At 55.4% G+C, this 56,557-nt stretch carries 55 protein-coding genes and 1 pseudogene (2 of these 56 only partly in view); 26 read left to right on the top strand and 30 right to left on the bottom strand.

The genetic code is table 11. From position 1 onward, the window contains the following. The 5 genes in view from RUDLU_RS0116310 to RUDLU_RS0116290 are tightly spaced (at most 42 nt apart) and all read left to right on the top strand, a layout consistent with a single transcriptional unit that may run on beyond the window. A protein-coding gene (locus tag RUDLU_RS0116310) for an amidohydrolase family protein (protein ID WP_019989479.1) crosses the window boundary here: on the top strand, positions 1-188 show its end. Its footprint begins 934 nt before the window's first position; the window shows 188 of its 1,122 coding nt (coding positions 935-1,122); its start codon lies beyond the left edge, outside the window; the stop codon is at positions 186-188. Between the two features lie 24 nt (positions 189-212). Further along, a complete protein-coding gene (locus tag RUDLU_RS0116305; protein WP_019989478.1) occupies positions 213-917 on the top strand; it encodes a thioredoxin domain-containing protein in 705 nt (234 codons plus the stop codon). A gap of 36 nt (positions 918-953) precedes the next feature. After that, positions 954-1,133, top strand: a complete 180-nt coding sequence (locus RUDLU_RS0116300) for a hypothetical protein (RefSeq protein WP_019989477.1) — start codon at positions 954-956, stop codon at positions 1,131-1,133. Then, on the top strand, positions 1,121-1,408 hold the full coding sequence (locus RUDLU_RS30625) for a type II toxin-antitoxin system RelE/ParE family toxin (RefSeq protein ID WP_019989476.1): 288 nt from the start codon (positions 1,121-1,123) through the stop codon (positions 1,406-1,408). Before RUDLU_RS0116300 ends, RUDLU_RS30625 begins: the two co-directional genes overlap by 13 nt. A gap of 42 nt (positions 1,409-1,450) precedes the next feature. After that, on the top strand, positions 1,451-2,551 hold the full coding sequence (locus RUDLU_RS0116290; protein WP_027303130.1) for a mandelate racemase/muconate lactonizing enzyme family protein: 1,101 nt from the start codon (positions 1,451-1,453) through the stop codon (positions 2,549-2,551). 138 nt (positions 2,552-2,689) lie between these two features. On the opposite strand, the gene RUDLU_RS0116285 is transcribed toward RUDLU_RS0116290, so the two are convergent. Continuing rightward, complete coding sequence (locus RUDLU_RS0116285; RefSeq protein WP_019989474.1) at positions 2,690-3,178, bottom strand: hypothetical protein; 489 nt, start codon at positions 3,176-3,178, stop codon at positions 2,690-2,692. 186 nt (positions 3,179-3,364) lie between these two features. Beyond that, a complete protein-coding gene (locus RUDLU_RS0116280; protein WP_019989473.1) occupies positions 3,365-4,720 on the bottom strand; it encodes a neutral/alkaline non-lysosomal ceramidase N-terminal domain-containing protein in 1,356 nt (451 codons plus the stop codon). 109 nt (positions 4,721-4,829) lie between these two features. Between RUDLU_RS0116280 and murI the strand changes: the two genes are divergently transcribed. The 5 genes from murI to RUDLU_RS0116255 all read left to right on the top strand — a co-directional run bounded on the left by murI (position 4,830) and on the right by RUDLU_RS0116255 (position 9,649). Beyond that, positions 4,830-5,663 (top strand): glutamate racemase, encoded by an 834-nt coding sequence (murI, locus tag RUDLU_RS0116275; protein WP_027303129.1) that lies wholly within the window; start codon positions 4,830-4,832, stop codon positions 5,661-5,663. Positions 5,664-5,845: 182 nt separating this feature from the next. Next, the gene (gene thrA / locus RUDLU_RS0116270; RefSeq protein ID WP_019989471.1) at positions 5,846-8,317 is read left to right on the top strand and encodes a bifunctional aspartate kinase/homoserine dehydrogenase I; all 2,472 of its coding nucleotides are present in this window, start codon (positions 5,846-5,848) and stop codon (positions 8,315-8,317) included. Between the two features lie 32 nt (positions 8,318-8,349). After that, complete coding sequence (locus RUDLU_RS0116265; RefSeq protein ID WP_019989470.1) at positions 8,350-8,577, top strand: hypothetical protein; 228 nt, start codon at positions 8,350-8,352, stop codon at positions 8,575-8,577. Next, positions 8,574-8,891, top strand: coding sequence for a type II toxin-antitoxin system PemK/MazF family toxin (locus RUDLU_RS0116260; RefSeq protein WP_027303128.1), 318 nt, complete (start codon positions 8,574-8,576; stop codon positions 8,889-8,891). Before RUDLU_RS0116265 ends, RUDLU_RS0116260 begins: the two co-directional genes overlap by 4 nt. A gap of 116 nt (positions 8,892-9,007) precedes the next feature. Further along, complete coding sequence (locus RUDLU_RS0116255) at positions 9,008-9,649, top strand: DNA-3-methyladenine glycosylase (RefSeq protein ID WP_044130442.1); 642 nt, start codon at positions 9,008-9,010, stop codon at positions 9,647-9,649. 95 nt (positions 9,650-9,744) lie between these two features. Here the strand turns inward: RUDLU_RS0116255 and RUDLU_RS0116250 are convergent, their stop codons facing one another. Next, positions 9,745-10,332 carry a GNAT family N-acetyltransferase gene (locus RUDLU_RS0116250; protein WP_019989467.1) on the bottom strand — a complete coding sequence of 196 codons (588 nt, stop codon included), beginning with the start codon at positions 10,330-10,332 and terminating at the stop codon, positions 9,745-9,747. A 171-nt stretch (positions 10,333-10,503) separates the two neighbouring features. Between RUDLU_RS0116250 and recA the strand changes: the two genes are divergently transcribed. Continuing rightward, positions 10,504-11,589 (top strand): recombinase RecA, encoded by a 1,086-nt coding sequence (gene recA, locus RUDLU_RS0116245; RefSeq protein WP_019989466.1) that lies wholly within the window; start codon positions 10,504-10,506, stop codon positions 11,587-11,589. A 77-nt stretch (positions 11,590-11,666) separates the two neighbouring features. On the opposite strand, the gene RUDLU_RS0116240 is transcribed toward recA, so the two are convergent. From RUDLU_RS0116240 to RUDLU_RS0116205, 8 genes are all read right to left on the bottom strand, one after another. Continuing rightward, complete coding sequence (locus RUDLU_RS0116240; protein WP_019989465.1) at positions 11,667-12,242, bottom strand: hypothetical protein; 576 nt, start codon at positions 12,240-12,242, stop codon at positions 11,667-11,669. Between the two features lie 419 nt (positions 12,243-12,661). Next, positions 12,662-13,948, bottom strand: coding sequence for a citrate synthase (locus RUDLU_RS0116235; protein ID WP_019989464.1), 1,287 nt, complete (start codon positions 13,946-13,948; stop codon positions 12,662-12,664). A gap of 202 nt (positions 13,949-14,150) precedes the next feature. Further along, entirely contained in the window at positions 14,151-15,401 is a 1,251-nt protein-coding gene (locus RUDLU_RS0116230; RefSeq protein ID WP_019989463.1) for a metal-dependent hydrolase family protein, read from the bottom strand. Then, positions 15,398-15,811 (bottom strand): hypothetical protein, encoded by a 414-nt coding sequence (locus RUDLU_RS27595; protein ID WP_019989462.1) that lies wholly within the window; start codon positions 15,809-15,811, stop codon positions 15,398-15,400. The genes RUDLU_RS0116230 and RUDLU_RS27595 overlap by 4 nt, the downstream gene beginning before the upstream one ends. Before the next feature lie 40 nt (positions 15,812-15,851). Then, positions 15,852-16,358, bottom strand: a complete 507-nt coding sequence (locus RUDLU_RS0116220; protein ID WP_019989461.1) for a hypothetical protein — start codon at positions 16,356-16,358, stop codon at positions 15,852-15,854. A gap of 85 nt (positions 16,359-16,443) precedes the next feature. Further along, positions 16,444-17,280, bottom strand: a complete 837-nt coding sequence (gene mreC, locus RUDLU_RS0116215) for a rod shape-determining protein MreC (RefSeq protein WP_019989460.1) — start codon at positions 17,278-17,280, stop codon at positions 16,444-16,446. A gap of 146 nt (positions 17,281-17,426) precedes the next feature. Next, positions 17,427-18,452 carry a rod shape-determining protein gene (locus RUDLU_RS0116210; protein ID WP_019989459.1) on the bottom strand — a complete coding sequence of 342 codons (1,026 nt, stop codon included), beginning with the start codon at positions 18,450-18,452 and terminating at the stop codon, positions 17,427-17,429. 349 nt (positions 18,453-18,801) lie between these two features. Further along, positions 18,802-21,273 carry a ribonucleoside-diphosphate reductase subunit alpha gene (locus RUDLU_RS0116205; RefSeq protein WP_019989458.1) on the bottom strand — a complete coding sequence of 824 codons (2,472 nt, stop codon included), beginning with the start codon at positions 21,271-21,273 and terminating at the stop codon, positions 18,802-18,804. Between the two features lie 462 nt (positions 21,274-21,735). Between RUDLU_RS0116205 and RUDLU_RS0116200 the strand changes: the two genes are divergently transcribed. Further along, the gene (locus RUDLU_RS0116200) at positions 21,736-21,978 is read left to right on the top strand and encodes a type B 50S ribosomal protein L31 (RefSeq protein WP_019989457.1); all 243 of its coding nucleotides are present in this window, start codon (positions 21,736-21,738) and stop codon (positions 21,976-21,978) included. Between the two features lie 321 nt (positions 21,979-22,299). Further along, positions 22,300-23,892, top strand: coding sequence for a hypothetical protein (locus tag RUDLU_RS0116195; protein ID WP_027303126.1), 1,593 nt, complete (start codon positions 22,300-22,302; stop codon positions 23,890-23,892). A 23-nt stretch (positions 23,893-23,915) separates the two neighbouring features. Here RUDLU_RS0116195 and RUDLU_RS27590 read toward each other — a convergent pair whose 3' ends face one another. The 3 genes from RUDLU_RS27590 to RUDLU_RS0116180 all read right to left on the bottom strand — a co-directional run bounded on the left by RUDLU_RS27590 (position 23,916) and on the right by RUDLU_RS0116180 (position 26,122). Then, positions 23,916-24,242 carry a thioredoxin domain-containing protein gene (locus RUDLU_RS27590; protein WP_044130438.1) on the bottom strand — a complete coding sequence of 109 codons (327 nt, stop codon included), beginning with the start codon at positions 24,240-24,242 and terminating at the stop codon, positions 23,916-23,918. Positions 24,243-24,374: 132 nt separating this feature from the next. Then, positions 24,375-25,136, bottom strand: coding sequence for an SDR family NAD(P)-dependent oxidoreductase (locus RUDLU_RS0116185; protein ID WP_019989454.1), 762 nt, complete (start codon positions 25,134-25,136; stop codon positions 24,375-24,377). A gap of 86 nt (positions 25,137-25,222) precedes the next feature. Beyond that, positions 25,223-26,122, bottom strand: coding sequence for a fructosamine kinase family protein (locus RUDLU_RS0116180; RefSeq protein WP_019989453.1), 900 nt, complete (start codon positions 26,120-26,122; stop codon positions 25,223-25,225). Positions 26,123-26,246: 124 nt separating this feature from the next. Here RUDLU_RS0116180 and RUDLU_RS0116170 point away from each other — a divergent pair, with 124 nt between their 5' ends. The 3 genes from RUDLU_RS0116170 to RUDLU_RS0116160 all read left to right on the top strand — a co-directional run bounded on the left by RUDLU_RS0116170 (position 26,247) and on the right by RUDLU_RS0116160 (position 29,316). Next, positions 26,247-27,461, top strand: coding sequence for an anhydro-N-acetylmuramic acid kinase (locus RUDLU_RS0116170; protein ID WP_019989451.1), 1,215 nt, complete (start codon positions 26,247-26,249; stop codon positions 27,459-27,461). Between the two features lie 111 nt (positions 27,462-27,572). Continuing rightward, positions 27,573-28,784 (top strand): L-2-hydroxyglutarate oxidase, encoded by a 1,212-nt coding sequence (gene lhgO / locus RUDLU_RS0116165; protein WP_019989450.1) that lies wholly within the window; start codon positions 27,573-27,575, stop codon positions 28,782-28,784. Between the two features lie 79 nt (positions 28,785-28,863). After that, entirely contained in the window at positions 28,864-29,316 is a 453-nt protein-coding gene (locus RUDLU_RS0116160; protein ID WP_019989449.1) for an NUDIX hydrolase, read from the top strand. A gap of 24 nt (positions 29,317-29,340) precedes the next feature. On the opposite strand, the gene RUDLU_RS0116155 is transcribed toward RUDLU_RS0116160, so the two are convergent. Beyond that, on the bottom strand, positions 29,341-30,726 hold the full coding sequence (locus tag RUDLU_RS0116155) for a high affinity choline transporter 1 (protein ID WP_019989448.1): 1,386 nt from the start codon (positions 30,724-30,726) through the stop codon (positions 29,341-29,343). Positions 30,727-30,875: 149 nt separating this feature from the next. Between RUDLU_RS0116155 and RUDLU_RS0116150 the strand changes: the two genes are divergently transcribed. Beyond that, positions 30,876-31,064, top strand: a complete 189-nt coding sequence (locus tag RUDLU_RS0116150) for a hypothetical protein (RefSeq protein WP_019989447.1) — start codon at positions 30,876-30,878, stop codon at positions 31,062-31,064. Positions 31,065-31,166: 102 nt separating this feature from the next. On the opposite strand, the gene nadB is transcribed toward RUDLU_RS0116150, so the two are convergent. The 7 genes and pseudogenes from nadB to nadC all read right to left on the bottom strand — a co-directional run bounded on the left by nadB (position 31,167) and on the right by nadC (position 35,954). After that, positions 31,167-32,744 carry an L-aspartate oxidase gene (nadB, locus tag RUDLU_RS0116145; protein ID WP_019989446.1) on the bottom strand — a complete coding sequence of 526 codons (1,578 nt, stop codon included), beginning with the start codon at positions 32,742-32,744 and terminating at the stop codon, positions 31,167-31,169. 3 nt (positions 32,745-32,747) lie between these two features. Continuing rightward, positions 32,748-33,077: a type II toxin-antitoxin system RelE/ParE family toxin gene (locus RUDLU_RS0116140; RefSeq protein WP_019989445.1), complete on the bottom strand. Its 330-nt coding sequence runs from the start codon at positions 33,075-33,077 to the stop codon at positions 32,748-32,750. Next, complete coding sequence (locus RUDLU_RS0116135) at positions 33,067-33,291, bottom strand: DUF2683 family protein (protein WP_044129512.1); 225 nt, start codon at positions 33,289-33,291, stop codon at positions 33,067-33,069. Before RUDLU_RS0116135 ends, RUDLU_RS0116140 begins: the two co-directional genes overlap by 11 nt. A 135-nt stretch (positions 33,292-33,426) precedes the next feature. Continuing rightward, positions 33,427-33,609 (bottom strand): annotated as a pseudogene (locus tag RUDLU_RS30540) (type II toxin-antitoxin system RelE/ParE family toxin); the annotation flags it as partial. Between the two features lie 136 nt (positions 33,610-33,745). Beyond that, positions 33,746-33,970 (bottom strand): hypothetical protein, encoded by a 225-nt coding sequence (locus tag RUDLU_RS0116130; protein ID WP_019989443.1) that lies wholly within the window; start codon positions 33,968-33,970, stop codon positions 33,746-33,748. An 11-nt stretch (positions 33,971-33,981) separates the two neighbouring features. Beyond that, positions 33,982-34,977, bottom strand: a complete 996-nt coding sequence (nadA, locus tag RUDLU_RS0116125; RefSeq protein ID WP_019989442.1) for a quinolinate synthase NadA — start codon at positions 34,975-34,977, stop codon at positions 33,982-33,984. A 128-nt stretch (positions 34,978-35,105) separates the two neighbouring features. Next, positions 35,106-35,954, bottom strand: a complete 849-nt coding sequence (gene nadC, locus RUDLU_RS0116120; RefSeq protein ID WP_019989441.1) for a carboxylating nicotinate-nucleotide diphosphorylase — start codon at positions 35,952-35,954, stop codon at positions 35,106-35,108. Positions 35,955-36,118: 164 nt separating this feature from the next. Here nadC and RUDLU_RS0116115 point away from each other — a divergent pair, with 164 nt between their 5' ends. Next, positions 36,119-37,177, top strand: a complete 1,059-nt coding sequence (locus tag RUDLU_RS0116115) for a Gfo/Idh/MocA family protein (protein WP_019989440.1) — start codon at positions 36,119-36,121, stop codon at positions 37,175-37,177. A gap of 17 nt (positions 37,178-37,194) precedes the next feature. On the opposite strand, the gene nfi is transcribed toward RUDLU_RS0116115, so the two are convergent. Continuing rightward, positions 37,195-37,881, bottom strand: coding sequence for a deoxyribonuclease V (nfi, locus tag RUDLU_RS0116110; RefSeq protein WP_019989439.1), 687 nt, complete (start codon positions 37,879-37,881; stop codon positions 37,195-37,197). Then, entirely contained in the window at positions 37,878-38,387 is a 510-nt protein-coding gene (locus RUDLU_RS27585) for a hypothetical protein (protein ID WP_019989438.1), read from the bottom strand. The genes nfi and RUDLU_RS27585 overlap by 4 nt, the downstream gene beginning before the upstream one ends. A gap of 183 nt (positions 38,388-38,570) precedes the next feature. Between RUDLU_RS27585 and RUDLU_RS0116100 the strand changes: the two genes are divergently transcribed. Beyond that, on the top strand, positions 38,571-39,509 hold the full coding sequence (locus tag RUDLU_RS0116100) for a sugar phosphate isomerase/epimerase family protein (protein WP_027303124.1): 939 nt from the start codon (positions 38,571-38,573) through the stop codon (positions 39,507-39,509). 49 nt (positions 39,510-39,558) lie between these two features. Further along, a complete protein-coding gene (locus RUDLU_RS0116095; RefSeq protein ID WP_027303123.1) occupies positions 39,559-40,824 on the top strand; it encodes an MFS transporter in 1,266 nt (421 codons plus the stop codon). A 105-nt stretch (positions 40,825-40,929) separates the two neighbouring features. Here RUDLU_RS0116095 and RUDLU_RS0116090 read toward each other — a convergent pair whose 3' ends face one another. The 5 genes from RUDLU_RS0116090 to RUDLU_RS0116070 form a co-directional block, all read right to left on the bottom strand. Then, positions 40,930-42,537, bottom strand: a complete 1,608-nt coding sequence (locus RUDLU_RS0116090) for an FAD-dependent oxidoreductase (RefSeq protein ID WP_044129511.1) — start codon at positions 42,535-42,537, stop codon at positions 40,930-40,932. Positions 42,538-42,887: 350 nt separating this feature from the next. Further along, positions 42,888-44,321 (bottom strand): RagB/SusD family nutrient uptake outer membrane protein, encoded by a 1,434-nt coding sequence (locus RUDLU_RS0116085; RefSeq protein ID WP_019989433.1) that lies wholly within the window; start codon positions 44,319-44,321, stop codon positions 42,888-42,890. Between the two features lie 36 nt (positions 44,322-44,357). Continuing rightward, positions 44,358-47,726 (bottom strand): TonB-dependent receptor, encoded by a 3,369-nt coding sequence (locus RUDLU_RS0116080; RefSeq protein WP_019989432.1) that lies wholly within the window; start codon positions 47,724-47,726, stop codon positions 44,358-44,360. A 66-nt stretch (positions 47,727-47,792) separates the two neighbouring features. Then, positions 47,793-48,911, bottom strand: coding sequence for a FecR family protein (locus RUDLU_RS0116075; RefSeq protein ID WP_019989431.1), 1,119 nt, complete (start codon positions 48,909-48,911; stop codon positions 47,793-47,795). Continuing rightward, positions 48,908-49,549 carry an RNA polymerase sigma factor gene (locus RUDLU_RS0116070; protein WP_019989430.1) on the bottom strand — a complete coding sequence of 214 codons (642 nt, stop codon included), beginning with the start codon at positions 49,547-49,549 and terminating at the stop codon, positions 48,908-48,910. Before RUDLU_RS0116070 ends, RUDLU_RS0116075 begins: the two co-directional genes overlap by 4 nt. A 209-nt stretch (positions 49,550-49,758) precedes the next feature. Here RUDLU_RS0116070 and RUDLU_RS0116065 point away from each other — a divergent pair, with 209 nt between their 5' ends. Both RUDLU_RS0116065 and RUDLU_RS0116060 read left to right on the top strand, forming a co-directional pair. Then, positions 49,759-50,553, top strand: a complete 795-nt coding sequence (locus RUDLU_RS0116065) for an endonuclease/exonuclease/phosphatase family protein (RefSeq protein ID WP_019989429.1) — start codon at positions 49,759-49,761, stop codon at positions 50,551-50,553. Between the two features lie 98 nt (positions 50,554-50,651). Next, entirely contained in the window at positions 50,652-51,902 is a 1,251-nt protein-coding gene (locus RUDLU_RS0116060) for an MFS transporter (protein ID WP_027303121.1), read from the top strand. Between the two features lie 47 nt (positions 51,903-51,949). Here the strand turns inward: RUDLU_RS0116060 and RUDLU_RS0116055 are convergent, their stop codons facing one another. Beyond that, positions 51,950-52,717 carry an NIPSNAP family protein gene (locus RUDLU_RS0116055; RefSeq protein ID WP_019989427.1) on the bottom strand — a complete coding sequence of 256 codons (768 nt, stop codon included), beginning with the start codon at positions 52,715-52,717 and terminating at the stop codon, positions 51,950-51,952. Between the two features lie 251 nt (positions 52,718-52,968). Here RUDLU_RS0116055 and RUDLU_RS0116050 point away from each other — a divergent pair, with 251 nt between their 5' ends. The 4 genes from RUDLU_RS0116050 to RUDLU_RS0116035 all read left to right on the top strand — a co-directional run. Then, positions 52,969-54,213 carry an MFS transporter gene (locus RUDLU_RS0116050; protein ID WP_019989426.1) on the top strand — a complete coding sequence of 415 codons (1,245 nt, stop codon included), beginning with the start codon at positions 52,969-52,971 and terminating at the stop codon, positions 54,211-54,213. Positions 54,214-54,401: 188 nt separating this feature from the next. After that, complete coding sequence (locus RUDLU_RS0116045) at positions 54,402-54,977, top strand: pentapeptide repeat-containing protein (protein WP_019989425.1); 576 nt, start codon at positions 54,402-54,404, stop codon at positions 54,975-54,977. A 121-nt stretch (positions 54,978-55,098) separates the two neighbouring features. Beyond that, the gene (locus tag RUDLU_RS27580; protein WP_019989424.1) at positions 55,099-55,701 is read left to right on the top strand and encodes an RNA polymerase sigma factor; all 603 of its coding nucleotides are present in this window, start codon (positions 55,099-55,101) and stop codon (positions 55,699-55,701) included. A 98-nt stretch (positions 55,702-55,799) separates the two neighbouring features. After that, positions 55,800-56,557: the 5' portion of a FecR family protein gene (locus RUDLU_RS0116035; protein WP_019989423.1), read on the top strand. Its footprint extends 355 nt past the window's final position; the window shows 758 of its 1,113 coding nt (coding positions 1-758); the start codon lies at positions 55,800-55,802; its stop codon lies off the right edge, out of view.

Here is a 56,557-nt window from a genome sequence, read left to right as displayed (position 1 = left end):
CGAGCGAATACAGCACCTATTTCCGCGTTCTGGAAACAGAAGACGAGTATTTCCCGTACCACAAAAAGTACCACGCATTCTGGCGCATGTACGGTATTGGTTTGCCCGACGATATTCTGAAAAAAGTGTATTACAAAAACGCGTTGCGCATCATTCCCGGCATCGACAAGAGTCAGTTTCCGAACTAAGGGTTTGTTAACACCTAAAACGACATGAAAAACACAATCGCTCTTCTCCTGCTTCTGGTAGCTACCCTGACTACACAGGCGCAAACGCTGGCCCCCGACGCCTTTGAGCAACAGTTGAAACAAACCCCGGCGGGGCAGCTGGTCGACGTGCGTACCCCCGGCGAATTTGGTGGGGGGCACCTGGTGGGGGCCAAAAACCTCGACTACCGCAACCCGGCATTTGCCCAAACGCTCGCTCAACTCGACAAATCGAAGCCGGTATTTGTGTATTGCCTGTCGGGCGGGCGCTCGTCCGATGCCGCCAAGCTCATGCGCGAGCAGGGTTTTGCGAACGTTTACGAACTGGAAGGCGGCTACCTGAAATGGACCACCAAAATGAAACCCGTGGAAGGCGTAATGGCCGACAGTAAAGCCAACAGCATCAGCAATGAGCAGCTGGCCGCCATTCTGAAAAGCAACGACCTGGTGTTGCTCGACTTTTACGCCCCCTGGTGTGCGCCCTGTGTGAAGATGATGCCGACCATCGATCAGCTGGAAAAAACCTACGGAGCCCGGCTTCAGGTGGTCAAAGTCAATGCCGACGCCAACAAACATCTGCTTCAGGCGTATCAGGTCGACGAAATCCCGACGTTGTTACTCATGAAAAAGAACCAGCCCAAACAGCGGATGATTGGCTTGCAAACGGCCGCCGTTTTGAACGAACTGATCGAGCAAAACTTGTCGAAATAGTGTTTTTATGGTATCTTTAGTTAAAACGTAAGCGACATGACAAAGAGAGCCTTGCAGGAAGCTATCCCCGATTTACCCGAACAGTTCTCTATTGATGAATTAATCGAGCGACTATTAATCATTGAAAAAGTAGAGAACGGTCGCAGACAGTATCAGACTGGTCAAACGCTCACAGCCGACCAGGTTAGAGAACGAATGAACCAATGGGGCAAGTAATCTGGACGGAGCAGGCCTACAATGACCTTCATGCCATTTATGAGTTTATCTCAGCAGAATCAGAGCGATATGCAACATTGCTGACTGATAAGCTATTCAGTCGGACACAAAGCCTGATATCTTTTCCCGAGATGGGCCGCATGGTACCCGAAATAGGTAAGCCAACAGTCCGGGAATTGATTGAAGGGAATTATCGCATTATCTACGAGATTATATCAGAAGACATTATTCTGATTCAAACGGTTTGGCACAGTGCCAGGCCGCTACCACTATAAATGAGATGGAACCCGGCTGCCGGGTTCCATTCTTTTTTCCGCATGAAAATCACCGCTATATCCGTCTACCGCTTTGATATTCCGCTCAAAGCGCCCATTGCCATCTCACTGGGGACTATCGAACATGCGCGCAACCTGCTGGTGCAAATCGATACCGACACCGGGCTCACGGGCTGGGGCGAAGGCTCGCCGTTCTGGATGATTGCGGGCGAAACGCAGGCGTCCGGACTGGCGGCTGCCCCCGATATGGCCCGGCTGCTGCTGGGCCGCGAGGCTACCGATGTGGGCGGATGCGTAGATACGCTGGCACGTTACCTGCCCAACCACCCCACCACGCGCTCGGCTTTCGACATGGCCCTGTACGACGTAGCCGCTCAGGCCGCCAACCTGCCCCTGTACGCCTATCTGGGTGGTAGCAAACGCCCCCTCGTCACCGACGAAACCATTTACCTCGATACCCCCGAACGCATGGCCGACATCGCCCGGGCCATGCTGGCTAAAGGCCCCGAGGCTATCAAACTGAAATTAGGTACCGACGCCCCCACCGATATTGCCCGGGTGCGGGCCGTGCGGCAGGCCATTGGCGATGCCGTGCCCATCCGCACCGACGCCAATCAGGGCTGGGACGTACCGACCGCCGTAGCCGTGCTCCGCGCCATTGGTAACCTGAATGTGCAGTATTGCGAACAGCCCCTACGCCGGCCCGATCTGGCCGGACTCCGGCACTTGCGGAGTATCTCACCCGTACCGATCATGGCCGACGAAAGCCTATTCGATGCGGCCGATGCCCTCCGGCTGGCCCGCGAAGAAGCCGTCGATTATTTCAACATCAAACTCTCAAAAAGCGGGGGTATCTGGGAAGCCCTCAAGATCAATGCCGTTGCCGAAGCGGCCTACACCCGCTGCATGATCGGTTGCATGTCGGAGTCGCGGCTGGGGCTTACGGCCAACGCGCATGTTGCGTCGGCACGACCCAATGTGGCCTTCTGCGACCTCGACGGCTGTTTTGAACATGCCTACGATCCGATTCAGGGTGGTCTCAGCTACCATCCCTACCGTATCGAACTCCCCGACGCTCCCGGCATTGGGGCTACCGTTGACCCGGCGTTTCTGGCCGATTGTGAAAAGTGGGTTTTCGACTGAGGGCCGCGCGCGTTTAGGTTTAACGCCTACCTTCATTGCACAAAAAATCCCCGGTGCTGCACCATCATGCAACACCGGGGATTTTTACATATACACGCTGACCGCGCGCGGACCAGATCGAAACCAGAACGTTCAGCTTTACCGCAACACCGAATCAATGGGTTGTTCGGCGGGTTGCGATTGGGGCTGGGCGGGCTGGGTCGGGTACTGCTGCGGCTGCTGATACCCTGGCACCGCCGAACCATCGTTGTACGGACGTACCGGAGGCCCGATAAACTCAACCGCCGTGATGTAATATTTGGTATCGCCGTTCCACGGAAGCCGCAGAATTTTCTCTTCGTAGTGCAGGGTTACGCGCTGACCGGTTTTCACGGCTTCGGTGATTTTAGCCCCAACGGCTTCGTCTTTCACCGAAAAATCGAAGTACTGCGGGGTCAGGGAACCTGTTTCGCCCGAAAAGCCGCCCACATTGAGCACGCCCTCGTAGGTTTTGAAGACATAACCCCGCCGACTGAATTTCGAGACCGTACCGGCTCGTTCGCCATCACTGTAACTCCAGCCCGTGAGAATGTACAGGATGCCAAATACAACCAGTATAAACACTAAAAAATAAAGCAAAGCACGCATAGACAAATGGTTTAAAGGTATGAGACAGTTTCTTGGTCGTCACCTATGTGGCGTTCTGACGATAGGTCAGGGTTCAGGTAACGTGTGCAGGCTGAGCGTCAGACGTATTGGCGGTAGCCGTGAGCACAAATGAACAAAATCCAAACGCATTTCCCCATAAATCGTTTGAAAAAGTGGTTTACCGCCTTACGGCTGGGCTACTTTTTGCACCATTCGGCCACCCAGTTCAGTAAAGTAAGCGCCCATTTGTGGGCCAAACCAGTTCATATCGCGGGTTTCGTACCGGGTTTCGTGATAGTAAGCATCGGGGGTCACGTAACCAATGTACCCCCCGTTGAAACTGGTCACCATCAGGTTCAGGCCCCGGCCCGCTACGGTCTTACCGAGTTGCATGGCCAGTTCGCCCGAAAAATCGGCGGGCATTCCCAACAAAACGGTTGGCCCGATGCGCAGCGCCTTCATTTCGGCCGGATAGTCGCCGTAGAGTTTCAGAAAAAGCCACGGACGTAGCCGCCAGCCATCCGACACGCGCACGTGGGCATCGCGCAGGGTCAGCGGGAGGGTGAGCAGTGCCAGCGCCGAATCGGGCCGGGCGGGTGCCTGAGCCAGAGCCGTACTGATTTTGGTCGTCAGACTGTCGGCAATAAAATGAAGCTGGGCATCTTCGGTTTCGCCTTTTTCGGTAGGCCCCATGCTGCCTACCGCTCCGGCCATGTACATAGCGAAGTTGCCCGTCTGTTTTTCCAGATTATCGACCAGGACACCCGGCCAATCGCGGCTGAGCCACTGCGGCACATCGGAGTTGATAATGGTGGAGTGGGCCGCAAAGCTGGCAATGGTGGCCGTTTTGCCCCCCGGCTGCCGCAGTTGCAGCACGCGCACCCGGTCGTCTTCGGGCCCTTCGTTATGCAGTCGATTATACACCATTTCGGGCGCGGCTGTTTCGGTATAGGCTACCGAAACCGGTTGCAGATCGCGGTTGGCGGCCCGAATGGCATTCAGCACCGATTCGGTTATGAGCGTCACTATTCGCTCCTCGTACGAACCTGCAATAAGCGTCCCGACAAGGCCCGGCGCCCACCCGCCCAGGCTGTTGTGCGAGTGAATAGCGCCCATATACACCTGCTCCCACGTAAAACCTACCTCAGGCAACCGGCGTTTGAGAGCCTCAACCACGGTAGGCGGCACAATGAGCAAATCGAGAGCCACCAGAGCTACGCGCACGCTGCCATTATCGACCACGGTGGCTCGGGCATAAATCGAATCGTGAACGGTGCTCCAATGCTTACCCCGCCGAACGCCATAGCCACCCGTGGGCGTTGTGAAATTAGGCGTCATGTTTACTTTGGCCCAACCCGCCCGCAACCCCTGCTTAGCCGGTGCGGGCATGGGCAAACTCGCCAGGCGGTCTATCGTTTGGCGGTAAAAATCGGTTTGGGCGTACGGGGTCTCGTCGACCGGAATCAGATTGGCCGCGATAAACAGGGCGAGCAGGCCAACCACGGCCAACAGGACAAACACAAAACGGCGAAGGAGTTTCATACAGCAAAGGTAGTTTTTGCCATCAAACTCCCACGCTCCCAAAGCAACTGGACCAGCGCCAGTTAGTCCTATCTTGGTGGCTCTGACCGACAAGCTATACCTTTGCGCCATGACACAGCCCATCGGCATTTTTGATTCGGGGTACGGTGGCCTGACCATCATGCGCGAGATTGTCAACGCCCTGCCGCAATACGACTACGTGTATCTGGGTGACAATGCCCGCACGCCCTACGGCACCCGCTCCTTCGAAACGGTCTATCAGTACACGCTACAGTGTGTCCGGCATTTGTTTGAGCAGGGTTGTCAACTGGTCGTATTGGCCTGCAATACGGCCTCGGCCAAAGCCCTGCGCAATATCCAGCAACTCGACCTGCCCACCCTGGCCCCCGGCCCCAACGGCCCTTCTCGGCGGGTACTGGGCGTGATTCGGCCCACGACAGAGGTGATTGGGCGCTATTCCCAAACGGGTCAGGTCGGGATTCTGGCTACGCGCGGCACAGTATTGTCGGAGTCGTACGTGGTCGAGATTGAAAAGTTTTTCCCCGGCATGGGTGTATTCCAGGAAGCCTGCCCGATGTGGGTGCCTCTGGTTGAGAACGACGAATTTGATAAACCCGGTGCCGATTATTTCGTGCAACAGCACATTGACCGGCTACTGGCACAATCGCCCAACATTGACACCCTCTTGCTGGCCTGTACGCATTATCCATTGTTACTCCCCAAGATCAGGCAATACACACCCAACCACGTCACCATTCTGAGTCAGGGCGAGATTGTTGCGCGCAGTTTAGCCGACTACCTCAACCGCCACCCCGACCTGGCCGCCCGGTGCAGTCGGTCGGGTGAGCGCACCTTCCTGACTACCGACTCGGCGGCCGATTTTAGCCGGCAGGCTACCATCTTCTGGGGCGATACCGTAACCGCCCGGCAGGTCGTTTTATAACCCCAATCCGGCTGGGCAAATCGAGCATCAACGGTACTCGGTTGCTACCAAATGGCTATCTTTGCAGCCTCTGGCTGAATGAATAATCGGAAAATGTACAATGAATAATGGGGATTTGGCCCAGTTTCTGTACCAAGGTTTACCATTATTCATTACGCATTGGACATTATTCATTACCGTTCATGAATGTCTTAAAGTTTGGCGGCACGTCCGTAGGCTCCGTTGAGAGCATAAAGCAGGTTATCCAGATCATTGACGATGCGTCGCGCGGTACCGAGTCGACCGAAGGCCGCAACATTGCCGTGGTATTCTCGGCCATGGGGGGCGTCACAAATCAACTGATCGAAATTGGCCGCATGGCCGCCAACGGCAGTCTGGACTACCTCGATCTGGTCCGCCGGATCGAAGACCGGCATTTCAATGTCGTCAAGGCATTTATCCCGGTCAAAGAACAGAGCAAGGTATTTGCCAATATCCGGGGGGTAATTAACGAGCTGGAAGACCTGCTGCGGGGCGTTTCACTCATCCGGGAGCTGTCGGCGCGTACGCACGACCTCATCACGAGCTTCGGCGAACGTTTATCCACGTTGGTTATGTCGGAGTGCATCCGGTCGCGGGGGTTGTCGGCCCGGTTCTGCGACGCCCGCAACCTGATCAAAACCGATGCTCAGTTTGGACAGGCCGAGGTAAACTACCCGCTCACCAACCAGCTCATCCGCGAATATTTCGCCAACTCCAACAGCATCGAGCTGATTACGGGCTTCATCGGCTCCACCGAAAAAGGCGAAACCACCACCCTTGGGCGCGGAGGTTCCGACTACACAGCCAGCATTATCGGAGCCGCGCTCGATGCCGACCTGATCGAAATCTGGACCGATGTGGACGGCATGATGACCGCCGACCCCCGTAAGGTGTCCAACGCGTTCAACATACCTACCATCACCTACGCCGAGGCCATGGAGTTGAGCCACTTCGGTGCCAAGGTGATTTATCCGCCCAGCCTGCAACCTGCTTTTGCGCGCAACATTCCGATTCGGGTGCTGAACACGTTCAACCCGGCGCATCCGGGCACGGTGGTAAGCCGCAACGCCGACCGCCGGCAGTACACGATCACGGGTATTTCGAGCATCGACGACGTAGCCCTGGTCAACGTGCAGGGTTCGGGGATGATTGGGGTGGCGGGGGTATCGGCCAAGCTGTTTGGCGTGCTGGCCGAGCACCGCATCAGCGTGATTCTCATTTCGCAGGCCTCCTCGGAGCACTCAATCTGCTTCGCCATCGACCCGCGTGCAGCCGACCGGGTGAAGACGATTCTGGACGAAGAATTTGCCGCCGACATCGCCAGCGGGCACGTCGACAACATCACCATCGAGCGCGACCTGTCGATTATTGCCACGGTGGGCGAGGGGATGCGCAAATCGTCGGGTATTGCGGGTAAACTGTTTTCGGTACTCGGCAAAAACGGGGTCAATATTGTGGCCGTTGCGCAGGGGTCGTCGGAGATCAACATTTCGATTGTAATCACCAAAAACAACCTCTCCAAGGCGCTTAACGCCCTGCACAACGTCTTTTTCCAATCCGAAGCCCGGATTCTGAACGTGTTTCTGGTGGGTACTGGCCTCATCGGCCGAACGTTGCTGAGTCAGATTCGGAGTCAGTTCGAGTACCTGCGCAATGAGAAGATGCTCAAGGTTTGCGTGGTGGGCATTTCGAACACCAAAAAGATGCTGCTCGATCCCAAGGGCATCGATCTCGACGATTGGCGCGAGCGGCAACTGACCGAGGGCGTAACTACCTCGCTGCCCGCCTTTGTCGAGAAAATCAAGTCGTACAACCTCCCCAATTCGGTTTTTATCGACTGTACGTCGGACAAAGACATTGTGCAGTTTTACGACTCCCTACTCGACGCCAACGTGTCGGTTGTAACGCCGAACAAGGTAGCCAACTCCGGCTCGTATGCCGAGTACCGCCGGTTGCAGCGCACGGCCCTGAACCGGGGTGTCAAGTTCCTGTACGAAACGAACGTTGGGGCGGGTTTGCCCATCATCAATACCATTCAGGGCCTGATGACTGCCGGCGACCGGTTCATCAAGATTGAGGCTATCCTGTCGGGTACGCTGTCGTACATTTTCAACACCTTTCAATCGGGGAAGAAGTTTGTGGATGTGGTGCGCGAGGCCAAAGAGAAAGGCTATACCGAACCCGACCCGCGCGAAGACCTGAGCGGGCAGGATGTAGGCCGCAAAATTCTGATTCTGGCACGCGAGGCTGGTTTTGCCCTGGAGCCAACCGACGTTACCATCACGAACCTGTTGCCGCAACCTTGCCTCGACGCCCCGACTATCGACGCTTTCTTTGAGCAACTCGACGCCAACAACGCGTATTTTGAGAGCCTGCTCACCGAGGCCGAAGCTAAGGACGAAAAGCTGCGGTACGTGGCTACGTTCGAAAACGGCAAAGTAACCATCGAGCTGCGCTCTGTCGGGGCCGACCATCCGTTTTATACCCTCTCCGGTGCCGACAACATCATCTCGTTTATCACGGAGCGGTACAAAGACCGGCCACTGGTAATTAAAGGCCCCGGTGCCGGTGCCGAAGTCACAGCCTCCGGTGTGTTTGCCGATATGGTGAGTATTGGTAGTTATCTGGGGTAATTTGTCTTTTTACATAAACAACCTATCGGGCCATGAATCGTCAACAACTGCTGGATCAGGCTTTACAAACGATCGATCAGCTTCCTGACGAACGAATCAGCGAGGTGATCGACTTTGCCTCCTTCATGCTTAAAAAGCATGAGGAGACGGCGCTTCAGAAAGGTATCGAACAGTTGGTCGAAACGTCGGACGCTTTCGCCTTTTTGAAAGACGAAGAAGATATATATACCTTGAACGATCTGAAAGAGCGGTACCGGTGAAACAAGGCGACTTGATATTGATTCCGTTTCCGTTCACGGATTTGTCAGGCAGCAAAATCCGCCCGGCCCCGGCGTTGATGGACACGGCTCAAGATGTGACGCTGGCCTTTATTTCCACGCAACTTCACTGGCAGCAGCCGACGGACGTTTTGTTGCAGCCAAGCTCCATAAATGGCCTTAAAAAGCCCTCCTTACTCCGGTTGAGTAAACTCGCCACGATTGATCAGCATTTAGTTCAGGGCAAGTTGGGCGAACTAACCGAACGAGAATTAGCTACTGTTCGGCAAAATTTGCGTCTGTTGCTGAACTTATAAAATAAAGTCATAGCCTCCGGTGTATTTGCCGATATGATGAGTATTGGTAGTTATCTGGGGTAAAAACAATCGGGGTCTTGCCAGCTGTTATAGGTAGCAAGACCCCGATTGTTTTTATGTCGCTCACAACACTCCCACTTTCGTTCTATCAGGATCACGACACCCTCACGCTGGCGCAGCGGCTGCTGGGTTGCGAACTGGTGCACATAACCCCCGAAGGGCGCACAGCTGGTATTATCGTTGAAACCGAAGGGTACATCACCGGCGACCCGGCCTGCCACGCGTACCGGCGCGAAACGAAGCGCAATGCCGCCATGTTTGGCCCGGCCGGTACGTTGTACGTGTACCAGATTTACAACCACTACCACTGCATCAATGTCGTGACGGGCCCGGCCGGTGTGGGTGAGGCCGTCCTGATCCGCGCCCTCGAACCCACCGACGGGGTCGACCTGATGACGTACCGACGCAATGAAGCCTTCAAAACAGGGTTTGCCCGCTACCGTAACAACACCATCGACGGCACCACTCCCGAAGGTTTCCGGAATCTCTGCAATGGTCCGAGCAAGCTCGTTATCGCTCTGGGTATCAGCCGATCGGAGCACAATTTCAGTTCGCTCGTAACAGGTCCGGTGGGCATTACCCCACCCGTACTGGATACCTTCGACATGGTTACGACGACCCGCATCGGCATCACCCACGGCGCCGACCTACCCTACCGGTACTACATCAAGGGCAACCGGTTTGTGAGTAAGAAGTAGGATAATGAGTAATGAGTAATGAGTAATGAGTAATGAATAATGGGCTGACACGTCAACCGTATTCCAGCGCCAACTCACTGTTCACTGTTCATTGTTCACTGTTCACTGTTAATTGTTCGTTGTTCATTGTTCCAGTCCCACACAACTACGACCCACTCTTCCGCAGCGGCTGGCTCATGGAACGAGTGTACGGCCCGAAACCCAACCCGCTCATGTGCGCGTAGCGACCGTGTATTGCGGGCCGATATATCAGTGATAAACAACCGAAACCGGTCGCTGTAAACAGCCCGATGTTTCTGGTACAAGCGATCGAAGATCCCCTGCCCCCGGTAGTCTTTGTCAACACAAACCTGGCCAACCACATAGTAGGGGTACATATTCAGCATCTGTCCCTCGTAAGGCACTGTATCGAGCAGTGCAAACAAGCTTTCCAATTCGGGCACGAAGGCCAGTGCTCCGGGCATCGCCGTGATGGCGTACCCCACTACCCGGTCGCCGTCTTTGGCGATTACGCTGGGGCCCAACTTGTGCATCTGCTGCATCTGGCTGAGGGTGTACTGGAGCGTGACAAAGCCTTGCGCCTGTTGTACTTCAGATGGCAGATTGCGCGATAAATTCTGGGTCTGAAGCGCCAAAATGCCCATCAGATCGGCCTCGGTACGAGCCGTGTCTATTTGAATCATTTTATTACTTTTTAATGGGTGCATCTGTGTATCAAAATAGGGCAATAACCGTCCTAAACAGGCTAGAAACGGGCTTTTCAGGGGTATCTGACCCGCTGCAAATATCTTCGGAAATCATTTGGTAAACCGAATAAAAAAACGTAATTTTATAAGCTTAATCAAATACAACAAATGGCTAAAACAGACATGGCGCAAGCCACAGCCAGTGCGACAGACAGCAAGCTGAAAGCACTGCAAACAACCATCGAGAAGCTTGACAAAGCCTTTGGCAAAGGAACGGTAATGCGGCTGAGCGAAAGCAAGGTTGTGGATGTTCCGGTTATCTCGACAGGTTCGCTGGGTCTTGATCTGGCGCTCGGAATTGGCGGTATGCCACGCGGGCGTGTCGTTGAAATTTACGGCCCTGAATCATCAGGTAAAACCACGCTGACGATGCACTGCATCGCCGAAGCGCAGAAAAATGGTGGCCTCGCTGCCTTTATCGATGCCGAACACGCTTTCGACCGTGTGTATGCCGAGAAGCTGGGTATCGACACTAAAAACCTCCTGATTGCTCAGCCCGACAATGGCGAGCAAGCCCTCGAAATTGCCGAGCACCTCATCAGTTCAGGTGCCATCGATATTCTCGTGATTGACTCCGTGGCGGCCCTCGTTCCCAAGGCCGAAATCGAAGGTGAAATGGGCGAGAGCAAGATGGGTCTTCAGGCCCGTTTAATGTCGCAAGCCCTGCGGAAACTGACGGGTGTGATCAACAAAACAGGGTGCTGCTGCATCTTTATCAACCAGTTGCGGGAGAAAATCGGGGTGATGTTTGGTAACCCAGAAACCACAACCGGTGGTAATGCCCTTAAATTCTACGCATCAGTCCGTTTGGATATTCGCCGGATCGGTCAGATCAAAGAAGGTGCCGACAATGTTGTGGGTAACCGGGCTAAAGTTAAGGTGGTGAAAAACAAACTCGCTGCGCCTTTCAAAGTGGTTGAGTTTGACATCATGTACGGTCAGGGTATCTCGAAAGTAGGCGAAGTTCTCGACCTAGCTGTAGAGATGGAAATCGTGAAGAAATCAGGTTCTTGGTTCTCGTACGATGGCAACCGCCTGGCACAGGGCCGTGACGCCGTGAAGGAACTGCTGCTCGATAACCCTGAACTGATGGGTGAAATCGAAGCGAAGATCCGGGCCAAAATCAACGAAGACGAAAACGCCCTTCTCGATCCGATTGGTGGCGCTGAAGACGACGGCGAAGGCGACGAGTAAGCCGAACGCACATTGTATAGGCAAAAAGGCCGGAAACGTTTGTTTCCGGCCTTTTTGTTTGCCCAACCGGGCACCCGTTAGCGGTACGTTCCGTCCGGCCCTCGCAGCTTCGTAACAAACTCGCCCTGGTCAATTCGAATACTGTCGGGCGAGTGGGTCGACTGCCGGCTGTCAATCACCAGAAACAACCCAAAACGCCCCTTTATTTCCCCCTTGAGCGAATCGTACGCGACAATGGTAAGCCCATTTCCCCAACGCCCCGGTTTATACGTGCTGCTGAAGCCAATCGGCATTTTGGCGGTCAGCGTTGAGCCGATTGTATCGGTCGCACAGAACAAGTTGGCGTAGTCTGTCTTAAACCGGCTAAGCGTGCAGACCCGTTTTGGAATATTGGCCAGGGTAAACGTCAGTAATTCTTCGCCCTCATCGTTGAACTCAGTGATGAACACATCGAAAGCATGGGCGTTGCAGGGGGTTCGGCTGGTGGCCCAAATGCGCGGATTTTGCAGAACTCGCCCATTACGCGTTCCCGACACGCTTCCCCAGTACTGCGCCGAATACGCCGACGGTGGACCAGGCTTCGCGATTTTAGTCAGACAGCCCGATAGTATGAACACGCAAAGGAGAGCCACAGCAGGCGTAGAGAATGGCATACGTGATTGATTGTCGCTATTCGTATTGAGACGTTTATCCTTACCCCAGAGCACATTTTTTTCGATAAACGGTAGCTAATGCCTGAATAAGCCTCAAAACCTGCTCTGCCCGGCAGAAGAAAAAAATATTTACGTTTTTTCTCTCAGCACGAAATCCATACCCTTAAACTATCCGTATATACTTTCACGTATTCCTAAAACCAGCCCAAAACTGGGGCTGTTATGTAAAACCTAAATAGACAATCGACTAGTCAATCTGCATAAACAGCACTGGAGGCTTTTGTGCAACTTACCGACTTTCTATGACATACAATTTACCTGACAACAGGCCGAATCAGGGGTGATACAGGCTTGTTGTTAACCAGCAAAAAACCCCGGCCAAAGTGCCGGGGTTTTTTCTTATCCATAACTGGTAATTCTTAGCGCTCGCTGATGGGTACAAACGACCGCAGGGGCGAGCCGGTGTACACCTGACGTGGCCGACCAATGGGGTCTTTGGTTTCCCGCATTTCTTTCCACTGAGCAATCCAGCCCGGCAAACGGCCAATAGCAAACATAACCGTAAACATATTGGTCGGGATACCCAGCGCGCGGTAAATGATACCCGAATAGAAGTCAACGTTCGGGTACAGTTTACGCTGAATGAAGTATTCATCGTTCAGAGCGGCTTCTTCAAGGCCTTTGGCAATCTCAAGAACCGGATCATTCACGCCCAGCTTGTTCAGCACGTCGTCGGCCGCTTTTTTGATGATTTTGGCCCGTGGGTCGAAGTTTTTGTACACCCGGTGTCCGAAACCGAAGAGACGGAAGCCCGTTTGCTTGGCATTCTTAGCCATCTCGATGTACTTGGCTACGTCACCACCATCATTGCGGATGTCTTCGAGCATCTCGATTACTTCCTGGTTGGCACCACCGTGCAGCGGTCCCCAAAGGGCGTTGATACCCGCCGAAATAGACGAATACAGGTTAGCCCGCGACGAACCCACCAGACGAACCGTTGAGGTTGAGCAGTTTTGTTCGTGGTCAGCGTGCAGAATCAGCAGCACGTTCAGGGCTTCAGCCACTACCGGGTCTACAGTGTACTCTTCAACCGGCAGCGCAAACATCATGTGCAGGAAGTTTGAGCAGTAATCCAGCGAATTTTTGGGGTAGTTGACCGGGTGCCCCTGCGACTTTTTATACGACCAGGTGGCAATGGTTGGCAGCTTGGCCAGTAACCGGACAATGTGCAGATCGGTCTGATCGGGCAGCTTGTCGTTGTACGAATCGGGGTAAAAAGCACTCATGGCACTCACCAGCGACGACAGCACGCCCATGGGGTGCGCGTTGACCGGGAAGCCTTCAAAAATCTTGCGCATATCTTCGTTCACCATCGTATGGCGACGAATCGACGCTTCAAACTTCGATAATTGTTCCTGGGTTGGGAGTTCACCGTAGATAAGCAGGTACGCTACTTCGAGGAAACTTGCCTTCTCCGCTAATTCTTCGATGGCATACCCCCGGTACCGGAGAATTCCTTCTTCTCCATCCAGGAACGTGATTCCACTTTGCGTGGCTCCTGTATTTTTATACCCTTTATCTAACGTGATGAACCCCGTTTGGTCACGGAGGTTAGAGATGTCGATTGCTTTTTCGTGCTCGCTCCCCTCCAGAGTGGGAAACTGATACGATTGGCCATCAACGTGTAATTCAGCGACGTTTGCCATAAAATTCGGTTCGGTAAGCTATTCAGGTTTAACGGATTAATGCACTGATCAATGCGAGAGCAGACCTCTGTAGGTCATCCCACAGCTCGACCGGCGAAATTAAGGCAAAAACAAACCCGAAGGCTTTTTGTATCCGTAAAATCTCCGTTTTAGGTCTACTCTATTCTGAAGAAACACAAAAACCGGAGGCTAAGTTTACGGCTTATGGCGTAGTTACGAGCTTACCACCCTTCATTACCAGCTTTACCCGCCGAACAGCCCCCATTTCCTGCACGGGGTTACCAGTCACCGCCACCAGATCGGCCAGCAACCCGGCTTTCACACGGCCCCGGTCGGTAAGGCCAAACACATCCGCATTGACCGACGTAGCTGAACGGAGTACCGCAAGGGGTGCCATGCCGTACTCGACCATCATCTCCAGCTCGCGGGCGTTATCGCCATGGGCAAACACCCCCACATCGCCCCCAAAGCAAATGGTAACGCCGGCATCGAGCGCCTGCCGAAACGTGGTGCGTTTGTTCCGGATCCGCTCCGGCTCGGGCTCCTGCCCTTTTCGCCAGCCCCGGTACTGACTCACGGCATCGCCAGCGGCCAGGGTGGGGCATAGCGCCACTCCGCGTTCTTTCATCAGGGCAAAAATTTCGGGTGTACCGGCATCGCCATGTTCCAGCGTGCGGCAACCGGCCAGAATAGCCCGGCGCATGCCTTCGGCCGTACCGGCATGTGCCACCACCGCCCGGCCACTGCTCGCGGCTACTTCGACCATCAGCTTCAGCTCGTCGAGAGTGAACGTAGGGCGGGCGTCGGCCATCAGTCCCCAGCGGTAGTCGGCATAGACTTTCACCACGTCGGCCCCTTTGCCAATCTGCCGCCGAACAGCCTGTATTAACTGATCGTGCCCGTTGGCCTCTTCGGCCCCCTGCGGCACCTCAATATCGGGGCTAAAACTTTTGGGACCGTAACTGCCCGTGGCAATCAGTGCCCGCGTGGCTACCACCATGCGCGGCCCCGGAATAATACCTTTGTCGATAGCCTGTTTGAGCCCCACGTCGTCGTAGTCGGCCCCTTCGGTACCCAGATCCCGAACCGTCGTGAAGCCAGCCAACAGGGTTTTTCGGGCGTGTACGGTGGCCCGGGCAACGCGTTCGCTGCGGGCTTCGCGCAGTACCTGATCGTCCCAGGGTGTTTCGTTGTACGGGTGCAGCAACAGATGCGAATGCCCTTCAATCAGGCCGGGCATGAGCGTCGTGCCGCGCAGGTCGATCAGCTGGGCACCCTCGGCCCGGATTTCGGCCGCAGGGCCTACGGCTTCAATCCGGTCATTGTTGACCCGTACGGCCCAACCCTCGCGCATTACTTCCCCATCAAATACCCGATCGGGCCGGAGTACGACCGACTGTGCCTTCGCTACCCCAATCAGCAGCGACAACGCCAGTATCAAATAGGATTTCAACGAATTCCGCGGTTTTGGGTGAGAGCGTCGTAAAACGTTTTCCCGAATACAAGCACAACCAGCCCCGGCAGCAACATAGCGCCGGCCTTGAAACCCGCACCTGTCAGCTTATACACACCGGTGGTAAACTGCCCCACGCTCTGCACCAGCCAGATCAGCCCGGCAATGGTCAGCATGGCCAGAAGGATAATGGCGATAGGCCGCTTGAAAAACCGACGGGCTGCCCCGCCCAGCAACAGGGCAACGGCCGTCACACCAGCTACCGTACCCAACGCCCGTGGAAACGTGCTGATGTAATCGTATTCAAACAAAAACACGCCTACCCGGCCAATGAGGTTGGGGTTGGCCAGGAGCCAGGCATCCAGCACGACCAGCACCAGAAGCAGCACGTAAAAAAAGGGATTGCGCATGGAGTTTATTGACGTCGGACACCGCCCGACCGTTGACATTTTAGTTTCGGGTAAAGAACTGAATCAACACAATACTAACCGACGTGAGTACGGCGCTGGCAGCCGTGCGGATAAGTGTCGGGATGATGAGCGTCAGGCTACTGGCTTCGATGAAAAACAGAGCTGCGTGGTGGATAAGGGCCATGGTGAGTACATACCGGAAAAACGTGCCCGTGCCTAACTCTCCCAAACTGAGCCCCAATCGAAACTCCTGCCCCGGCTGATCAATCTGCACCCGCGTCACCAACGGCCGAAAGTAGGCCATCAACACAGTGGCAGCCGCGTGCATACCGAGCGTATTGTAAAACGTGTCGATGATGATACCGGTACCGAACGCAATGAGCAGACATGCGGTCATGCTCAGCTCGTAGGGCAACAGCACGATGGCGGCAATGTAGACAAAACAAAACGCATAGTCGAACAGAACGAGGTTGCGCACAATCAGAATCTGTAGCACCACGTACAGCACAAACAGAAACGTATAATTCAGGATCTCGCGAATGGTCATTTCAGTGGGCAATTAACAACGAACAGTGAACAGCAAATGATACTTAATATCTGTTCGTTGCTCATTGTTCACTGTTCATTGTTACTTATTTTTCATTTTCAACTTGCTTTTCCAACTGCTCCTGCTCGTTTTGAAGTCGGTTTTCTACGACGTACACAAACGACAGGTTGCTAAAGTTGGTAGCCAGATCAAGCGTAATATCATGGAAGGTCTGATTGGGTTGTACTCCCACCGACCGTACCCGGCCGACCAAAATACCCGGCGGGAATGTGGAGTTGAACTCCGACGATACAACCGAGTCGCCTTTGTTCACGGGCTTGTACCGCGAAATATCCAGCAGCTTCATGCGGTGCGGGTCTACCCCATCCCATTTAGCTGACCCAATTTCGTCGGCCTTCACGAGCTTCGACGACACGAGGAATTCGGAGTGCAGAATCGACGTCACCACCGAAAAATGGCGGTTGCAGAGTTTCACCTTGCCCACAACACCAGTCGGCGAAATAACGCCCATACCCGGCCGGATACCATCGTCGGTGCCTTTGTCGATGGTAATGTAGTTGTTGGCAAACTGCGTGGTGTTGTTGATCACCTTAGCCACCGTGTAGGTAAACCGATTGGCAAAGATCGAATCGGCCTTGTAGGCGGCCGGGGCAGCCGGGGCCCCTTGTTGCAGGCGCGTCAGCTGGGCGTGCAACTGTTCGTTTTCGAGGGCAAGGTCAGCGTTTACGCGGTGCAGTTCGGTGTACTCGCGGGCCGCGTTGGACCACGCCAACATACGGGCGGCATACGCGTTGGAGGTATTGAAAAAGCTCGCACTCCAGTAATTATTCGTGTTGATGATGAAGTAGAAGCACAAGACTTCGAGCAACACAAACAAGATGAAATTTCGGCTACGGAGAATAAAATATCCTAACTGCTCCATATGGTTCGGGCGGGTAGTCGGTCCGGTTTGGCTTTGCTATGTATGCAAAAATAGGTTTGAGCCGTTGCCCAAACCTATTTTTCTAATGATGAGTGATGAACGATGAGTAATCATGCGTCAGCAAATTCATCACTCATCGTTCATCACTATGAAATCAGTACCGACTTGTAGAGGTCAAGGTTTTTGATCACCTCGCCTGTTCCTTTCACCACGGCCTTGAGCGGGTCGTCGGCTACGTGGATCGGCAGTTTGGTTTTGGCCGCCAAACGCTTGTCGAGGCCATGCAGCAAGGCTCCGCCACCCGTCAGGTGAATACCGTTGGTGTAAATATCAGCCGACAGCTCCGGGGGCGACACCTCCAGGGCTTTCATCACCGCTTCTTCAATCTTCGAAATAGACTTGTCGAGCGCGTAGGCAATTTCGCTGTAGGTAACCTTAATTTCTTTCGGGATACCCGTCATCAGGTCACGACCCCGGATTTCGTAATCCGACGGTGGGTTATCGAGTTCGGGCAGGGCCGACCCCACTTCCATCTTGATTTGCTCGGCCGACCGCTCACCGATGAGCAGGTTGTGCTCCCGGCGCATGTAATCGACAATATCACGGGTAAACACGTCGCCCGCAATCCGGATCGACTGTTCGCAGACAATACCCGAGAGGGCAATCACGGCGATTTCGGTGGTTCCCCCGCCGATATCCACAATCATGGTACCGTTGGGCTGCGTAATATCGATACCGATACCAATAGCGGCCGCAATGGGCTCATGCACCATGTACACCTCTTTCGCACCGGCGTGTTCGGCGGAGTCCTTCACGGCCCGCTTCTCTACCTCTGTAATACCCGAGGGAATGCAGATAACCATCCGGTGTGAGGGCGAAAAGAGCTTGCTCCCGGTGTCGATCATCTTGATCAATCCCCGAATCATCAATTCGGCGGCTGTAAAGTCGGCAATTACACCATCTTTCAGCGGCCGGATGGTCTTGATGTTTTCGTTGGTCTTTTCGTGCATCTGCATGGCCTTATGACCAATTGCAAGCACTTTACCACTGGCCTTATCCATTGCGATAATTGAAGGCTCATCCACCACAATCCGATCCTTGTGAATAATCAAGGTATTCGCCGTGCCCAGGTCAATCGCAATGTCGCTGGTTAGAAAATTAAAAAGTCCCATTTCAGGCGTTTTACAAAGGCGCTTTAAGTACGTTCGGTTTTCGTAAGAAAGTGCAAAAGTATAGATAATTCCAGAGAATTCCCGAAGCTTAGTCCAGTCAATTAATGGTTTTTAAATGAAAGCGGTAAATGGCGTTGTATGAGCCCGGTAAGTGGTCCCGGCAAGTAATTTAAATTGAGTATTAAACCGGTCTGCACAATATTTCGTCAACAGGTAGTTGCCAAAAATCGGCCGCCGTGGACACGGGGCCGGCTGTCCAATTTTGTCTATCAACAAAAACTCCCGGTCGTGCCCTGTGCACAACCGGGAGTGTGTTACCTCACCGGGCTATACGCCCGCAGGTGATGGTTTATGAGCCGCACATTTCGCAACCTTCGGGATCGTCGAGCGAGCACTGCATGGCTGCATAGGCCATATCCGTGTCCGACACCACCGGTACCGGTTGAGCCGCAGCCTGCTCTTTGGCATAGCCAACGTAGTCGAGCGGCTTCTCAACGGGGGCGGTTTCGGCCATGGCGGGCTCAATCTGCACCTCGGCCTGCGGCTGTACCACCGTGAACTTCACGGCATCGGTAGCGGCCTTGGTACGGAGGTAATACATACCCGTTTTCAGACCGGCTTTCCAGGCGTAGAAGTGCATCGACGTCAGCTTGCCAAAGTTGGGGTCCTGAATGTGAATGTTCAGTGACTGCGACTGACAGATGTACGCGCCCCGGTCGGCAGCCATATCGATGATATGCTTCTGCTTGATCTCCCAAACCGTTTTGTACAGGTCTTTGATATTCTGCGGGATACCCGGAATCTGCTGAACCGAGCCGTTGGCCAACACGAGGTTGTTTTTCATGGTCTCGTTCCACAGGCCCAGCTTCACGAGGTCGCGGAGCAGGTGCTTGTTGACCACGATAAACTCGCCCGACAGTACGCGCCGGGTGTAGATGTTGCTCGTGTAGGGTTCGAAGCACTCGTTGTTACCCAGAATCTGACTCGTTGAGGCAGTTGGCATAGGAGCCAGCAGGAGCGAGTTACGCACCCCGTGCTCTACCACATCTTTCCGCAGCGACTCCCAATCCCAACGGCCCGACTTGGGCGATGTGCCCCACATATCGAACTGGAACTGACCTTCCGAAATAGGAGAGCCTTTCCAGGTTTCGTAGGGGCCGTCTACTTTCGCCAGCTCCATCGAGGCCGTCATCGACCCGAAGTAGATAGTTTCGAAAATATCTTCGTTCAGTCGGCGGGCTTCGTCCGACTCAAACGGCATCCGCAACATAATGAACGCATCGGCCAGGCCCTGCACACCCAACCCGATGGGGCGGTGCCGCATGTTCGACCGGCGGGCCTCCTCTACGGGGTAGTAGTTGAGGTCGATAATCTTGTTGAGGTTGCGGGTTACTACTTTCGTCACCTCATACAGTTTCTGGTGATCGAAGCGCAGAATCCCGTCTTCGCCCCGGTTGATAAACTTGGGCAGGGCTATTGAGGCCAGGTTACACACCGCCACTTCGTCGGGCGAGGTGTACTCCATAATCTCGGTACACAGGTTCGACGACTTGATCGTGCCCAGGTTTTTCTGGTTCGATTTCCGGTTGGCCGAATCCTTAAACAGCATGTAGGGCGTGCCGGTCTCGGTCTGCGATTGCAGAATCTCGAACCACAGGTCCTGCGCCTTGATGGTTTTGCGGGCCCGACCTTCGCGCTCGTACCGGGTGTACAGTTCTTCAAACTCCTCGCCGTAGCAATCGCTCAGGCCGGGGCACTCGTGCGGGCAAAACAGCGACCAAACGTCGTCATCTTCGACCCGTTTCATAAACAGATCGGGCGTCCAGAGGGCGTAGAACAAATCGCGGGCGCGGACTTCTTCTTTTCCGTTGTTTTTCTTCAGTTGCAGGAAATCGAAGATGTCGGCATGCCAGGGCTCCAGATACACCGCAAACGAACCTTTGCGCTTACCACCACCCTGATCCACGTAGCGGGCCGTGTCGTTGAATACGCGCAACATCGGCACAATACCGTTGGAGGTTCCGTTGGTGCCTTTAATATAGGTACCCGTAGCCCGCACGTTATGGATGCTCAGACCAATACCCCCGGCCGACTGCGAGATTTTGGCGGTCTGCTTCAGGGTGTCGTAGATACCCTCGATGCTGTCGTCTTTCATCGTCAGCAGGAAACAGCTCGACATTTGCGGCTTGGGCGTTCCCGCGTTGAACAGAGTCGGGGTAGCGTGGGTAAACCACTTTTCCGACAGCAGGTTGTAGGTCTCAACGGCCGCTTCAATATCGTCCATGTGAATACCAACGGCTACGCGCATAAGCATATGCTGCGGGCGCTCGGCGATGCGACCATCCAGCTTGAGCAGGTACGATTTTTCGAGCGTCTTGTAGCCGAAATAATCATAGCCATAATCCCGGTCGTAGATGATTGTCGAGTCGAGAAAAGCCGCGTGTTTCCGCACCACGTCGTACACCTCTTTCGAGATCAGAGCCGCGTTTTCGCCGGTCTTCGGATCTACATACTGGTACAGTTTTTTGATGGTACCCGAAAACGACTTGTTGGTTTCCTTGTGCAGGTTCGAAATGGCGATCCGGGCGGCAAGAATGGCGTAATCGGGGTGCCGGGTGGTCATCGAAGCCGCCGTTTCGGCAGCGAGGTTGTCGAGTTCGGTGGTTTTTACGCCATCGTACAATCCATTGACAACTTTCATGGCGACTTCGACCGGCTGTACATACGCGGCATCGAGGCCGTAGCACAGCTTTTCAATGCGGGCGGTAATCTTGTCGAACTTCACCGACTCGCGCCGGCCATCGCGTTTAATTACAAACATGAGCGTGGTATTTTGTTCGGGTTATCTGTATGAATATTTGAGAGTCTTCTGCTCCGGGCCGTTTGTTAACGGAATGTTAAAGGTACGCAAAAGCAGGGTGGCAGCTTGGGCCAGACAAGAAGTCCTTTGAAAAGTCAAAGTCTTCTTTGCCCACGAACAAAAGGGTAAGCGCTAACTATTAGTCAGTTACAAAACCCTATCGCCTATTTGGCCTAAAAAAGATACCAGTGCTATGAGATCGAGAGGAAGGTGGTGCCGAGCGAAGAGGCTGCGAGGTCGTTCGGTAGTGGAAAAATAGTGGACAAACCCTAAAAAAGCCAATCGTAACTCGCTCATGTTTAGCGTATGGCTATGTTTTAGAATTATAGTTTCAAAAGCTTGGCGATCAAGCCAAAACTCTCTAATTTTGCACTCCTTTTCGGTCGGAAACCGAGAAGCAGCACGAAAAACTGGCATAACAGCATGAAAAAGGGCATTCACCCAGAATACCGCGATGTGGTATTCCACGACCTGTCGAGCGATTACAAATTTATTACCCGCTCAACGGTTCAAACCAAAGACAGCATCGAGTTCGAAGGCGCGACTTACCCGCTCGTGAAGATCGAAGTTAGCTCGCAGTCGCACCCATTCTACACCGGCAAGAACGTACTGCTCGACACGACCGGCCGCGTGGACAAGTTCCGCAAGCGTTACGGTACGAAGTAAGTATTACGCTTTCCGATACAACCGGCCCCCAAATACATCAGATGTGTTTGGGGGCCGGTTTGTTTTACAACTAGCCTGTCGAAAGCTCACTTCTCTCGATAAAGCCCATCAATACCGTATCCAAATAATTCAATAAATACCCGAACTTATCCCTACTTACCTACGAAAAATAGTATTTAAGCCCTGCCGTAGCCGCATCGCAAAATCTTAGCCTTACTTTTGCGTTAAAGTTTTGGGCATGTAATGACCCATGTCGGGTGTACACAGATCAGGTCAATCGGTCTACGTACATCGGGCGTTCGTCATTATACACTAATGGACATGATTCTATCCGCTGGACGTTTCTTCTTTCTTTCGATTAGTTTATTACTGGCAATCCGGGTGGTTGGGCAAGACAGCAAACCGCTGCAACTGGTGCTGCCCACGTCGGGCAACTGGAACGAGGTGGCCGAAGGCAGTACCCTGCGGTTTACGCTGAAAGCCACCGGTGGCAAAAGCGACAGCCTGTACTATTCGCTCGCGCAGGGTCGGCTGGATGGTATGCAGTTCGACTCAACGGGGCGCTTCGCGTGGAAACCCGATTTCGACCTCGCCGACCGGATTCAGACCACCCGCACCGTACCACTGTTGTTTGAGGTTCGCAACCGGGCGGGTGAGTCGGCTACGCAAACCGTCGAACTGAAAGTACAGCACGTGAACCGGCCGCCGGTAATTAACGAACTCCGCCCGTTCTACGTGCGCTACCGTACCCAGAACGTGTACAAGCTCGACAGCGAGCAGGTGCGCGACGAAGACGGCGACCCGCTTGTGTTTATCCCGATTGCCGATCAGATGCCCGAAGGAGCCAAGCTGACAGCGCAGGGCGAATGGAGCTGGACTCTCTCGCAGAATCAGTTTAACCGCCTGAAAGAAAAACCGCTGTACATCGAATTCTGGGTGGAAGATCAGCCCGCCAAGAGCCGCACCAAGGGCCGGCTAAAAGTGGAACCTACCCTCATGGACCTGCCGCCTGATATTCAGGTGGTGCCGGGCGAAGCCCGCTACCGACTCCGCGAAAATGCGTCGGTCAACCTCAAGTTTTACCTGTCAGACCCCAACGGTGACGAAGACATTGCCACGTTCGATTTTCTGAGCGACAACCAGTCGATTCCGAAAAGTGCGCTGGTACGGAATACGCCCAATCAGTACGAGTTTATCTGGAAACCCGGTTACGATTTTGTAAAAGACCCGTACGATACGCTGCAAACTACCCTGACGTTTTACGTGCTCGACAAGGCGCAGAATCGCGATGAGCGCCGGATTACGTTTACCGTGGTCAATGCGATCAATGAGGAAGCCAAAGACCGGTACCTGTACGCCCAATACCGGCAGCAGATGGTAACGGCCTGGAATCTGATTGAGCAAATGGCCGAGAAAGAAGAAGAGCTGAAGCACAGCTACCGCAAGGCCAAAAAAGGCAAGCGTAACCGCTCGGTCGCCAATGCCTCACTGGGTGCCGTAACCGGTGTGACCCCGGCCATCACGGGCGCGAGTACGAGCCCCAACGCCCAGAAAAACGGACGTTTAGTGTCGGCCGTGGGTGGTACGGCCGTGCTCACCATGGGCACGCTCGAAGCTACCGAAGTGGTGGGTAAGTCGATGAAAGACTTGCTCGACCGGTACAACTACGTGCTGGGCAAGAAAAGCGAGATTCAGAACAAGGGCGATGTGTTTGCGCGGGAGTTTGCGCTCAAATCGTCGCGCCGGACGGGTGAGTTTGTCAAGCGTCTCGACGATTTCCGGGCGTCGATGAACATCAGCGGCCTGGTGGCGCTTGAGCTCGATGCGGGCTGGCAGAACAAGAAAGAAGCCACCGACCGGGCCATCAAGCGGGTATTCAAGGATTTTGCTCCGCTCGAAGGCGAAGAACAGTAAAATCGTGGCCTTGCCCGACCGGGTTACCCCAGTTGGGTAAGTTGCCCGTCGAGCAAGGCCATCGTTAGTTCGTTGGGCGGTCCCTCCTGCCGCCATCGTTCGGTGCCCTGTTGCACCAGCACCAGGGTCGGAAACTGCCGAATATCAAAACTCTGCACCACCTCGGGGTGACTGGCCTGCTCTACTTTCAGCACCCGCAGCCCCCCTGCCGATCGCTGTTTGATCGCTTCGGCCCAGTCGGTCAGGTGCGAACGCTGCCAGTCGGTGCGGTCGGTCGGCATAAAAATCAACAACACGGTCGATTTGGCCGGCACCCGTATGGGTTGTGTCTCGCTATTACCGGGATGCATGAATGGTTCCGTCTGACGCCACCGCGTTTTGCGCAGCGCATAATATCCTCCGTACGAAATTACCCCCCGGCTTTTGAGCAAACCCTGATCTTTATCAGGCCCGTAACTGATTTTTGTTACCCCACAGTCAAATTAGCCAGCGGTCATGCCGCCATCCATCTGTAGAGCCTGACCGGTACAAAAGGCGTTTTCGTCGGCGCAGAGCCACAAAATAGCCTGAGCAATGTCGGTCGGCTCCCCAAACCGCCCCATCGGAATCACCCGGCGCATCCGGTCTTCCATACCCGGCGCTATGTCGATCAGCGACTGCACCATGGCTGAGTGGGTATAGACCGGGCAAATGGCATTGACCCGAATATTCTGCCGGGCGTACTCGAGCGCGGCCGTCTTCGTGAGCCCAACAACGGCATGTTTGGAGGCACTGTAAGGCGCTCCCATGGGCATGCCGCGCACCCCGGCAATACTGGCTACGTTGACAATGCGGCCGCCTTCGGGTTGGGTAAGCATCTGCCGAATCTGCGCCTGCATCCCGTAAAACACACTCCCTACATTGACAGCCATCATCTGATCGAAGTCGGCGGGGGTTTGGTCGAGTAATTTGGCGAAGCGCCCACCGATACCAGCGTTGTTGACACCTATATCCAGCCGCCCGTACCGAACCACCGTTTGGTCAACAAGGGCTTGCACATCGGCGGGCTGGGCTACATCGCAATGGATATAAACGGCCTCGCCCCCGGCCTGCGTGATCTGCTCAACAGTGGCCTGCCCACCTTCGTCGTTGATGTCGGATACCACAACGCGGGCCCCGGCCTGCGCAAAGGCTATGGCCGTAGCCCGCCCAATTCCTGAGCCGGCCCCGGTGACGAGGGCTACCTGATTCCTGAAAGAAGTCATTGGTGCTTAGTTTGTTTAGGCGCAAAGATGTCAAAAGATGGGTTAATTCCGTGTTGCCATCCCCCCCCAACCCGCTTCGGCAATCTTCACGCCAGATTACGCAACACCCGCTCGATACCGCTCAGGTAACCCGACCCAAACAAATTCAGGTGTACCAGCAGCGGGTAGAGGTTGTAAATCGGCACCCGCTCGTCGAAACCGTCGCATAGCGGAAAAGCCTCGTGGTAGGCGTCATAGAACCGGCTTTCGAACCCGCCAAACAAACGCGTGAAGGCCAGTTCGGCTTCGCGGAAACCATAATACACGGCCGGATCGATGAGGGCGGGCGAACCGGCCTCGGTAACCAGTACATTGCCCGACCACAAATCGCCGTGCAGCAGGGCCGGGCGTTCGTTGGGCAGCAGGTCGGGGAGCCGATCGCGGAGCCGCAACAGCTTATCATACAATGTCTTGTCCAGCACACCCCGATACAACGCCATGCCAGCCTGCGGGAGCAATCGCTGATCGAAAAAAAACTCGAATCCGTTGGAGGTAGGCGTATTGGCCTGCGGCAGGCTACCGATATAATTGTCGAACGACAGCCCAAAACGAGCCTGCGTATGGCTGTGCATCAGCGCCAGCGAGTGGCCCAGCTCATCCCAGTACGGCGGTTCGGGGTGACCCGTGTCGAGGTATTCGAGTATCAGGTAAGCTTTGCCCTGTTGCTCGCCGTAGCCCACCACGGCCGGAATCCGAAACGTCTCGGTATGGCGGAGAATTTCGAGGCCGCGGGCTTCGGCTTCAAACAGATCGTGCCGACCGTCGACGTGTTGGCTCAGCTCATTCCACTTCACAAAGAAGACCCCTTCGGACGTGAAAACCTGCGCGGCCGTGTTGATGTCGCCCCCCGACAGAAACTGCGTTTCGATGACCTGTACCTCCTGCCCAAGCGCCAGAAATAAAATTGTTTCGAAAAAGGCGAACTGCTCATCCCCCCAAAAGGTCATGCCGATGTGGTTTGGGGTTTCAGATCGGGCTTCACGGGGCCAACGCCCTACCTGAATCGGCACCGCTCCGGGGCAACGCCGAAATAGCCCGTCTGAAACGGTTTAGTATCGTATTTTTGCGCTGATGAACCAGCAGATTCAGCAATTATACCAAATTGCCCAGAAACCCGAACGTCGGATTGTCGGCCTTATGTCGGGCACCTCGCTCGACGGGCTCGATGTGGCCCTGTGCCGCATTGCGGGTAGCGGCCCCGGTACGCAGGTGGTGATTGAGCACTTTACCACCATTCCGTATGCCGACGACCTGAAAGCACGGATTCGGGCGGTATTCGCTAAAAGACAAATCGATTTCGAGCATCTTTGTTTGTTAAATCCATACCTCGGGCGGCTGCATGGCCAACTGGTGCGCGATTGCCTGCGTACCTGGGGGGTGGCCCCCACCGAGGTCGATCTGGTAGCCAGTCACGGGCAAACCGTGTTTCACGCCCCCAAAACCCAGCACGGCCTCCCCGATTACCCCAACGCAACGCTGCAGATTGGCGATGGCGACCACGTAGCGGCCGAAACGGGTATTATCACGCTGAGCGATTTCCGGCAAAAGCACGTAGCCCATGGGGGCGAAGGGGCTCCGCTGGCCGTGTATGGCGACTATTTTGTCTTCTCTCAGTCAGGCGAAAACCGGCTATTGCTCAACATGGGCGGCATTGCCAACTTTACGTACCTCCCGGCCAATGCCGACCCCAACGTGGTATTTACGACCGATACCGGCCCCGGCAACACCTTACTGGATGCCTACGCCCGGCAGTTTCTGAACCAGCCGTACGATGCCGATGGTCAGTTGGCCGCCCAGGGAGAGGTGAACCAGGCACTGCTCGACACACTGAAGCAGGATTCATTTTTCATGGCTCCATTTCCCAAAACGACTGGCCCAGAGGTGTTCAACCGGGCCTATGTTGAACAGGCGCAGCAGGCCAGCCAGACAACCGGCTTGTCGGCCGCCGACCTGATGGCTACGCTCACCCGGTTCAGTGCCGAAACCATTGCGGAAGCTATCGTTCGTGTGCTGCAACCGGGGCAAACCTACGCCGTGTACATGAGTGGGGGTGGTATGCACAACCCGGTTCTGACAGCTCATCTGCGTCAACTTCTGCCCCAATCCTGTACATTTGGGCAGACAGACGCGCTCGGTATTGCGGGCGATGCCAAAGAAGCTATGTTGTTTGCCGTACTGGCCAACGAAGCCGTGGCGGGTGGTCATACCCACTTTAGCGACCGCGCAGGCAACCCGCGTTCCGGCATTCCGGGCGTGACTATGGGAAAAGTGTCGTTTCCAACTTAAAAAGTTTTCAGTTTAGTGTTTTCAGTTTAGAGTTAGCTGACGCAAGAACAACTTTCTCAGCCAGCAACCGTGAACTGAAAACCGAAAACCGAAAACTCTAAACTGAAAAAGGTGCAAGACGTACTCATCATCGGTGGCGGCATTGTGGGCTTAGCCACCGCTCTACGAATCAAACAACAGCGGCCCCACCTGAGCGTGACGGTACTGGAGAAAGAAAACCGAGTGGCCGCTCACCAGACGGGTCATAACTCAGGCGTAATCCATTCGGGCCTGTACTACAAACCGGGTAGCCTGAAAGCCACCAACTGCATTCGGGGGTACGATATGCTCCTGAAGTTTTGCCGGGAAGAAGGCGTTCCGTTCGACCTCTGCGGCAAAATTGTGGTGGCTACCAAGCCCGAAGAACTCCCCCAGCTCGAAACGCTGTACCAACGCGGTTTGCAAAACGGCCTGAGCCAGATCACGAAAATATCGACCGCCGAGATGCGCGAAATTGAGCCGCATGTCAACGGCGTGGCTGGTATTCGGGTGCCGTATACGGGCATTATCGACTACACAGCCGTGTGCGAAAAATACGCTGAGAAACTCCGGGCCCTGGGGGGCGAAATTCGGCTGGATGAGCGCGTAGAGCAAATTACCCCGGATCGCCGGACCGCCGGCACCTCACTCACCGTGGTGGTCACGAGCCGGGGCACGTACGAAGCGAAGCTCGTGGTCAACTGCGCGGGTCTCTACTCCGACAAAGTAGCACAGATGACCCAGCGCGCGCCCATTGATTTGCGGATTGTGCCGTTTCGGGGTGAGTATTTCAAGCTGAAACCGCACCGGCAGCACTTAGTGAAACACCTAATTTACCCCGTTCCTGACCCTAACTTCCCGTTTCTGGGTGTGCACTTCACGCGCATGATTGGCGGGGGTGTAGAGGCCGGCCCCAACGCGGTGCTGGCGTTCCGGCGCGAGGGCTATCACAAAACCGATGTGAACCTGACCGAGTTGTTCGAGACACTCAGTTGGCCGGGCTTCCAGAAGGTAGCCGCCAAATACTGGCAAACGGGCCTGGGCGAAATGTACCGCTCGTTTTCAAAGTCGGCCTTTACGAAAGCCTTGCAGGAGCTGATTCCGGAAATTCGGGAGGAAGACCTCGAAGACGGAGGGGCGGGCGTACGCGCCCAAGCCTGCGACCGCACCGGGGGCCTGCTCGACGACTTTGCCATTCTGGAAACCGACCGGGCCATCAACGTCTGCAATGCGCCCTCGCCGGCAGCCACCTCATCGCTGTCGATCGGGCAAACGGTGTCGGAAAAGGTGCTGGCACGGTTTTGAACCTTGTTTAGTCGTTTGTTTGGCTGTTCGTTTGAAATTGACACCAGAACAGCCAAACAAACAAGCAAACACCTTACTAATGAAAGTACGACCCTCGGCCCTGATTTGGCGCCACCGTGACACACAACCCGAAGTATTATTGATGCACTACCGCTACGGCGAGGCCGATGTGCTGGCTTTGCCCGGCGGCAACCCCGACCGGGGCGAAACCCTCCCGCAGACCGTAGCCCGCGAGGTACAGGAAGAACTGGGGATAACCGTGAGCGTCGGCGAGATGGTTATGGCAGGCGAGATGCTACTCATGGAACGGGCCGACGATGTACTCCATATCGTATTTGCCACCCGCGACGTGCAGGGCGAGCCTCTGCTGAACCCCGCCGAAACGTCGGCGCTGGCCATCCGATGGGTAGCCGTTTCGGACCTGCACACCCTGAACCTATATCCCAATGTAGGCGACGCCATTCAACGCTGGTTCGCGTCGGAGAGTGAGCTGGGGTATATCGGGCGCATCGAGCAACGGTATTTTGGGTGAACAACCCCATCACTCTTTCGCCTTTCAATCTTTAACCAGGCTCCCTACCACCATGGCGGTTATACTGGCCAGCAAGCCCCATATCATGGGCGGCAGGGTCTGGGTGTCGAGCAGGAGGCAAACAACCCACACCAGCAGCCCACCCGCCATGCTCGCCAGGCAACCCATGAGAGTGGCCCGGCGCCAGTAAATACCTGCCAACAAGGGGACAAACAACGACACTAAACTAAACGCAGACGACTCGCCGACCAGGTCAAAAATACTGACATCGCGGGCGAGGCTCATCCAGACGCAGCTTGCCGTTATTACAAACACCGCCAGCCGGATGGTGAGCAGCAGGGATTTGTCGCTCAGGTCGGGCTTTAAAAACTTCACCACGTTTTCGCCAAAAACAGCTGCCGGAGCCAGAATTGCTCCGCTGGATACACTCAAAATAGCCGACGTAACCGCCCCAAAAAACAAAATCTGAAGCGCCAGATTCCCGTGCCGCAATACCATGTTCGGAATCAGCAGCTGCCGGTCCTGATCGGTAGCCATCGGCAAATCGGGGTGCAGAAACTGCGCGGCCAGGCCAATAAACAGGGGAATCATGGCCACGGTAAGGTATAAACCCGATGCAATGAACGACGAGCGCACCGCCACCGACTCCGACTTGGCCGACATCACACGCTGAAATACATCCTGCTGCGGCATCGAGCCCAGGCCGATGGTTATCCAGGCCGCTACGTATTCGACCACGCCATGAAACGTCCATTCGGGAGCCAGCCGCCAGAAATCGGGTTGGTGAGCCGTGCGTTGGCTGATGGCCTCCCAGCCCCCCAACTCCTGCCAGAGTGGCACGGCCACAATCACCAACGCCACCACAATCACAGCATTGTGCAGAAAATCGGTCACCGAGATTGACCACATACCGCCCAGCAGCGTGTACACCATCACGATAGCCGCGCTAATAACCACACCATAGGCCTGATCGATACCCGTAACCACCTTCAAAACGATTCCGATGGCAATAAACTGCGCGGCTATCCAACTGAAGTACGACGGAATCACCAGCAGGGCCGACAATAACTCAGCCGACCGGCCAAACCGGATGCGGAAATAATCCGAAAACGTGGTCAGATTGAGCCGATACAGCGGGCGGGCTACCAGCAATCCGACCAGAAACAGGCAAAGCGCAGCCCCAAATGGCTCTTCGATAACGGCCGGGATTCCGCCCTCAACAAACTTGGCCGGAGCACCCATAATGGTTTCAGACCCGAACCAGGTGGCAAACGTAACCGAAGCCGCCAACGCCAGCGGCAACCGCCGACCGGCCAGCACAAAGTCCTGGGCCGAGTGCACGCGCCGGGCGGCCCAGGCCCCTACGGCTATGTTGAGGAGGAGGTACAGGGAGATGAAAAGGAGGAGCATAAGGACGAATATATACGGCTTTTGCTATTCTTCCAGTAGTGTTGAATGCATTAATAAGTAATGATAAATGGTAGAATAAGTAGGCTTTCTGGCAGGTTGCGCTTATTTTTACAGAAACCAAACTTGTACAATCAATCTACATCCTCTTTATGAATGCTAATGTTCGCACGAATCTGGCCTATGTAGTAGCTGCTCTGGCCGGTTTGGCCCTCCTTACCTATTGTTTTTTTTCGCAAGCCAAAAGCCAACACATTGATTCGCTTACCACAGCCGTGGGCGGAGGGATGATGGCGCTGGTAATTCATTACCGAAACAACCGCAAACAACGGCAACCCTGACCGGATGCCTTCTATCAAAATAACACTACCCCGATTGAAACTGAACCATGTCACATGGCTAAGCCTCAATCGGGGTAGTGCTGTTTTATACGCGCCTGAAGGCTAAAGGTCAATATTATAGTGCAGACCGGTGTTTTCGCGCCGGGCCATCGCCATCTTGATCACCAGATAGCTTACCTCAATCATGTTCCGAAGCTCACAAATCGGCACCGATACTTTCGACTGCCGGTAAAGTTCTTCGTGTTCCAGGTAAATCAGCTCAAGCCGGTCCATGGCCCGTTTCAGACGTCGGTTGGAGCGCACGATACCCACGTAGTTGGACATGATGGACTCCAGCTCGCGTTTCATCTCGGTTACCAGTACGAGTTCTTCGGGGTGGGTGGTGCCGGCATCGTTCCAGGCCGGAATGTTGTCGGGGATTTCGGCCCGCTCCAGATGCTCCAGCGTATCCAGATACGCCCGGTGGCCAAACACCACCGCTTCGAGCAGGGAGTTACTGGCCAGGCGGTTGGCGCCGTGCAGGCCCGTGCACGCGCACTCGCCCACCGCGTACAGGAACTGGATATTGGTGCGTCCGTGCTCATCGACCCGAACCCCTCCGCAGAGGTAATGCTGCGCCGGTACTACGGGTATGTAATCTTTCCGAATGTCGATGCCCAGCTTGTCGCGGCAATAGGCCGTGATGTTGGGGAAGTGCTCCACAAACCGCTCGTAATCGCAGTGGGTTACGTCGAGGTACATGTGTTGAGCACCGGCTTTTTTCATCTCAGAGTCGATGGCGCGGGCCACAATATCACGCGGAGCCAACGACAGCCGCGCATCGTAGTGCTCCATGAACGTCTCGCCTTTCAGGTTCCGCAAAATTCCTCCAAAGCCACGCACCGCTTCCGAAATAAGGAAGTTAGGTTTCTTGCCCGGCTCGTACAGCGCCGTGGGGTGGAACTGAATAAACTCCATGTCCTTGGCAATGGCTTTGGCCCGGTAGGCCATGGCAATGCCGTCGCCGGTGGCAATAGTGGGATTGGTGGTGTTCTGGTATATGTTGCCGATACCGCCCGTTGCCAGGAGGGTGGTGCGAGCCAGAAACTTCTCAACCTGCCCTGTTTGGGTGTTGAGCACATAGGCGCCGAAGCAGCGATTATCCGTATCGTACCGGTGAACGGTTTCGCCCAATGAGTGCCGGGTGATAAGTTCGACAGCATAGTAATGCGTGAAGATCTCGATTGACTTCATCGACTGGGCTTTTTCGAGCAAGGCCCGCTCGATTTCGGCACCGGTGATGTCTTTGAAATGCAGGATTCGATGGTCGGAGTGGCCCCCCTCGCGGGCAAGGTCGTAGTCGCCGTCGGCTTCTTTATCGAATCGGGTACCGTACTCGATCAGCTCCTGAATACGTCCGGGGGCTTCGCGCACCACAATCTCCACAATCTTGCGGTCGCTGAGGAAGTCCCCCGCGATCATGGTATCTTCGATGTGCTTCTCGAACGAGTCGTCCTCATCCCAAACGGCCGCAATACCGCCCTGCGCGTACTTGGTGTTGGTTTCGTCGGCCTGCACCTTGGTGATCACCGCAATCCGAACCGGCTGTTGCTGTTCCTCGAAGTGGATAGCGAGTTTGGTGGCGTAACTCAGCCCGGCAATGCCTGAGCCGATTACGAGAAAATCATATTGATGGGGCATTGATTAAAGGCCAGCGTTTCGGAGTCGCTGCTCCATTTTTTTGTCAGACATCGTTTCCAGATCGCTTTTGTCGTAGATGGCAATAATAAAGACTTGCCCGTTTATAATCTTGACACAGGTTATCACACGCGCTCCTCCACTTTTACCTCTTTGCTTTGCGGTGATAGCCAACCGTACTTTGAAACAGTCTTTGCCGAGTGGTTCCCCTTGCTGCGGTAACTCTTCTAAAGACGCTAACAGAGCAGCAAAGTCTGCCTTAAAAGAAGCGTATTTCTTCTTCAATTGCTTGATGTCTCGCAAAGCGTCATCGGTAACAATTACATCAAAGTTCATCTAACAACTCGCGAGCTGATTTTAGCTTAATCTTGCCATCCAGATGATCTTTGACCTGTCTCGCACCTCGCTCAAGCTTGTCTAAAAACTCCCGTTCTCGCTTTTGAGCTGGTGTTTCTTTCACTTGGGCAGCCTTGATCTTCATCACCTTCGCAAACTGCTTCACCAGCCGCATTTCGTCGGGTGTCTGAGGGTGCAAAATGATTGGTTGCATAACTTTCAGAATTTACAATTTCTTACTCAAATCAAGCATTCGCAGCACCGAGGCCTCGGCCTTCACGCGCACGCCCTATAAGAACAGTGATCTCGGGCCACTAAACACCAGCATCCCAGGTACCAAAACTTAGATTCACAGTCCAGCGTTTCGGAGTCGCTGCTCGAGTTCCTTATCTGAAATGGTTTCAGTGTCGCTTTTGTCATAGACAGCCAGCATAATCACCCGTTCTCCTACCACTTTAACACAGGTTATAGCTCTGCCCCCTCCACTTTTACCTTTGTTCTTGGAGCTAATACCAAAACGGACCTTGTAACAATCCTTTCCAAGTGCTTCGCCCTATTGTGGGTCTGTTTTAAGTGAATTAATGAGCGCGACTAAATCATTTTTAAAAGAACGGTATTTCTTTGTCAGCCGTTTAGCTTCTTTCTGAGCATCGTCGGAGATAACAACTTTAAAGTTCTTTGAGAAAATCATCGGCTGATTTCATTTCGACTTCTCCACGCAAGTAAGCATTCATCTCATCAACGCTCCGTTCAAGGCTGTCTAAGATCTCACGCTTTTTACGTTGCTTCGGTGTCTCTTCAACCAGTGAGGCTCTAATCTTCATTCGCTTCATCAGTTGTGTTACCAGCTGCAACTCTTCCTGATTGCGTGGTTGTACCAAGATAGTCTGCATAACTATTGAGATTACAAGTTCTTGCTCAACTCCAGCATTCGCAGCACCGAAGCCTCGGCCTTCACGCGTACGTCCTCGGGTACAATAATCTCGGGTTGCTCATACAACATGCAGTTGTAAAGCTTTTCGAGCGTGTTCATCTTCATGTACGGGCACTCCGAACAGGCACAGGTGTTATTAGCCGATGCCGGAGCCGGAATAATATTCTTATGCGGAGCCGCCTGCCGCATCTTGTGCAGGATGCCCGCTTCTGTTCCCACAATAAACGTCTGCTCAGGACTATCGACCACGTACTTGAGCAGGGCCGTCGTGGAGCCAATGTAATCGGCGTGCATCAGGATATGCTCCTGACACTCGGGGTGAGCCACAAACTTGGCGTCGGGGTGTTCGGCGCGGAGCTTCTGTAGTTTTTCGAGCGAGATGTCGATGTGGACAATGCAGGCCCCGTCCCACAGCACCATGTCGCGACCGGTTTTCTTGGAAATATACCGACCCAGGTTAGCGTCGGGCGCGAAGATGATCTTCTGGTCTTTGGGCAGACTTTCGACAATCTTCAACGCGTTGGACGAGGTCACAATGATGTCGGACAGGGCCTTGATTTCGGCCGAACAGTTGATGTACGACAACACAATGTGGTCGGGGTACTGTGCCTTGAAAGCCGCAAACTTGTCGGCCGGGGCCGAGTCGGCGAGGGAGCAGCCCGCGTTGAGGTCGGGGATCACCACTTTTTTCTCAGGCGAGAGCACTTTAGCCGTTTCACCCATGAAGTGAACGCCACAGAACACAATCATGTCGGCGGGTGTAGCGGCCGCCTGCTGGCTCAGGCCCAGGCTGTCGCCGATGTAATCGGCCAGGTCCTGAATACTGCCATCTACGTAATAGTGAGCCAGAATCACCGCGTTTTTCTCTTTTTTGAGTCGCTTGATTTCGGCTACCAGATCTATATTCTCGTCAACGGGTTTGTTTACATAACCCACGCGCTGAACTTCTTCGAGTAATGCTTCCACTTGATGGAGAGATTTTAGATGTTGGACTTTAGACGTTAGACTATGAGCCTGGTCTTGTGCATCATTGCTTATCGTTCATTGATACAACAAAAATCTAACGTCTAATGTCTAAAATCGAGTGTCTTGATTTAATACGCCTTCAAACTCAGATCCAGACTGCGCACATGGTGCGTCAGCGCCCCTGACGAGATAAAGTTAACGCCCGTTTCGGCGTAAGCGCGCAGATTCGCTTCCGTGATGCCGCCTGAGGCTTCGGTCGTAATCCGGTTGTCGATGAGCCGGACAAGGTCCCGGATTTCGTCGGGTTTGAAATTGTCGAGCAGCAGCACATCCACCCGGACATCGCCCGACTCGGTTAGTTTCAGCACCTCCTCTACTTCGGCACGGGTGCGCATTTCCACTTCGATCTCCAACTGCCGACCCGTACGTTTCAGGTATTGGTTAGCCTGCGTAATGGCCTGTGTCACGCCCCCGGCATAGTCGATATGATTGTCTTTGATCAGAATCATATCGTACAGCCCGAAGCGGTGATTTACGCCCCCGCCAATTTTTACGGCCATTTTCTCGCAGATACGGAAGTTGGGCGTTGTCTTGCGGGTGTCGAGCAATTGGGCGCGGGTGCCTTGAATCAGGTCCACCATCCGGCGCGTTTGGGTGGCAATACCGCTCATCCGTTGCATGCAATTGAGCACCAGCCGCTCGGCAGTAAGAATATTCCGGGCATTCCCCGAAACGGTCAGCACAATGTCGCCGGGCTTCATCGAAACGCCGTCTTCCATCAGTACTTCCACCTCGAAATTAGGGTCTACTTCTTCGAAAATGGCTAACGCTACGTCAACCCCCGCCAGAATGCCCGTGTCTTTTACAAGTAGCCGGGCGCGTCGTTGGGCATCGGCCGGAATAGTTGCCAGCGAAGTGTGATCGCCGTCGCCAACGTCTTCGGCCAGGGCCGTCTTGATAAATTCGTGTAAGGTCATGTTCTGTTGATCTGTAATTACCGATCCGCCATTCGGAAATGGCTACGCTCGGGCCTGACGCCAGAAACCACAAAATCTTGTGCCTCTCTAGCCGTGGAAGAGCAAATTTGTACAGATTAATTTAAAAACGGTAGGAGTGCCGCAATATCGTACTTTGTTGCGGTATGAACATCGCAATCATCGGGCCTGCTAAAGTGGCCCATTTACACGCCAAGGCCGCTCAGTCGGTCGGTAATCTGGTGGCCGTTTATGGCCGAAATAAGGAACGGGCCCAGGCTTTTGCCGATCAGTATGGCATTGCGGCTTATACCGACATTGCCGACATGATTACCCGCGAAAAGGTCGACGTTTGTATCGTTTGCACCCCTCACCCGGCCCACCGCGAAGTAACTATCCCGGCGCTCGAAGCGGGGGCGCATGTGCTGGTCGAAAAGCCCTTAGCCGCGTCGGTGGAAGACTGCGACGCCATGATTGAGGCCGCTCAAAAGGCCAACCGGTTTCTGGGCACGGTGAGCCAACGTCGGTTCTATGCCTCAAGCACGCGTGTGAAGCAGGCTATCCTTGACGGTAAAATTGGCAATCCGGCGCTGGGTGTGGCGCAACTGCTGGGTTGGCGGGGCGAGGCCTATTACGCCAGCGATCCCTGGCGCGGCAAGTGGGCCACCGAAGGCGGTGGCGTACTGGTGAACCAGGCCCCCCACCAGCTGGACTTGCTGCTCTGGTACATGGGCGAACCCGAATCGGTGTTTGGCGTGTGGGCGAATGTCAACCACCCGTACATTGAAGTCGAAGACACCGCTCTGGCCATTGTCCGCTTCAAAAATGGGGGCCTGGGCAACATCATGCTCAGTAATTCGCAAAAGCCGGGCCTATACGGAAAGGTGCATGTACACGGCAGCAGTGGGGCATCGGTAGGTGTACAAACCGATGGCGGATCTATGTTCGTGGCGGGCCAATCGACTATTCAGGAGCCACCTGCCAACGACCTTTGGACCGTGCCGGGTGAGGAACACCTGCTGGCAGAATGGGTCAAAGCCGATGCCGACCATTTTCACTCCGTCGACAACATGGTCTTTTTCTTTGCCGAGCAGCTCCGCGAGTTCTGCGAATCCGTTGGGCAGAACCGCACTCCGGCCGTCACGGGCGAAGATGGCCGCCGGGTAGTACAGTTGTTCCAGGCCATTTATGAATCGCAGCGGACGGGGGGCGTGGTAAACTTTTGAGGAGAGAGAGTACCGGGCTAGCCAGGTACTCTTTCTCCTCTGCGCAACGCATTCACCAGATTGTGCGCCCGGCGCGTAGGCTCAGGAATACGGTAGCCTCCGTCGCAGGCGAGGGTTAACTCAATAGCCGCAGGCAGGTCGATCCGGTGGCCGGGCGAAACGTACACCGGATTGACCCGATTTTTGGTGCGGAGCGCAGCCCCCACCACCTCACCATAATGCCGCATGGGCGACCAGTTGCCCCGTTCGGGAGCGGGCTCGTCGTACTTACCCACCAGCACCGACTTGCCACACCCAAACGAAGGCCGGTCGATAAACAGGCCAATGTGGGCCGCAATGCCAATCCGACGCGGGTGCGCCATGCCATGCCCGTCGAACATCACCGCGTCGGGGGCTTTCTGGAGCTTCTCCCAGGCTTCGAGCAGGGCTGGAGCCTCCCGAAACGACAGCAAACCCGGCACGTACGGAAACGTAGCGCGGCTGATGACGCCCACCTCTTCAAGCACCGACAAATCAGCCAGATTTAGCACCACAATCCCCGCATACACCGTTTCCTCAAACTTATTGAACGAAATATCGCAGCCCGCAATCGTCCGGACGGGTTGCGTCAGTGGCTCAATCCGAATCTGTTGGCGCATCTGTTGTTGCAGCGCAACGGCCTCGGTGGGGGTTACGTCCCAGGGGTGTAAGGGCGTGTAATTCATGAGTCGGGCGTTTCGGTGGGGGCGTCGGTTGGCTCACCGGTTTCATCGGAGGAAGCAACAGGGCGTTCAGCTAACCGAGTGTAAACGGCGGCCGTTACCAGTCCGCCCAGCAAATACCAGCCTACGGTCATCACCTGCGTGGCCGTAGTCCGGTTGGTGGGTGCTTTACCCAAACCCCAGGGGCCGGGTAGCACCAGGGCCCCCACGCCAGCCGCTAACCCAAGTGCCGCCCCCACCGGGTACGCATGTTCGGGGCGGGCCGTACCAATGAGGCTATAATAGGCCGTGTTGGAGAGCAGATCGGCCACCATCGCTGGGCCGTACAGGTCTTCTTCGTCGGCCGGTGGGGTTTTCCCAACGGCGCGCATGATTTTCTGCAACGAGCGTTCGCCCAGAATATCGGCTCGCGGGGCTTCGGGGACTACCCGCCGGATAGTCTCATGCCACAGGTTGAGGGCAGCCGCTCCGGCCAACCCACTAACCACTGATTTGAGGAAGGTATTCATACGGATATGGTTTGTCTGACGGGGCGGGCCGGTCGGCCAACCTACCCACAGATCACAACAGCCTAACCCCGAACCAGGTTTTACGGCCTTAAAATCTGCTTTTATGGGTCAACTCAAACCGGCAATGGGTAAAATCTGACCAAATCGCTCTATTGTAGGTTGTACATTACTTACGCACATACAATGTCTCTCCCATCCGTTTCGCGTCGTCAGGCATTAGCTACTTTTGGAGCGAGTGCCGGAGCCACCCTCCTACCCGCCCTCAGCACGCCCGCCGAGGCCGCCAAACCAGCCGCTTCATTTACTCCCTGCCTGAATATGAGCACCATTATGGGCCATAAACTGGGGTTTGCCAAAGAACTTGAAGTAGCGTCGAAAGCCGGGTTTCGGTCGGTAGAAATCTGGATGAACTCGTTGCAGGCGTTTCTGGATCAGGGCGGCACCTTAGCCGAAGCCCGCCAACGGTTAAACGACCTCGGCCTGAAAGCCGAAAACGCCATCGGGTTTGCGACCTGGATTGTCGACGATAACGCCCAACGGGCCAAAGCCCTCGATCAGCTCAAGCGCGAGATGGATCAGTTGGCCGCTGTAGGGTGCACCCGCACGGCTGCCCCCCCGATGGGCGCCACCACGCAGCCCGGTCTGGACCTGAAAAAAGCCGCCGAACGGTTCCGCACCATTCTTGAGCTCGGCGACCAAACCGGCGTACACCCGCAGCTTGAACTCTGGGGCTTTTCGAAAAACCTCAACCGCCTGAGCGACGTGCTGTACGTAGCCGCCGAAGCGGGCCACCCCTCGGCACGGGTATTGCTCGATGTATACCACCTGTACAAAGGCGGTTCGGCTATCGAAAGTCTGGCGCTGGTGGGAAAACCGGCCGTTGAGATTTTCCACATTAACGACTACCCCAACATTGCCCGCGAGACCATCGTCGATGCCGACCGGGTGTACCCCGGCGACGGTATTGCGCCCATCAAGCCGATTCTGACGGCCATCCGCAACCCCGACCGGCCCATTGTACTCTCGTTTGAGGTGTTTAATAAAGGGTACTATGCGCAAGACCCACTTGTAGTGGCCAAAACAGCCCTGCAAAAGATGAACGCCATTCTGAAAAGCCTTTGAGCCACGCGGAAACCGGTGCGTTTTGTATTATTACGTCAAAGAAACCAGTATGTCTATTCCTACAACGCAAGCCCCTCCCCGTTCTAACACGGCCTCATTATTTAGCCTGCCTGTTATTGTAGCCGCCCTTGGCTACTTCGTCGATATCTACGACCTGCTGCTGTTTGGCATTGTGCGGGTACCCAGTCTGAAAGAAATGGGTCTCAACGCCGAGCAAATCTCAACCGTAGGCACCAGCATTCTGAACTGGCAAATGGGCGGTTTGCTGCTGGGCGGAATCCTCTGGGGGGTTCTGGGCGATAAGCGCGGCCGCCTGTCGGTGTTGTTTGGCAGCATCATCACCTATTCGCTGGCTAACATTGCCTGTGGCTTTGTGGATCAGGTTACGTTTATGGACCCTTTCACCTATTACGCCCTCATGCGGTTCATAGCCGGCATTGGTTTGGCGGGTGAGCTGGGGGCCGGTATCACGCTGGTGAGTGAGGTGTTACCCAAAGAGTTACGCGCCATTGGCACCTCGCTGGTGGCGGGCATCGGCCTGTTTGGGGCAGTGGTAGCCTACTTCACCGTGCAGTGGTTTAGCTGGCAGATGGCCTTTTTTGTAGGGGGCGGCATGGGTATCGGCCTGTTACTGCTCCGCGTGGGGGTGGTGGAGTCGGGCATGTTTAAAAACGTGACCGAGCAGGAAGACGTGAAGCGGGGCGATTTCTTCTCGTTTTTCACCAACGCCGACCGCCTGACCCGCTACCTCAAGTGCATCGGTATTGGCCTGCCCACCTGGTTTGTGATTGGGATCCTGGCCACACTATCCAACGAGTTTGGGGTAGCGCTGGGCCTCGACGAAGAAATCAAGCCGGGCCTCGCTATCATGTGGACCTACGTAGGTCTGGCCACGGGCGACCTTATCAGCGGGGTACTGAGTCAATATCTGGAATCGCGCAAAAAAGCCGTGGCCCTGCTCATGGCCTTCACGCTGCTCATTACCATAATTTACCTGTACGGCGGGGTTAAATCGGGCACCACCTTCTACACCCTTTGTGGCCTTATGGGATTCGGCATTGGGTACTGGGCCATGTTTGTTACTATCGGGGCCGAGCAGTTTGGCACCAACCTCCGGGCTACAGCAGCCACTACGGTACCCAACATGGTGCGCGGGCTCGTAATTCCGATGACTACCTCGTACCAACTCCTCAAACCAAGCGTCGACGTGATTCAGGCCGGGGCCATTGTAGGCCTGGTAGCGTTCGCTATCGGCTTTTACTCCATTCTGACCGTTCCCGAAACCCACGGTAAAGACCTGGATTATTTAGAATAAAAGGAAAAAGGGAAAAAGGAGAAGGGACGAAAGGGAGAAAGGGGTTGTGCATCCGCTTTCTCCTTCCTCCCTTTTCTCCTTCCTCCCCCTCCCTTTCCTCCTTTCTTATAACTCCAACTTCTGCCCGTCTTTTACCAGTACAGCGCGGAGCTTTTCGTACGGAAGCCGCTGGGGTGACACCTTGTTGTCGATCGCCAGCACGGCGGCCGTTGCGGCCGACTGGCCCAGAATCATGAACACCGGCTCCATCCGAATTGAGCCGTAGGCAATGTGCGAAGCCGACACACAAACGGGCACCAGCAAATTGCTGCACTCATTTTCTTTCGGCAAAATAGAGCCATAAGCAATGGAATACGGTTTGTCGGGGTGAACACCAATATCGCCCTCATCCTGCACAAAGCCGTCGGCTTTTACGTACCGTTGCGCGTTGTGCGAGTCGAGCGCATACGATCCCATACCCACGGGATTTGGCACGCTCGTTTTACCGAGGGCATCGGCCTCTTTCATCACAAACACGCCAATCATCCGACGGGCTTCGCGAATGTAAAGCTGATGCGGCCACCCACCGTTATCGGTAAACTCGTCTTTAGGCAAACCCCACTGCTGCATCTGCGCGTGTACATCGGCCGGTACGCGCGGGTCATTTTGCAGAAAATACATCAGCCCTTTCTGGTACAGCTCGTGATCTTTGATGATTTCCCGACGGCGTTCGTAGCTGGCCTCGGGGTAGTCGTAGTTTTTGCCGATATAGTCAGTGCTGAACGGACCGTGGTTGTTGGTATCGGTTTTTCGGTTCGGAATGGGGTCGTATTTCTGGAATGTCTCGGTCCAGCCATTGGCATACACCCGCGCCAGCAGTTCGTACCGTTTGGGGTCGTAACCGGCCGGTTTGGCAAACGGGATACGGTTGTCGGGGTGGTTGCTCAGGCACATCCGAAAACAATACGCCTGAATTTTCTTGTCGCCTGATCCTTTCTCAGCAATCGGTTCGGCCGACACTTCGGGTAAAAGGCCACTTTTGGGGTCACCCGGTACCACGTACGGGCTCACATTCGTTTTGAAATGATGCCCGTGGTGAAACACGCCCGGCTGCACCCCGTTGAATTGCTCACCATACACACTATTGGCTTCCCGGCCCACGTGGTACTTCACCCCGGCAGCCGCCATCAGGTCACCCTCGTAGGTGGCGTCGATAAACATCTTGCCTTCGTACACGGTGCCGCCCAGCGTTCGGAACGACTGAATGGCCGCGCCCTTTTTCTGGACTCCTTTCGGGCTCCGGTCGAGCCATTCGTCGCGGTAGATCGTGATGTTGTTTTCGCGGACAAAGTCCTCAAAGACTTTCTCGGCCGCGTGGGGCTCAAAAATCCACATGGTACGGGCAGCCCCGTCGATAGCGGGTGTTCCCTGACCTTTATTGCCGTACTCGCTGCGCTTCTGCCATTTCCAGGCTTCGTCGGTCTGGTAGTGGTTGTACAGACGCCCGTAAAACTGGCGCGAAAGCCCACCAATCACCGATTTATCGCCCGTATCGGTAAAGCCCAACCCACCTGACGACAGGCCGCCGAGGTGTTTGTCGGGCGAAACGACAATGACCGATTTACCCATTTTTCGGACCTGCACAGCCGCCGTGATAGCGGCCGACGTGCCTCCGTACACAATGACATCAGCCCGCCGGACAGCGGCCGGTTTGGCCCCGGTCAGCAAGGCCATCCCTACAAGTAACAAGGCGAAGGTGCCGGATAAAACTCGAATGCTCATGAAGGTTCTGGTTAACTGTGAATAGCGGATTGCTCCACCCGTCTTTTACTAAAAGCAAACCCGGCTCCCGATTTAGGGTATTGGACGGCCGGTACTCCCGTTTTTGGTTTATCGTTTCGACAGGCAGCGAATCAACCGGTATGAACGATGTAGAATGGATAATGTACAATGAATAATGTAAATGGATGATGAACGATGGATAATGAACAATTGGCTTATTCGCTAACAATCAGCCGATCCACCATACATTATCCATTTCACATTGTTCATTATCCATTTAGTTCGGCTTGCGTACAAATCACTCAATACCCGTCGTTCTGCGTCAGTTGAGGATTGGCGTCGCGCTCGGTTTGCGGAATGGGGAACAGATAATGCCGCTCCTCTACTTTGATCGTCGGGTTTTGGGCTCGCATGGCCGAAATGAGCCGTTTGGTGCGGGCCAGATCGTACCAGCGATGCCCCTCAAACGCCAGCTCCAACCGGCGTTCCAGCAGCAGACTATCGCGAAACTGAGCCTGACTCAGGTTGGGCGTCAGGTTTGGAATACCCGCCCGGTTGCGCACCCGGTTGATGGCCGTATAAGCCTCGGCATCGTTAGGAGCCTGTTCGTTGCGGGCTTCGGCATACATCAGCAACAGATCCGCGTAGCGCAGAATTGGGAAGTTGTTGCCGCCTTCGCCGTTGGCCGTAGCCGTGGGGTCGAGGTACTTGGCTACGTATCCCGGAAACAGGACACTCGCCGGGGCAGCGGGCGTGCTGGTGGCGGAGTACAGTCGGATGGTCACGTTGCGCCGACGGTCGTCGGAGCGGTAAGCCCGGTACAGGTTTTCGGTGGCGGGGTCGTCGCCGAAACCGGCCACGCCATTCACCCGGTCGAAATTGGGCCGCATGTAGCCCTGCATCCAGCTTCCTTCGCCAAACCCACCGCCAATAGACTGAATCTCGAAAATCGACTCTTTACCGTTCTCGTTCGCAATCGAAAACACATCGGCGAAGTTGGCCCACAAGTCGTAGCCCGCACCCAGGTCCATCACCTCTTTGGCCTTGGCCGATGCTTTGGCCCACTCCTGCCGGGTCAGATATACCTTGGCCAGAAACGCCTTGGCGGCTCCTTTGGTAGCCCGGCCCCGGTCACCGGCCGTGTAACTGACGGGCAAAACGGTTTCGGCATCGGTAAAGTCTTGAACGATTTGTTTGTAGACTTCCTCGGCCGGTGCCCGTGACACATTCAGGTTATTGAGCGAGGTGGTTTCCTGCAACTGCAACGGCACACCCCCAAACAGCCGCACGAGCGTGAAGTAGTAAAACGCCCGCATAAACTTAGCCTCGGCAATGTACCGGTTTTTCAGGTCGTCGGGCATCGGGATAGCGGGCACCCGGCTAATCACGGTATTGGCCCGGTTGATGCCCCGGTACGTAGTCGACCAGATGGACTGAAACGTGGACGTTGCGGGCGTAAACGTGTACTTGTCCAGATCGTTTTTGGCCTGATTGGCGGTTGAGCGGCCGCCCCCCCACTCGGCATCGTCGGTGGCCTGATCCTGCAAAATCCACATCACCTGATTGTACAGGTCGGCCGAGTTGAGCGGGTCGTACACGGCGCTGACGGCCGCGCGGGCATCGTCGGCATTTTTGTAAAAATTCTCCGGGGTGAAGCTCGACTCCGGGGTTTGCTCGAGCACCTCGCAGCCCATCAGGCTACTCAGCACAAACAGAATGGCTATACTCTTTTTCATGTCGATCAGCGAAGACAGAAGGATGAATGTCGTTGGTTAAAAGCCCACGTTCAGGCCAAACAGGATGGTTTTGGCGGCCGGGTAGCTGCCGTAATCGAAGCCCTGACTGCGGCTATCCTGCCCGAATCGGTTTACCTCCGGGTCGTAGCCCGAATAGCGTGTCCAGGTGGCGTAGTTCTGGGCGGCTACGTAGGCACGCAGCCCCTGAATCCGAAGCTTGGTGAGCACGGCCGACGGGAAGTTATAAGCCAGCTGCACGTTTTTGAGCCGCAGGTACGAGCCATCTTCAATCTGCCGGGTCGAAATCCGGTTGGCCGGGCGCGTAGTCGACGCCCGCGGAATGTCCGTGTTCGTATTGGTGGGCGTCCAGCGGTTCAGCATATCCCGGTTCTGGTTGTTGGTTCCGTTGAGGTATTCCAGCTCGAAGCGGTTGGCGTTCAGGATTTGATTGCCGTACACGCCCTGCATAAACACCGTCAGCTCGAAGCCTTTGTAGCTGAACGTGTTATTCAAACCACCCAGCAGCTTGGGCTGTGCCCGGCCGATAATGGTTCGGTCGAGGTCGTCGATGCGCTTGTCGCCGTTCAGGTCGGCGTATTTCCGGTCGCCGGGTCGGCGGGCCTGCGGGTCAGCAAGGGCAGCCAGTTCGTCGGTGGTTTGGTAAAGGCCATCTGTCACGTAACCAAAAAACGACCCCAGCGGCTCACCCACCCGAATGATGCCCGAATTCACGTTTTGCGCAATATTGGCCACCTGACCGGCAAAAAGTTGCGGAGCCCCACCAATATCGAGCACCCGGTTGCGGTTGGCCGCCAGGTTCAGGTCGGTATTCCATTTGAACGCTTTATCGATGTTGCGCGACGACAGGCTGAACTCAACGCCCCGGTTCTCGACCCGGCCGAGGTTTTTGATCGCGCTCGTGTACCCCGATGTGCTCGGGATAGTCACGTTCAGGAGCAAATCACGGGTTCGTTTCAGGTACACATCGGCCGTGAAGGTGATCCGGTTATTGAGCAACCCCACATCAATACCGAGGTCGGCCTGCGTTGTCGACTCCCACGACAAATCGGGGTTGGCAATTTGCGCCGGACCAATGCCCGTAGCCACCACGCCCCCCAGTACGTAGTTCTGCGTACCCAGAAGCGAGTACGCCGGGAAGTTACCAATCCCGTCCTGATTACCCGTCATGCCGTACGTGGCCCGCAATTTCAGATCGGTCAGCACCGGTACATTTTTAAGGAAGTTTTCTTCCGAAACCCGCCAGGCCAATGCCGCCGACGGGAAGTAACCGTACCGCTTGTTGGCCCCGAAGCGCGACGAGCCATCGGCCCGGAACGAGGCCGTGAGCAGGTATTTGTCGCGGTAGCCGTAGTTGATACGTGCCAGGTACGATTGCAGCCCCCAGGCCCCAATCCCCGACGACGGCACGAGCGGCACCGAACCCGAACCGAGGTTGCCTGAGTTGAGGTTGTCGTTCACAAAGTTGCGCGCAGCCGCCGAGCTGTTTTCGGTACGGTTGGCCTGCTGGGTGTAGCCCACCAGCGCATTTACGTTGTGCACCGACCGAAACGTACGGGTGTAGGTGAGCAGGTTTTCGTTGAGCCACGTAACCGACTGCCCGTTGAAAATAGAAGCCGCTCCGCCCTGCGCCAGGCCGCTCGATACACTCCGGGGCAGGTACGAATCCTGTTTTTGCAGGATGGCATCTACGCCCAGCAACACCCGCAGGTTCAGCCCATCAATTATCTGATAATCAGCAAACACGTTACCAAACGTACGGTACGCCGTGTTGCGGTTTTTGCTTTCGCGAGCCAGGGCGGCCGGGTTATCGGCCGTGAAAGTCAGGGCCGGGTTGGTGACCAGATACGACCCATCGGGGTTGAACACTGGCAGAATTGGCGGGAATTGCAGGGCCGCAATCGTGACCAGACCAGCGCTGCCGAGGTCGCCGTCCGTCCGCGACTGATTGGTCACGGTCCGGTTGACAGTGAGGCTATTGCCCACCTTGATTTTGTTCGTCAGCTTCCGGTCGAGGTTCAGGCGGAGTGAGTACCGGTCGAAGTCGGAGTTGGTCACAATACCGTCCTGCTTGAAATACCCACCCGACAGCACGTACTGAGTTTTCTCGTCGCCCCCGCTCATCGACAGCTGATAGTTCTGAATGGGTGCCGACCGGAAAATTTCGCGTTGCCAGTCGGTACCCTGCCCAAACGCATCGACCTGGGCCGGGGTGTACACCGGGGCGCGACCTTCGTTGGTATTGGCATCGTTGACAAACTGAGCGTACTCGCGGGCATTGAGTACCGGGTAAAATTTACGTACCTCCTGCACGCCGTAGTAGCTTTCAAAATTGACCACCGACCGGCCCGCTTTACCGCGTTTGGTGGTGATAATAACCACACCATTGGCCCCACGCGAGCCGTAGATAGCCGTCGAAGAGGCATCTTTGAGCACCGTCATGGTTTCAATGTCGCTTGGGTTAAGCGTACTGAGCACGTTGAAGCTGGAACCACTGCCGGCACCATCGTTTTTAAACGGCACCCCGTCGATCACGTACAAAGGCTCGTTATCGCCCTGAATCGAGTTACCACCCCGAATCCTGATGGTAGTGGTACCGCCCGGCGACCCCGAGTTTTGGGTGATTTGCACGCCAGCCGCCCGGCCCTGCAACGCCTGATCGAGCGAGGTAACGGCTACCTTTTTGATTTCCTCCACGGGCACCGTCACTACGGCCCCGGTGAGGTCGCTTTTTCGCACCTGCCCGTAGCCTACCACCACCACCTCGTTGAGCGATTTTTCGTCGGCTTTCAGGCTCACGTTGACCACCGCGCGGCCACCCGTAGCCACCTCTTGCGACCCGTACCCCACAAACGAGAACACCAGCACCGCCGAGCGGTCGGGTACATTCAGGCGGTACTTGCCATCGGCGTTGGTGGTAGTGCCGCGTGTCGTCCCTTTCAGCACCACGCTTACGCCCGGCAGCCCCTGCCCGTTCTCGTCCGATACGGTGCCTGTGATGGTTTCTTCAAGGGCGTCAGCGGGAGCCAGCTCCGATGTTTTCCGTGGTCCCGCGTCGTCGTTTCCCGAGGGGGCGGTTCGGGTCAGGGCCACCTGATTGCCCGTCACCACGTAGCTCACGCGCATGGGCCGGAGCAGGCGTTCGAGCACGGTACCCAGCCGCTCATCAGTGGCAACGAGGGTCACACGCTGATCGGTGCGTACCACCTCACGGCTGTACACAAACTTGATGCGCGCCGTTTGTTCAATCGAGTTCAGCACCTGACGCACGGTGCTGTTTTCCTGATGAATCGAGATGCGCTGTTCGAGCAGTTCCTGGGCCCGGGCGGCCAGCACTGAATTCATCAGCAAGGCTGTGAGCAACAAGTGCAGAAACGAAACCTTCATACAAAAACGCAGGGTTTCCGGGGATAAAAATAGACGCATTGGGTTGGTGAAAAGAAGTGAAGACATTTACAAACAGCCCCGACCGCTGATGACAATCTGCGTATCGACGATCTGATACGTAGCCCCAATAGAGGCACAGATAAGCCCGAGCTGATCGTGCAGGGGCACGCCCGCCAGCGAGGCCGTGAGCGTACAGGGGCGCAGCAGGGCGGCATCGTACTGAATGGTGACGCCGTAATTTTTCTGGAGCCGCTCAAACACCACCGACACGGGCGTATCCTGAAAGTCAAAGGTTTCGGGCGGCACGTCGGGCCGAATCAGGGTTGGTTTCGGGACGAGTTCTTTCTGGTAGCTGATCCGTTCGGGGTCGTACACTACCTGCTGATTGGCCGTCAGAATCACGCCGGGCAACTGCCGACTCTGCTGCCGACGCGCACTCGTGAGGTCGCGCTGATCGTAAACCGACACTTTGCCGCTCAGCACGCTCACCGTGACGCGGGGGCCGTTGGCCGGCGCATGCACCCGAAAGCGCGTACCCAACACACGCGTCACCAACGACCCATTGCGCACCAGAAACGGCCGGGCGGGGTCGTACACAACGGCAAACATAGCGTCGCCGGTGAGCCACACTTCGCGGTGCGTTTGGCTAAATGCTTTCTGGTATCGGGCCTGACTATTCGGTTGCAGCAGTACCCGGCTCCCGTCGGGCAGAGTGAGCGATACGGGCTGCGAGGTGCCATTGGTTTGGCTCACCCACCCCGCCTGCCCTTTACCGGGCGATGAGGTCGCGATGGGGTCGTTTTCCAGAATATGCAGGGCCCGCTGCCACTGCCACCCACTCCAGACACCCAGCCCAACCAGAAGCACCGAAGCTGCCAATAGGGCCGGGTACCGCAGCACCCGCCGGTACAGGGGTTGCCCCAGTCCGGTAGCCTCGGCCCGGTCGGCCAGGCGCATAATCTGACTCACCTCGCGCTGCACCTGCGCATCCGACAGGGGGCGCGGCCGCCGGTGCAGGGTTTCGGCAATGTCTTTGGCGAACAGCAACTCCGACCGGCGGTGCGGGTGTTGCTCCATAAACGAGAGCCAGAACTGCCGGGCCTCGGGCTCATCGTGTTTGACCCAGGTCAGAAACAGGTCGTCCGTCAGAAAATCATGGACAGAATAGGTTTCGTAGGGCTTCATGACTGGCGTGAAAAGAGGGCGTTTATACACAGTCCAAGCAGAGGCAGCAACGAAGGCCACTCCTCGCGCAGGCGGGTAAGCCCCCGGTGCAGCAGATTAGCTACCGACTGTTTGTTGACGTTGAGTACATCGGCGATCTGATCGTTGGTGAGTTCGCCGTAAAATTTAAGGTGAATAGCTTCGCGTTGGCGGGCCGACAACCGACTCAGCAGGGCGTTCAGCCGGGAGGTCTGGTACGAGGCCAGTTCGGTCTGAATCAGTTGCTGCTCGGCCGTGGGATGATCGTCGTCGAGCTCCAGAAATGGCAGCTCGTCGTCAGTCAAGGGGGCTCCGCCCCGATTCAGTTCCCGGAATATTTTCCGCCGAAGCGACTTGTACAGGTAGGGCCGGATGTATTCGGTATCGACCACCTTGCGCCGGTACACCCACAGGTCGACAAACAGATCCTGGAGGCAGTCTTTGAGCAGGTCGGTATCCTGCGTAAACCGGTACCCGTAGAAGTAGAGATCCCGGTAAAAATAGCCGGTGAGCTGTTCGAAAGCCTCACGGCTCCCGGCCCGAAACTGCTGCCAGAGCCAGACTTCGGTTGCATGCAAAGCATACTGATTCTGGGAATTTCGGGCTTCCGGCGGAATCATACACAGCGTAGTTAAACAGGAGAAAACAAGAGGCTGGGCACACCGCCCCGACCATCTGACTGCCAATAGGGCGAATAGTGCAAACTATACTCAGGTCAGTACAATTTTTATCCAGAAATCTTTTTACTGTGCCCAGCCCGTCGTTTTTCGGGCAAGTCGCCTTGTTTTGGGCCCCAAAACCTATCTTTGACCACGCTTCCTATTCTCCCATGCGTTGCCTTTTTATTTTGCTATTGAGCCTGCTGGCGGGTGCCTGCGCCCGGTCGGTATCGCCCACGGCAGGCACCAACCGGCTTCGGGTGCTCTGCTACAATATTCACCACGCCAACCCACCCAGCCGGGCCGGGGTCATCGATGTGGCTGCCATTGCCGCCGTTATCAACGCCCAAAAACCCGACGTGGTAATGGTGCAGGAGGTTGATGTACGGACCGGCCGGTCGGGCAAAACGCTCGATCAGGCGGCAGACCTGGGCCGCCAAACGGGCCTGAACGCGTACTTTTTCAAAGGAATAGACTACGACGGGGGTGAGTACGGCATAGCCATTCTGTCGAAATATCACCTGACCAACCCGCGCCGGATTCCGCTCCCGCTCGACTCGGCTACCCGGGGAGAGCCACGCGTGCTGGGGCTCGCTACCGTGACCTTACCCGGCAAACGCACCGTGACACTGGCCAACACCCACCTCGACGCCCAACGGGGGCCTACCAACCGGCGCTTGCAGGCTACCCGCATTGTGGAGGTACTGCGGCAGGAAAAACATCCGGTTATTCTGGCGGGTGATTTCAACGATTCGCCCGATAGCCAGACCCTGCAATTACTCAGGCAAGTAGTGGAACCAAGCTGCCAGTCGTGCCCGCCCACTATTCCAGTTGAGAACCCAAATCGAACCATCGATTTCGTGACGTTTACGCCCAAAGACTTGTTTCGGGTGATCGAGCACCGGGTCATCCCCGAACGCATAGCCTCCGACCATCTGCCGGTGCTGGTCGAGCTGGCGTATTAGCCCCGCAACACCCACCCGGCCTCTGGGTGAAGTTCGCCCGGATCTTCGTATCATTAGTGCCGAATTACCCGGCGCATTGGCGTCTTTCTTATTCCCGTATGCTCACCGCTACTCGTCCTAAACCCTCGCTACGTCCGTTGTTGGCCCTGCCGGTCATTGTGTCGGCCCTCGGCTTTTTTGTCGATGTGTACGACATGCTCATTTTCAACATTGTGCGGGTACCCAGCCTCGAATCCATGGGTCTCACCAAAGAGCAGATTAAGCTCGACGGCACGTTTATTCTGAACTGCCAGCAGGCCGGACTGTTGCTGGGCGGCATTTTGTGGGGCGTGTTGGGCGACCGGCGCGGTCGTATGTCGGTGCTGTTTGGTAGTATTCTGACCTACTCACTCGCCAACGTAGCCTGCGGGTTTGTGCAAACTGTAGATCAATACGCCCTGCTTCGGTTCATTGCGGGCGTGGGGCTTTCGGGCGAGATTGGGGCCGCTATGGTGCTCGTAAGCGAAATTCTGCCCAAAGAGATCCGGTCATACGGCTCGTCGCTGGTGGCGGGGATTGGCTACCTGGGCGCGGGCGTCGCGTATCTGACCCAGGCCCTCTTCGACTGGCGTACGGCCTTTTTTGTGGGTGGTGGTATGGGCTTACTCCTGCTGTTGCTGCGGGTAAGCGTGCTGGAGTCAGGGTTGTATGTGACCATGAAAACAGAGAACCAACACCTGAGCCGGGGCAATTTTCTCCACCTCTTCCGCAATTGGGACAGTACGCGCAAATACCTCCGTTGTGTAGCCATTGGACTGCCCACGTGGTTTATTGTGGGGATTCTGGCGACGTTTGCCAACGAATTTGGCGAAGCCTTAGGCATTGCCGAGCCCGTAAAACCGGGGCAGTGTGTGATGATGATTTACCTAGGGCTGGCCGCCGGCGACCTGCTTTCGGGGCCGTTTAGCCACTGGCTACAATCACGCCGAAAAGCAGTAATCTACCTGCTCATCAGCAGCCTGATACTGAGTGGGGTGTACCTGTTCACGGGCATTCAGTCGGCCCAAACCTTGTATGGTATTTGCCTACTGCTCGGGTTCTGTACGGGTTACATTGCCATGTACCTCACCATGGTAGCCGAACAGTACGGCACCAACCTGCGGGCTACGGCCACCACCTCGGCCCCGAGTATTGTACGGGGGCTGCTGATTCCGATGTCGATTCTGTATCAGGGTATACAGCGCGAGTTCTCAGTGAGCGCGCTGGTATCGGCCGGGCTGGTGGGAGCGCTGGTGTACGCGCTGGCGTTCTGGTCGCTGGCCTATACCGAAGAGACCTTTGCCAAAGACCTCGATTTTGTGGAGGAGTAAGATATAGCGATGTCATCTTTCCAAACAAGATGACATCGCTGCGAAACTCAAATCTGCGAATACGCAACCGGCTCCAGAAACACCCGGATAATGTTCGAAACGGTATTGGCGTACTGAGGGTCTTGCGAAACGCGCTTCCAGTCGGCGTTGGCGCTGAACTGCTTCCAGTTGGCGTCGCGTTCGGCCATATCTTTAAACACCAGCATGTACGTAAGAGCGGGCATATGCTCGCCCGCTACGATTTCGCCAAAAAACACCGGGTTCAGCTTGACGTTGTAAAAAATGGGCAACTCGTCCACGTTGAACATTTTCACCTTCCGCCGAACGGCATCTTCCGAATAACCCTCGTAAGTACGGAGTTCAAAAATGCGGTCACTTTTGCCGGGCACAATCAGCTGCGGTAAGGCATCAAACGCACTCAAGATCGAGCTGGTGTACCGCACCACCGGAAACTTGTCGGGGGCCATGGTCTGATACTCGTTGCTGGCCTGCTGATAGGCCGTATCAGCCGCGAGTTTCGCTCCCGATGCCCCAAAAGCCTCGGCCGACGTGTGCGGAATCAGAACGTACACTTTGGGCGGTTCGGTTTTTCCCATCTCCCGAAATACGCCTACCGTTTTAACACCCTGGCGGTTCAGAGCCGGTATCAGGGCTTCGCGGAGGTATTTATCGAAAACAGATACGGCCCCGCCACCGCGCAGTTGGTAGGTCCGAAATTCGTACATTTCTTTCTGGGCTGCCGGTTTGGCCGCCTTTGCCTCCGACAGGGCTGGCACTGCCAGCAGCGACGAGGCCACAAATTGTCTGCGTTTCATCAAGTCCAATTAGGTTATATGCCTAAAGGGAGGCACAATCCCCCTTTTTACTCAGTCTAATTGGGTATTTTGACGCCATCTACCGGCTTTCGTCTTTCGGTGGTTGCACCCGGTGGCAAGCTCCGGTTCCAGGCCCCTTACTGACACGCCGGTTAAGATTGAGAATCACGAACCAGTTGCCCGATTTCACCCATTATTCACAACGAGTATTGCCCAAAAAGCCGTAAGATTGACTTTCCGATTCCGACCTTATGCATTCCTCTACGCTTAATGCTCCCGCTACCTCGCTCCGGCCGCTGTTTACCCTGCCCGTTTGGGTGGCTGCGCTGGGCTATTTTGTCGATGTGTACGACCTGCTGCTCTTCAATATTGTCCGGGTACCCAGCCTGAAAGACCTCGGCCTCGATGAACGGGGGGTGTCGCTCATGGGCGGTAGCATCTACAATTACCAACAGGCGGGTTTGCTTATCGGGGGCATTTTGTGGGGCATTCTGGGCGACAAACGCGGCCGGTTGTCGGTGTTGTTTGGAAGTATTCTGACGTATTCGCTCGCCAACATTGCCTGTGGCTTTGTAGAAGACCCGAGCACATACGCCTGGTTGCGGTTTGTGGCCGGGCTGGGCCTGGCCGGTGAGCTGGGCGCGGGTATCACGCTCGTGAGCGAGATTTTGCCCAAAGAGTTGCGGGGCTACGGCTCGTCGATTGTAGCGAGCGTGGGCCTGCTGGGGGCCGTGGTGGCTTTCCTGACCGTGCAGCTGTTCGACTGGCGCACCACCTATTTCATCGGGGGTGGGCTGGGGCTGGGGTTGCTACTCTTGCGGGTGAGCGTGCTCGAATCGGGCATGTACAAGCGCATGGTGGAGGGCGCTACCCGCCGACGGGGCAGTTTCAGCGCGTTTTTTACCGACCGTAACCGGTTTACCCGCTACGTGTTATGCATGGGTATTTCGCTACCAACCTACTTTGTGATTGGGTTGCTGGCTACGTTTGGTAACGAGTTTGGTAAGGCACTGGGCATTACCGACGAGATTCAGGCCGGCCGGTGCGTCATGTACACCTACATCGGCATGGTTATCGGTGATTTGTTCAGCGGGTTTCTGAGTCAGTGGCTTCGGTCGCGCAAAAAGGCGGTGGGCCTGATGATGGGCCTCACCCTGCTTTTCTGCCTCGTTTACCTATACGGTGGCATTCAAACCGCGCAGACGTTCTATCTGGTGTGTTTGGGACTGGGCTTTGGCATTGGCTACATCGCCATGTTTCTGACCATTACGGCCGAGAGTTTCGGCACCAACCTTCGGGCTACGGCCACCACCTCCGTCGCCAACAACGTACGGGCTACCACCCTGCTGAGTATCCCGGCCTTTCAGATGCTCAAACCGCAAATCGGGGTTATTGGGGCCGGAGCCGTAGTAGGAGCCATCGGTTTTGTGCTGGCGTTCTGGGCGTTGTCGGCGCTGGAAGAAACCTTCGGCAAGAATCTCGACTACACCGAATAGAGAATGGTTGAGTGAAGAATGAAAAATGGATAATGGATGACGAAAAATGAGGTTTTTATTGATTATCAACCCATTCGTTATTCATCCTACACTATACATTATTCATTTTTCATTATCCATTCTACACTATACATTATCCATTCTACATTATTCATTACCCATTTCAGTCTAACTCAGGATGCACCGGTATGAACCCCGAAACCTTCGACTCTTTTACCTTTACCAACGAAGATTTTAGCGGCCGTACACTCGGCCCGGCTGAGTACATCGACTGCCTGTTTCGGGGTTGCCAGTTTATAGAGACGGATCTGCGGCAAGTGGAGTTTGTCGATTGTACGTTTGTGGGCTGCACCTGGTCGGCGGTAAAACTGAAAGAAGCCGCGCTGAAACCGGTGCGGTTTGAGCAATGTGCACTTATGGGTGTGCATTTCAGCGAAGCGGGCGATTTTCTGTTTGAGGTGGCCTTTGTGAAATGTACTCTCGATTACTCTATTTTCTGGGGCAAAAAGCTGAAGAAAACCGTATTTACGGGCTGCTCGCTCAAAAACGTTGACTTTGAAGGAACCGACCTGACCCTCGCCGTTTTTGACGACTGCGACCTGACCAACGCCCATTTCGAGCGAACCAACCTCACCAAAGCCGACTTACGCACAGCCCGGCATTACACCATCGATCTGGAGGCCAATACGCTGACCAAAGCGCAATTTAATCTTACCGGTGTGCCGGGACTGTTGCGGAAATACGGCATCGTGATTCAGGCCTGAGAAGCTGTTTGGCTTAATCGATTTGGCCCGTTGTATAAGAATGGGGGCAGATACTATATAAATTAGCCTATTTATTCCGAACAAGTTCATATTTTGGAGCGTTTTAGTCTCCCTCTGCCCTATGTCGACGGCCAACTTCGTAGATGATGCTCTTTTGTGGCACCGCTTTCAGCGCGGAGACACCACGGCATTGGGCCAGTTGATGTCGGCGCATTACCCCGCCCTGCTGCACTACGGGAGCCGGTTTACCCGCAACACTGACAATATCCGCGATTGTATCCAGGATACCTTTGTCGAGCTTTGGAACCGGCGCGATACCCTCCGGTCGCTCGCGGGCGGGCAGGTGAAGCCCTACCTCATGACGGTGCTGCGTCGGCTCCTGCACCAGACCTATCTGCACGAAAGCCGATTCACGCTCCTGCTTTCTACCGATGAAGCCGCAACCGAGTCTTCCTTTTCGCCCGAAGACCGGCTCATCGAACAGGAAACGGGTCAATTGAGCAACGCCCGCATCCGGCAGCTACTCGACGAGCTACCCCGGCGCTCGCGTGAGGCTATCTACCTCCGGTTTTTTGATAACATGGACCGGGCCGCCATTGCCCAAATCATGGGTATTTCGGAACAATCCGTTTCGAACCTGTTTCAGGAAGCATTCCGGTTTATCCGGCGGCAGGTCACTTCCGACCAATTTTGGCTGCTGTGGCTGCTTTTGTTGAGTAATTGAGCGATTGGGGCGTTCTTGAAAAAACCAGTTCAGCCTCCCCTCCCAAAAAAATTTCAGAAAAAAGGCAGTATCTGCACAGGCGTTTCCCCTAACGGGATATGAACGCCTATCCTATGCCCGATTATTCTACCTTCTCTGTTGACGATTTTACGTTCGACCCGGCTTTCCGGTCGTGGGTGACTGCACCTACGCCCCGGCAGGATGCGTTCTGGCAGGAATGGCTCGCGGCTCATCCTGAGCGACGGGCCGATGTGCTGCTGGCCCGGCAAATCGTTCTCAGTCTTTCGGAACTGCAACCGGACGTCAGCCAGTCTCAGATCGAACACGACGTAGCACAGATGCTGGGGCGGATTGGTGGGCAATCGGAGCCGCAACCGACACGGGTGTACCGGTTTCGGCCGGTTATGGCTTGGGCCAGTGCAGCCGCGGTGGTGCTCCTGCTGGGTTTGGGCTGGTGGTTTGGCCTACGCAGTCCGCAGCCGACGGCCCACCGGTCGTTGCAAACCGGGCAAACCGCCGAGGGCGACTCGTTTTTCACCAATAAAACCAACCGCGCCCTGCAAATCATTCTGCCCGACGGCAGCGAGGTGATGTTGTCGCCCCGGTCGACGCTACGGTATACACCCGCCTTCGACGATACCACCCGCGACGTGACGCTGGAAGGCGAAGCATTCTTTACGGTGGTCAAAAACCCCAAACGCCCGTTTCGGGTCTACTCCGACGCCATTGTGACGCGCGTACTCGGCACGAGTTTCCGGGTGTCGGCCTACCCCGGCAAGCGCGACCTGACCGTGACCGTTCGCACCGGCAAAGTATCGGTGTACACCCGACACGACCTGACCTCGGGCAACAACAA

Source organism: Rudanella lutea DSM 19387, from assembly GCF_000383955.1.
Taxonomy (GTDB): Bacteria; Bacteroidota; Bacteroidia; order Cytophagales; family Spirosomataceae; genus Rudanella; species Rudanella lutea.
This window is presented reverse-complemented; position numbering and strand designations above follow the sequence as displayed.

Bases quoted from the DNA above. Each gene is read 5' to 3' on its own strand.
- RUDLU_RS30625 (WP_019989476.1), top strand. From the start codon at position 1,121: ATGGGGCAAGTAATCTGGACGGAGCAGGCCTACAATGACCTTCATGCC.
- RUDLU_RS0116200 (WP_019989457.1), top strand. From the start codon at position 21,736: ATGAAAAAGGGCATTCACCCAGAATACCGCGATGTGGTATTCCACGAC.
- nadB (WP_019989446.1), bottom strand. From the start codon at position 32,744: ATGCCCCATCAATATGATTTTCTCGTAATCGGCTCAGGCATTGCCGGG.
- murI (WP_027303129.1), top strand. From the start codon at position 4,830: ATGACACAGCCCATCGGCATTTTTGATTCGGGGTACGGTGGCCTGACC.
- RUDLU_RS0116085 (WP_019989433.1), bottom strand. From the start codon at position 44,321: ATGAAAAAGAGTATAGCCATTCTGTTTGTGCTGAGTAGCCTGATGGGC.
- RUDLU_RS0116090 (WP_044129511.1), bottom strand. From the start codon at position 42,537: ATGGCCTTGCTGACCGGGGCCAAACCGGCCGCTGTCCGGCGGGCTGAT.
- RUDLU_RS27585 (WP_019989438.1), bottom strand. From the start codon at position 38,387: ATGAATACCTTCCTCAAATCAGTGGTTAGTGGGTTGGCCGGAGCGGCT.
- RUDLU_RS0116195 (WP_027303126.1), top strand. From the start codon at position 22,300: ATGATTCTATCCGCTGGACGTTTCTTCTTTCTTTCGATTAGTTTATTA.
- RUDLU_RS27595 (WP_019989462.1), bottom strand. From the start codon at position 15,811: ATGCGCAATCCCTTTTTTTACGTGCTGCTTCTGGTGCTGGTCGTGCTG.
- RUDLU_RS0116170 (WP_019989451.1), top strand. From the start codon at position 26,247: ATGAACCAGCAGATTCAGCAATTATACCAAATTGCCCAGAAACCCGAA.
- RUDLU_RS27590 (WP_044130438.1), bottom strand. From the start codon at position 24,242: ATGCATCCCGGTAATAGCGAGACACAACCCATACGGGTGCCGGCCAAA.
- RUDLU_RS0116290 (WP_027303130.1), top strand. From the start codon at position 1,451: ATGAAAATCACCGCTATATCCGTCTACCGCTTTGATATTCCGCTCAAA.
- RUDLU_RS0116160 (WP_019989449.1), top strand. From the start codon at position 28,864: ATGAAAGTACGACCCTCGGCCCTGATTTGGCGCCACCGTGACACACAA.
- RUDLU_RS0116065 (WP_019989429.1), top strand. From the start codon at position 49,759: ATGCGTTGCCTTTTTATTTTGCTATTGAGCCTGCTGGCGGGTGCCTGC.
- thrA (WP_019989471.1), top strand. From the start codon at position 5,846: ATGAATGTCTTAAAGTTTGGCGGCACGTCCGTAGGCTCCGTTGAGAGC.
- RUDLU_RS0116180 (WP_019989453.1), bottom strand. From the start codon at position 26,122: ATGACCTTTTGGGGGGATGAGCAGTTCGCCTTTTTCGAAACAATTTTA.
- RUDLU_RS0116155 (WP_019989448.1), bottom strand. From the start codon at position 30,726: ATGCTCCTCCTTTTCATCTCCCTGTACCTCCTCCTCAACATAGCCGTA.
- RUDLU_RS0116080 (WP_019989432.1), bottom strand. From the start codon at position 47,726: ATGAAGGTTTCGTTTCTGCACTTGTTGCTCACAGCCTTGCTGATGAAT.
- RUDLU_RS27580 (WP_019989424.1), top strand. From the start codon at position 55,099: ATGTCGACGGCCAACTTCGTAGATGATGCTCTTTTGTGGCACCGCTTT.
- RUDLU_RS0116095 (WP_027303123.1), top strand. From the start codon at position 39,559: ATGTCTATTCCTACAACGCAAGCCCCTCCCCGTTCTAACACGGCCTCA.
- RUDLU_RS0116185 (WP_019989454.1), bottom strand. From the start codon at position 25,136: ATGACTTCTTTCAGGAATCAGGTAGCCCTCGTCACCGGGGCCGGCTCA.
- RUDLU_RS0116075 (WP_019989431.1), bottom strand. From the start codon at position 48,911: ATGAAGCCCTACGAAACCTATTCTGTCCATGATTTTCTGACGGACGAC.
- RUDLU_RS0116100 (WP_027303124.1), top strand. From the start codon at position 38,571: ATGTCTCTCCCATCCGTTTCGCGTCGTCAGGCATTAGCTACTTTTGGA.
- RUDLU_RS0116140 (WP_019989445.1), bottom strand. From the start codon at position 33,077: ATGAACTTTGATGTAATTGTTACCGATGACGCTTTGCGAGACATCAAG.
- mreC (WP_019989460.1), bottom strand. From the start codon at position 17,280: ATGGAGCAGTTAGGATATTTTATTCTCCGTAGCCGAAATTTCATCTTG.
- RUDLU_RS0116115 (WP_019989440.1), top strand. From the start codon at position 36,119: ATGAACATCGCAATCATCGGGCCTGCTAAAGTGGCCCATTTACACGCC.
- RUDLU_RS0116220 (WP_019989461.1), bottom strand. From the start codon at position 16,358: ATGACCATTCGCGAGATCCTGAATTATACGTTTCTGTTTGTGCTGTAC.
- RUDLU_RS0116300 (WP_019989477.1), top strand. From the start codon at position 954: ATGACAAAGAGAGCCTTGCAGGAAGCTATCCCCGATTTACCCGAACAG.
- RUDLU_RS0116070 (WP_019989430.1), bottom strand. From the start codon at position 49,549: ATGATTCCGCCGGAAGCCCGAAATTCCCAGAATCAGTATGCTTTGCAT.
- RUDLU_RS0116280 (WP_019989473.1), bottom strand. From the start codon at position 4,720: ATGAAACTCCTTCGCCGTTTTGTGTTTGTCCTGTTGGCCGTGGTTGGC.
- RUDLU_RS0116250 (WP_019989467.1), bottom strand. From the start codon at position 10,332: ATGATTCAAATAGACACGGCTCGTACCGAGGCCGATCTGATGGGCATT.
- RUDLU_RS0116235 (WP_019989464.1), bottom strand. From the start codon at position 13,948: ATGGCAAACGTCGCTGAATTACACGTTGATGGCCAATCGTATCAGTTT.
- RUDLU_RS0116255 (WP_044130442.1), top strand. From the start codon at position 9,008: ATGTCGCTCACAACACTCCCACTTTCGTTCTATCAGGATCACGACACC.
- RUDLU_RS0116240 (WP_019989465.1), bottom strand. From the start codon at position 12,242: ATGCCATTCTCTACGCCTGCTGTGGCTCTCCTTTGCGTGTTCATACTA.
- RUDLU_RS0116135 (WP_044129512.1), bottom strand. From the start codon at position 33,291: ATGCAACCAATCATTTTGCACCCTCAGACACCCGACGAAATGCGGCTG.
- RUDLU_RS0116045 (WP_019989425.1), top strand. From the start codon at position 54,402: ATGAACCCCGAAACCTTCGACTCTTTTACCTTTACCAACGAAGATTTT.
- RUDLU_RS0116150 (WP_019989447.1), top strand. From the start codon at position 30,876: ATGAATGCTAATGTTCGCACGAATCTGGCCTATGTAGTAGCTGCTCTG.
- RUDLU_RS0116305 (WP_019989478.1), top strand. From the start codon at position 213: ATGAAAAACACAATCGCTCTTCTCCTGCTTCTGGTAGCTACCCTGACT.
- RUDLU_RS0116210 (WP_019989459.1), bottom strand. From the start codon at position 18,452: ATGGGACTTTTTAATTTTCTAACCAGCGACATTGCGATTGACCTGGGC.
- nfi (WP_019989439.1), bottom strand. From the start codon at position 37,881: ATGAATTACACGCCCTTACACCCCTGGGACGTAACCCCCACCGAGGCC.
- RUDLU_RS0116130 (WP_019989443.1), bottom strand. From the start codon at position 33,970: ATGCAGACTATCTTGGTACAACCACGCAATCAGGAAGAGTTGCAGCTG.
- nadC (WP_019989441.1), bottom strand. From the start codon at position 35,954: ATGACCTTACACGAATTTATCAAGACGGCCCTGGCCGAAGACGTTGGC.
- RUDLU_RS0116060 (WP_027303121.1), top strand. From the start codon at position 50,652: ATGCTCACCGCTACTCGTCCTAAACCCTCGCTACGTCCGTTGTTGGCC.
- recA (WP_019989466.1), top strand. From the start codon at position 10,504: ATGGCTAAAACAGACATGGCGCAAGCCACAGCCAGTGCGACAGACAGC.
- RUDLU_RS0116265 (WP_019989470.1), top strand. From the start codon at position 8,350: ATGAATCGTCAACAACTGCTGGATCAGGCTTTACAAACGATCGATCAG.
- RUDLU_RS0116205 (WP_019989458.1), bottom strand. From the start codon at position 21,273: ATGTTTGTAATTAAACGCGATGGCCGGCGCGAGTCGGTGAAGTTCGAC.
- RUDLU_RS0116055 (WP_019989427.1), bottom strand. From the start codon at position 52,717: ATGAAACGCAGACAATTTGTGGCCTCGTCGCTGCTGGCAGTGCCAGCC.
- RUDLU_RS0116050 (WP_019989426.1), top strand. From the start codon at position 52,969: ATGCATTCCTCTACGCTTAATGCTCCCGCTACCTCGCTCCGGCCGCTG.
- RUDLU_RS0116285 (WP_019989474.1), bottom strand. From the start codon at position 3,178: ATGCGTGCTTTGCTTTATTTTTTAGTGTTTATACTGGTTGTATTTGGC.